Genomic DNA, 46,629 nt, shown 5'->3' with positions numbered 1-46,629 from the left:
CTACTCAAAGAGGTGTGGTTGATATTGAATTTTTCCTGTTTAGAGTTGCTAAAATATATGCTTGAAGTTAAATACTCCACAAAAAGTTAAACTGAGCCCTTTTCTTTTACTTGATTTAGCACTTTCAAAATCCTGATTTAACGCAGATTATTCATAAATAATCCCTACATCAAATAGCCAATTCTTCTTTTAAAAATTTAGCAGTAAACGACTTTTTGTTTTTTATAATTTCTGCGGGAGTTCCGGTACAAAGAATTTCGCCGCCGTTTTTACCGCCTTCCGGACCGAGGTCGATGATGTGATCAGCCACTTTTATAACATCCATGTTGTGTTCTATCACAATTACGGTATTTCCCCGGTCAACCAGTTTGTTCAGTACATCCAGCAAAACGCGGATGTCTTCGAAATGAAGGCCGGTAGTTGGTTCATCTAAAATATACAATGTTTTCCCGGTGTCGCGTTTGGCAAGTTCGGTGGCCAGTTTCACCCGTTGTGACTCACCGCCGGATAAAGTGGTGGATGATTGCCCCAGCGTAATGTATCCCAATCCCACCTCCTGCAACGTTTTTAGTTTGATTGCGATGGAAGGAATATTTTCAAAAAACTCCACCCCCTGGTTGATGGTCATTTCAAGCACGTCGCTGATTGATTTTCCCTTGAAGCGCACCTCCAGTGTTTCGCGGTTGTACCGTTTGCCGTTGCATTTGTCGCAATGCACATACACATCGGGCAGAAAATTCATTTCGATGAGTTTCATACCGCCGCCCTGACATTCTTCGCACCGGCCTCCTTTTACATTAAACGAAAACCGGCCCGGTTTGTACCCTCTGATTTTTGCCTCGGGAAGTTGAGTGAACAGGTTGCGAATATCGGAAAATACGCCAGTATAGGTTACCGGATTCGACCGTGGTGTGCGGCCAATGGGCGACTGATCAACCCGGATAACTTTGTCCACAAGGTCCAGACCTTCAACCGATTTGTAAGGCAGTGGATCTTCAACCGAATTGTAAAAATGCTGGCTTAAAACAGGTTGCAAAGTGGCGTTAATGAGTGACGATTTTCCGCTGCCCGAAACTCCGGTTACACAAATAAACATACCCAGTGGAATTTCAAGAGTCACGTTTTTTAAATTATTGCCGGCACATCCCTTCACCTTCAGAAAATCTCCTGAACCTTTTCTTCTTTTGGTTGGAACTTCAATCTTTCTTCTGTTATTCAAATAATCGGAAGTTAGAGTATTCGCTTTTAACACTTCTTCCGGCGGACCTATGGCCACCACTTCTCCTCCGTGTCGTCCGGCATGAGGCCCCATATCGATGAGCCAGTCTGCGTGCAACATGGTATCTTTGTCGTGCTCCACAACAATTACAGAGTTTCCGCTGTCTCGCAGTTGTTCAAGCGCATGAATCAACTTTAAATTGTCGCGGTGATGCAGGCCAATGCTGGGTTCGTCGAGAATGTACAACACATTTACCAGTTGCGAACCAATTTGTGTGGCCAGCCTGATGCGTTGCGATTCGCCGCCAGACAAACTTTGCGCTGTTCGGTCGAGCGCCAGGTAATTGAGGCCAACGTCAAGCATAAATCCCAACCGGTCTCGAATTTCTTTAATTACCTCTGTTCCAATTTTTCGTTGTCTTTCAGAAAGTCGTTCTTCCAAACCGGTAAACCACGCGCCCAATTCTTTTAAATCCAGTTGGGCAAGCTCCGAAATGTTTTTGTTGTCGATTTTAAAATGCAGCGATTCTTTTTTCAAACGCTGCCCGCTGCACGCCGGGCAAATCGTTGTTTTTACAAACTGGTTTGCCCACTTCTGTGCCCGCTTGGCGGGATTATCCTCACGCTGGCTGTCAATGTATTTCACCACGCCGTCGTAACTCATCATGTAATTCATGCTGGTGCCGAGCGGTGTATTTTTCAGTTGAATCCTTTCGTTTGTGCCGAACAAAACTGCATCCAAACCTTCTTCAGAAATATTCTTTACTGGAGTTTTCAGGGTGAATCCGAATTTTTCTCCGAGAGCCTCAATCTGCCAGAAAATTAATGAGTTGCGATAGGAACCCAGCGGTGCAATTCCACCTTTGGCAATGCTTTTATTTTTGTCGGGAACTATTTTATCGATATCGATTTCAGTAACTCTTCCCAGTCCGTTACATTTGGGACAGGCGCCCTGCGGCGAGTTAAATGAAAAATTGTGCGGCGCCGGTTCACTGTATGAAATTCCGGTGGTTGGGCACATCAATAAACGGCTGTAATATTTGGCCTGACTAGTATCGTGATCCAATATCATAAGAATTCCTTGACCGTGTTTCATGGCCGTTTGCACACTATCTTTCAAGCGTTTGCTACTTGTTTCATCCACCACCAGTTTATCAATGACAATCTCGATAAAGTGGTTTTTGTAGCGGTCAACCCGGTGATTGTGTTTTATCTCGGTAATTTCGCCGTCAACCCGGGCCTGTAAAAATCCTTTGCGACGAATTTGCTCAAACAGTTCACGGTAATGGCCTTTCCGGCCTTTTACCACCGGCGCCAGAATATGGATTCGTTTTCCGGCAAAATCACTTTTAATCAATTGCAGGATTTTCTCTTCGGTGTATTTCACCATTTTTTCGCCTGTGTTGTACGAAAATGCTTCGGCAGCGCGTGCATACAACAAACGCAGGAAGTCGTAAATTTCGGTTACCGTACCAACAGTTGAACGCGGGTTGCGTGTGGTCACTTTTTGCTCGATTGAAATAACCGGACTCAGACCAGTGATTTTATCCACATCGGGTCGTTCAAGATTTCCCAGAAAAGAGCGTGCATAAGCCGAAAATGTTTCAATGTAGCGTCGCTGCCCTTCGGCATAAATGGTATCGAACGCCAGCGATGATTTGCCGCTACCGCTTAATCCGGTAATAACGGTGAGCTTGTTGCGGGGAATCACCACATCTATGTTTCGCAGGTTGTGCACCCGCGCTCCGTGAACCACAATTTTTTCTTCGGAATCCAACTCCTCATCCAGAACAAGTTCATCCGTATATTTTGTCTCCTGCATTTTTCTTTTTTGTTTACTTCAAGCCTGAACTGTTAACTTCCTTCAGGGTATTCAATAATCGGAATTTTTACCGTGTATTTTTTTCCGCCGGAATTGGTCAGGAAATTATCACGCAACCAGGGGTTAAAATCTTTGAGCAATTTGTAATTGATGCCATGTTCCAACGCAAAATCGGCAAAATCGGCCACTTTCCCGGTTATTTCTACTTCGCGGGTTTGAATAAGGGGGTATTTTTCGTCTTCTGAAATGAAAAGATTATATTTTTCAGGGTTTTCCATTATCAGTTTCAGTGCAATAATCCGGAAAACATACCGGCTGGTTTCTTCTCCAAAAAGAAGGTCGTAATAGGAAGCATTTTTTTGCCTCAGAATTTGCCTTTCCACTCCGCGATTTCCTGCATTAAATGCAGCTGCCACCACTGACCATGAACCGTATTTTTCATACGAATCGAGCAGATAATCGCAGGCCGCATGCGTCGATTTTTCGATGTGATATCGTTCGTCCACTTCGCTGTTGATTTCCAGTCTGTAATCGCGACCAGTTCCTTCCAAAAACTGCCAAAGCCCAACGGCACGGGCAGGCGAAACAGCACGCGGATTAAAACCGCTTTCGGCCAATGCGAGGTATTTAAAATCATCAGGCACTCCTTTTTCTTGCAAAATCGGCTCAATAATTGAAAAATAGCGCGGCGCCATTTTAATATAGCGGATGGTTTGCGAATGAAAATAGGAATTCACTAGCAACTCACGGTCAAGCGATTCACGCACATCGAACCGCCAAAGAGGAACAGGTTCGTTGGCAAAAGTTACCGAATCAGGAATTTCCACAGCTTTAAATGCGGCAGGTGTCTCCATGGTTACTTCGGATTCAGCCTCGGCTGTTGTCCCGGTTATTAACAAGGCTACAATTCCTGTATTCAAAATAACAATAATCGACAAAACAATTCCCCAACTCTTTTTTCTGCTCATTTCTTCTGTGTTTTTCTAAAAAACGCAAAAATACACTTTTAGTTGTTGGCAGACAACGGGAGGGAGTTTAAAGTTCCCAGTTTAAATCATGAAGGCTGGTTACAGGTTCTAAGTCGCAGGCTTTTCAACCTTAAAAAATCTTCAAAGTTTTAATGCAATCAAACGGATAGCACCGCTTAAAGCGATGCCATCCGCTATTACCGAAGTGATTAATTGAAGAATTCAAGTCATACCATCACTTCAAGTGATAGTATGACTGCTGAACATGGTTTAATTGTATTCCTGAACGGGAATGTGGCTTACCTGTTGGATGTCCTGCAAATTGGAATAGTCGTACTGGTAAAAACCGTCTTTTCCAATCATAAACAGGAAATCGTTAAACGGGATCACATCAAACGCATCAATTTCGGCGAACTGTGCAATTTTCCGGCTTCCGATTAATGCCAGGTTGGAGGCATCGTAAACCAGCAGTCCGTCTTTGCCGTCGCACACAAAAAGGATTTCGTCGTCAATTCCCAGTCCGTAAGGTTCCTGCATGGTGTAGGAATGTTGCAGAGTAGCATTCTTATAGTCGCTGCTTAACTTCAGTATGTCGAGCTTGCTGACAGTGCGGCCACATTCGTTACCACCGCGCAATGTTACATATGCAATGTGGTTTTGCACCACCACCGGATCGCAACTGCGCACATGGCTGTAACTGTTAATCTGCATCGGATTTTTAGGATCGGCCAGTGAGTAACCCAACATTCCGGTCATGGTTCCTAAAAACATGTGGTCATCGTGAATAAACATGGTTTCAATGTCGAGCCCGGCTTTCTTTTCACTGGCCAAAACAGGATTTTCACTGTTTTCCACGTTGAAAATATGAAACTCTTCAGAATCGACGGTGTATAAAAAATCGCCGTTCAGTCCGAACCGGGCCATGGAACCGCCAATCCCAAAAGAGTTTCCCTGAGTGCTGCTGGTATATCCGCCAATACTTTGCGATGAAGAGGAAGCAGTGGCAAAATTGGCATAAGCGGCATCCATATACATTTTTTCGCCGTACCAGCCGCTGCGGTAAATGGGGTAGTTTTTACGCTCCACCTGCAACCGGGCGTAATCAATTTCCCAGTCAACCACAACGCCTTTTTTTTCATCCACTTCGGCCATCAGCAGGTTGGGGTCGGTAGCCTCAGGGATGGTATAAGGAAAAACTTCGGGAATTCGCTCAACTTCTTTTGGGTTGTTCAAGTCGGAAATGTCGATGGCCACCAGGTCGATGTAACTGTCGGCATACAAAACATCGTTTTTAATGGCCATGTCGATATTTCCGGGAATTTCAATAAAAGCTGTGTTAACCGGGTTGTGCGGATCGCGGTTGTCGATGATATGAATCCCTTTCAGTTCTTCATTTATAAAAATGAACCCGTCTTTAAAATAGATTTTGCCCGGTTTAACCAGATTGCGGGGTGTTTGCTGTTTTACTGCCGAGCGCAATTCAGTGTAAGTCATGTAAACCGGCACATTGCGCAGGTCGTTTTCGTAAATTACATCTTTGCATCCTGAAATGGAAAAAACCAGCAGGAAAATTCCGAACCATTTTATACTTTTTGTTTTCATACCTTCATTATTTAAAAATTAAACCGAGGGATAAACTTATCCTGTTGTAGCGTTGCTCCAGTTCATATTTGTCTTTTCCTGAATAATTGAGAGCATGGTACCGGTAGCCCGCTGCCATGCTGAACCCAAGATTTGGCCCGAACATGGAAGTAATCCCAAAACCGGGATTCAATAAGATTCCACCGCTGGCTTTCAGGTATTTGGGCGGCAGGTTTCGGGAGTCGTTATCGTCGTACAAATCGGATGGTTGCTGCACTTCGCCGGGAAAAAGGTAGCCGGCTTTCAGAAAAAGGTGTGGCGAAAACCGGGTTTGCCTGAACTTGAATTCAAAATTGGCAAAAGCCGGTATAAATGTCTGTTCCATGTAATATTCGACGCCTGTTCCGCCGCCTGCAAAAAAGTTTCCGGTTAAACCATAATTAAATGAACCGTGGAAAAACTGCGGGGCGCTTTCTTCATTTTCGGCATTTCCGGGAAGAACGCCGCCATCAACTTTAAAAAACCAGGGAACCTCCACCAGGGCCAGTTTATTTGATGTATTTCGATATAACATCGTATCTATATCCGTTTTAGGGAAAACCAAAATATTTTTGCGCCATTTCATTTTAAATACATCCGGACTGTCCGGGTCCAATACTTTCCCTGAAAAAACTGAGCCGTTTTTTAAAAACACCCTGACTTTTTCATTTTGTGCAAAAACGGATTGAATAAAAACGGATAAAATGGTTATTAATAAAAGCGTTCGCATGAATAGTTTTTTTTGTTAAAAAGTCATAAGTCATACCATCACTTTGAGTGATAGTATGACTTTGCTGAACATTGTTTAATTGTTTTCCTTCACCGGGATAAAACTTACCTGGCGGATGTCGTTTAAGTTGGAATAATCGTACTGATAAAATCCGTCGTCGCCAATCATAAACAAATAACCGTTTACCGGAATAACGTCGTAGGTATTGATGTTGGAAAAGCGGGCAATCATGTGGTCGTCTATGTGATGTTTGTCGGTAACATCGTAAACTTTCAGACCGGCGTCGCCGTCGCACACAAACAAAATGTCGCCGTCAATTCCCAGTCCGTAAGGTCCGTTAAGCGGATAGGACTGCAGCAATGTGGTGTTTTTGTAATCATCTGAAAGCTGAAGCACATCCAGCCGGTTTACGTCACTGCCGCACTGGTTTCCACCGCGCAGGGTCACATAAGCATAGCCGTCGGCAACCACCACCGGATCGCAACTGGTTACGTGCCAGAATTCTCCCACATATTTGGGAACAGTTGCCACATCGAGGTTGAAAATCCGCATCCCTGATTGCGTACCAAAAAACATGTGGCCATCGTAAATAAACATGGTTTCCACATCCCAGCCCACATTTTGATTGCCGATGCTGTGCGGATTTTCATCGTCGTTTACATCGAACATGTACAACGTGGAATGGTCCACCGCATACAAATAATCGCTGTACAATCCGAACCGGGCCATACTTCCGCCAATACCAAAAGTGCTGCCCTGCTGTGATGGTCCCCCGGTAAACCCTCCGTCGCTCATGGCATTTTCTGCTCTTCCAAACCCGTAATAGACTGGATAATAATGGTATTCCATTTCCTGCCTAACCTTTTTTATTTCCCAGTCAATGACCACACCCTTTTCCTCATCCACTTTGGCCACGCGGTAATCTTCGTTATAAGGCGGTGTGGTGTAAGGGAAAATATCTTCCACCCGGCTCACTTCTTCCGGATTGTTTACGTCCGAAATATCAATGGCCACCAAATCGACGTAACTGTCGGCATACAATGTGTTGTTTTTAATGGCAATATCGGCATTTCCGGGAACTTCAATAAAACCAATATTTTCAGGATTTTCGGGATTGCGGTTATCAATAATGTGAATGCCTTTCAATTCTTCATTGATAAAAATGTAGCCGTCTTTAAAATAAATCTTCCCGGGATTTTCAAGTTGACGCGCCACTTTCAGATTTACGGCTTCGCGCAAATCTTCGTAACTCATGTAAACGGGCGAGTTGGCGGTAAACACTTCGGTGTATTCGTCCATGCACGCGTTGGATGTTGTCATTAAAACGATAAAAGCAAAAATATTTCTGATAGTTTTCATAATGCTGATTGTTTAGTTGAAAATGATACCCATTTTAACTGTAAGCCGGTTGTAGTCGATGTCGAGTCTGTAATCGTTTTCACCTTTGTAATGAAGCCGGTGAAACTGGTAACCAAACCCCAGCGACATGCCAAATCCGGGAGAAAAAAGATGCGAATAGCCGATACCCGGATTGATTAGAATTCCCCCTTTGGGATCAAGTTCTCCGTAGTTGTGGGAGGGTTGAGGACCAGGCCAGATGCTGCTGCTGCTCCAATATGGTTGTACATCGTAATAAATTTCGCGCGAATCTTCCAGCGCTACCTGGTAACCTGTCTTCACAAAAAAGTAAGGCGACGACCACGAATTCCGCAGTTTATATTCGGCATTTAAAAAAGCCGGCAGGTATGATTCTTTCAAAAATTCGGCGCCAAAACCAACTCCTGCAGAAAACTGCGGCGTAATCAGGTAATTTACCGTTCCGGTAAAACTTAGCGGCGCCGACTGGCTGTTTTGAGAATTTCCGGCCAAAACTCCAATTTCGGTGCGGTAAAAAAAGCGGGAATACTGCGGAAGGTTTTCCATTTGAGCCACACGTGAAGCGCGCCGTCCGGCCACACTGTCAATTTCAGCAGCATCAAAAACCCAGATGTTTCCGGCTGATTCAACCCGTAACTTACCGGCATCAGTGTATTGAAATTTTCCTTTCAGGATGGTTCCGTTTTTGAGGTAAACAAAACCTTTTTCGCTTTGTGCAAACAGAGAAAAGGTAAAAAGCACAGCAATTGTAAACAGACACAATTTTTTCATAGTAATAGTTATTTTACTCAATAGATGGAAAAGGTTGCTGATTGGTTGCGTGAAAAGAAATATTTTTCCAATATTCGGGTAACTTTTTTTAAGTGTTCTGTTCAATCATTTTTTTTAATACCAATATGAAACATTTTGCAGTCGCCTTTTTCTTTTCTATTCTCTTTATTTTCAGCGCAAATGCACAAGAACCACTGAGTTATTTCCTACCGGAAGATGTCACTTTCAATAGCAACATTCCAACTCCTGAAGAATATTTTAACCAGCAGTTGGGAGAATGGCACCTTACTCACGACCAGGTACTGAGTTACATGAAAGAAATTGCCCGTATTTCAGAACGGGCGGTAATTCGTGAATATGCCCGTTCGTACGAGAACCGTCCACTGGTGCATCTTATTTTTACTTCGGAACAGAACCAAAACAAACTGGATGAGCTGAAAGAACTGCATTTCAACTATTCCCAACCCGGAGAAAATATGTCGCCGGAAAATATTCCGCTGGTGGTTAATCTGGGGTACGGTGTGCACGGAAACGAATCGAGCGCAACCAATTCATCGGTTCTCACGGCTTATTATTTAGCGGCGGCACAGGGAGATAAAATTGACCAATTACTGGAAAGTACCATCATTCTGGTTGACCCGTGCCTGAACCCCGACGGATTTGTACGCCACAGCACCTGGGCCAACATGCATCAGAGTATTACCGATGTTACCAGTCCCGACTCACGCCAGTTTCGTGAAGTTTGGCCGGGCGGACGCACCAACCACTACTGGTTCGATTTAAACCGCGACTGGCTGTTGCTGGTTCACCCGGAAAGCCGTGGACGGGTGGCTGCTTTTCATGAATGGAAGCCCAACATTGTTACCGACCACCACGAAATGGGCGCCAACTCCACGTTCTTTTTTCAACCCGGAGTACCCAGCCGGAACAACCCGCTGACACCCGAAGAAAACTACCGGCTTACTTATGAAATCGCAAAGTACCATGCTGAATTCCTGGATGAAATTGGCTCGCCTTATTATATGGAAGAACAGTTCGACGATTACTATTTCGGAAAAGGTTCATCATATCCCGATGTAAATTCCAGCGTGGGCATTTTATTTGAGCAAGCCGGCTACAGGGGAAGAATCCGCGAAACTTCCAACGGAATTAAAACGCTGGCTTTCGGCATAAAAAACCAGTTTACCGTTTCGCTTTCCACATTGGAAGCTGCAATAAACCTGAAGGATGAACTGCTGCAGTTTCAGAAAGAATTTTACCGCGAAGCTCTTGAATTGGCTGATAAAGATGCTGTTAAAGCTTATGTTTTCGGCGATGAAAACAATTTGCAAACCACCCTGAAATTTGTGAATGTTCTGAATCAGCATCAGATTCAGGTTTTTCCAAATGAACAGGAATATACTTCGGACGGCAAAACATTCAAACCCGGTTCCAGTTTTGTGGTTCCCCTAAAACAACCGCAATACCGCCTGATAAAAAGTATGTTCGATGTAACCACTGAATTTGCCGACAGCACCTTTTACGATGTTTCTACCTGGACTTTTCCCTACGCATTTAACCTGCCGTTTGCCAAATTAACCTCGCTCAGAAACATTCAGATTTCCGAAAAAATGGCTGAACCGGAAATACCGGAAGGGAAAGTGGTTGGCGGGAAAAGCAGTTTGGCTTACTTGTTCAAATGGAATGAATATGCTGCGCCCGAAGCACTTTTTCAAATACAAAATAAAGGATTGATGACAAAAGTCGCCACCGATGAATTTACATTCATTATTGACGGCAACGAAGAAAGTTTCACCTACGGTACCATTCTGGTTCCCGCAGCCGGACAGGAGATGGATGAGGAGGAGATTTTCAGTATGGTAACATCAGTGGCACAAAAAACCGGTATCGATTTTTACGGATTGGATACCGGTCTTGCTAGCAAAGGAATTCACATTGGAAGCGGCAGTTTTGTTTCGCTTGAAAAACCCGAAGTACTGATGCTGATTGGTGGGAGTGTGAGCAGCCGCGATGCTGGTGAAATCTGGCATTTGTTCGATCAGCAATACAAAATTCCGGTTACACTTGCTGACAGTGACAATTTGGGCAGTATCAACTTAAACCGGTACAACAACCTGATTTTACCGGCAGGTTCTTACCGCGAGTTAAACAATACTGTAACAGAAAAAATAAGACGCTGGACCGAAGCAGGAGGAACACTGATTACCATAAAAAATGCGGCCTCGTGGGCAACCCGCAACGATTTGGGAAAAACACAGTTCAAAAAAAGTATTGAACCCGACACCACGCTGCAACTGAATTATGTCGATCGCAGCAAGGAATACAGTATAAACGCCATTGCCGGCGCTATTTTCAAAACTGAAATGGATATTACGCACCCGCTTTGTTACGGTTATTTGCAAGAAGAACTTCCCGTTTTTAAATCGGGAAACAGTGTGGCCGAATCGTTGAAAACAAAATATGCAGAGCCTGTGAAATTTTCAGATGACTCGTTTCTAAGTGGATTTGTTTCGGAGAAAAACCTGGAACGGATAAAAAATGCTCCGGTGGTTTCGGTGCAGTCGGCTGGAGGTGGAAAAGTCATCAGCTACCATGAAAGTATGACGTTCCGCGGAACCTGGTTGGGAACGAACAAACTGTTTATGAATTCGGTGTTTTTCGGGAAAACAATCCGGTAAATTATTGGAAAAAACCGGCTTCATCTAAAAGTTGAAAAGCCTGCACTATTTGCTTTTCATCGAATCGCCTGAGATTATTTTTTCGAAAAATCCTGCGGACTTCCCGCTTACTGTCAGGAAAAAGTTTAATAAACCAGCGGCGTTTTTCCTGAACCCTGCGGAATTGTTCCTGCTCAGGAAAATACATAAAATACGTTTTTTTGGGTTTGAGCCTGGTATCTCTTAACTTACCGTATGCATCGCGGTAAACGCTGGTTTTTTCTTCATAAATATAATGAAATGCCACCAGCCACCTGGTCCCCTGATATTTCACATCGAAATACCGGTAACCCGCGTCAACAAAAGCATCGAAATAAAGTTTTACAAATTTTTGCTGTCCCTGCGGATAGATAAACGTAAAGCTGTTCACTTTTTCCTTATCAACAATAAATAGTTGTTTTAAATTTGGATTATATACAACTAATTCATCCTGAAAAGTATTGTAACGGATTCTTACACTATCGAATAAATCGCCGTCTTCCAGCAATATGTTTCCTTCCACCCAACTATCCTGCAGAAAATGAGTGCTGTTTGCCAGCGGCGGGATACGGTAAGAAAGTCCGGTAAGCTTACCTTCCAGCCGGTTTGAGTTTTTATTAAGAACCTCCCAGTCGATTGTTGAATTTTGCGCCAGACCCGCCGATGTGAGCAGGCAACTTAAAACAACCCAAAGTATTTTTATTTGAGGTTTCATTTCACTTCAATAATTTCTGAATGTTTAAAAATCTGCCCGTCTTTGGTAACACCTTCCACGGCAATTTCCACTTTGCCTTTCAAATCGGAAAGGGTAAAGTCAATTTTTTGATTTTCACCCGGTTTTAACTTGCTCCAAATAAAGACGGTTCGCAAATCGGGAATATGTTTTTTTGATTCTGCAAACAACTGTTTATCAGTATTTTGCTCAGGTTGCAACAAAGGTACCGAAAGCAGGGTAAAACCTGGCTGATGTGCCAACCAGCGGTTCGATTTATCTTTTAAATACAATGCCAGAATTCCGGAAAAACGGAGGTCGCCAAAAAGGCGGTCTTCCATGGCATATTCAATATGGTCAACATCAGTTGACCCAAGCGATGCAAAAAGCCGGTTTTTAAACACAGGCACCCCGTTTATCAATTTAAACGGTTCGTTTTCGAAATATGCATTTTCATTCCAGTTCAACAGGCGAAGGGTGGTGTTTCCCCGCCTGGTGCGATATTGTACTCCGGGGAGCAGTTCCCTCGATATTTCCCTGAAATCGTTCAGTTCATAAAATTCGTCGGGGTCCACAGTACGCTGCGGGTGGCCATAAACCGGTATTGCGAACTTTTCGGGCATTGAAAACTCTTGCGATGGAATAGTGTATTCACCCAGAAAAAGACGTTTTATAAAACCTGCATCGGCCAATGCATTTATAAAATCAATCTGCTTGGGAGATAAATTTTGTTTTTGCATGGGCATTGGCTTCTGAGTATTCAGGACACTGGTTTCAATTTTTGTCTGCAGTTCCGTGTCATCTTCTGAAATGGCCTGAATCACTGCGTCTCCAACTCCAACCGCATTTTGCAGAAAAAAATGAAAATATCCGTCGTTTCCGGTCACATAATAATCGAGGTAGCGCGGATTTTCGGGCAATGATAAAAAAACCAAAGCTTTTTCGGGCGATTCACCAGAATCGGTTTTTGTTACTTTTCCACTCAGAATAAAGCCGTCCATTTCCTGAAAGTGAGGAACAACCAGAGACGAACCAGCAGACGTGGCCAAAAACCGTCCTCCAGCCTGCCGGGCTAAATCATCCACCAGCGAAGACTTCACTACCACCTGGTCAATTTCATCCGGATGAATGGCGCCAAGCCCAATTTCCACAGTTACTTTTTCCCTTACAGCATAAGTTTTTTTATTGGGTTTTATTGAAAGTTGCTGATTCAAAACGGTTTCTTCCAATTTATTTTCTGAAGAAGGTATGAGCAGCTCCGGCAAATCGCGCTGAAAACGGTTGTAAACAAACAATGACTTTTTTTCAACTTGCAGACCGGGCTTTGAAAGATGCTCGTAAAGAAAAGCCGATAGAAAATAAACCCCCGAACTTAATGAGTCGGGAACATGTAAATAGCCTTCAGTAAGGTTTTCTGTGCATTTTTTCTTTACCGATGCAATGGTATGATTGGTTGCATCCGAAAGCTGAACATGAACCACATTACTTTTACTTTCCCCGTTTTTCATAATCACTTTAAACCACACCGTATCGCCCGACATGCCAAAATCACGGTCGGTAAAAAAAAACAGGCCCGATTCTGTTTTTCCGGTTTGTGCAAAACCGGAAAGAAACAGCACTGAAAAAAGCAAGCCCAATATTTGTTTGTAAAAATTCATATTCATTTCTGAATCGTTTAATTTTGCCAAAACCAAGGTGGATACATCGATCTGATGCCCTCCTCCGGAATATTGTGAAAAAAAGTAATTCTCCTGAGAACATGATTCCCTGTACGTGTATCAAGCCGGATAAAAAAGCGGTGCTCCCTGTACCGTGAAATTTCAAAATTACCCAGTATCACTTTTTTAGGATCTGAAGTACATTGCAAATTACTGCGTGCCTGAACATACATGGGATCGAAAATTTTTCCGTCGGCCCCAAGCTGGCTGTTCAAATCGTTGTAAAATTTCCAGGCCGATTGCGAAATGCTGTACTGGTACATAATATAAATCCATCCCACTTCTGTTTCACCTGGAATCGTGCGCCCGGATTGGTAAGGAAAGAATTCAACAGGATGTTTTATAATATTTAAACCGGAGGCATAATCATTTGGTCCGGCAATGTTAAAAATATCATCAGGATAAATGGATTTCCATCCGAATTTGTACTGCTGGGTCAGAGCTCCGCCAATTATTGTATCGAAGGGGAACTGATACTGCATAATCTTCCGGGCATCGAAGCGGTAATAACCTGGAGTGTTGTAGTTATTAATATCAACATAAACCTGATGGCCCAACTTCTTTTTGAAATCTTCCACGTCGGTTTCACCTCCGGGTTGGCTCCATCTTTCCGCTTCTCCGCTGTAAAATGCAGAAATATGAGGAACAGACGGAACAGGTTCTAATCCGGAGGTATAAGTTTCCCCGCCGGCAATAATATGTAACCGGTATCGCTCGGTTGAATCAAGCGGTTCTTTTAATTCATAAATGCCAGGTTGGGTTTGTGTTGTCAGGTATCCGTTTTCTTTTGAATCGATCAACTGAACCAGTGCATTGGCGTAGGGTTCAAATGAATCTGCCTCGTTAAAACCGGCTGATTTTTTTAGCATGATTTGATGAGTTGACTCTCCAAAAACCAGGCGTGCATCTACCACCAGCAAACTTTCCACCTCGTCCAGCTCGGGTTCGTATATTGACTCGCAGCCAGAGAAAAGTATCAGCGGTATCAACAGATATTTTAATAATTTCAGCATCAGAATTTAAAATTATAGGTTAACGACGGCACCGGAATTCCGATAACCGACAGTTTATAAAGCGAATATTTCCTGAAATCGTTTTCAGCTCCCGGCCCTGCTTTCCGGTAATAAACCGAATACGGATTTTCCCTTCCGTAAGCATTGTAAACCGAAAGTGTCCAGCTTCCTTTCCACATGCGTTTCCGGCGGAGGTTTTCATCGAAAGTAATGGAAACATCGAGCCGGTGATAAGGCGGCATGCGATATTTGTTCCGGTCGGAATAATATACCAGCGTTTCGCTGGCATATTTGTATTTAATTTCAGGCAGTGTAACCGGCCTGCCTGAGATATACACAAAGTTGGCTGTAAACCGCCACCTGCGGCTGATGTTGTAAGTTCCCAAAAGCGAAAAATCATGCGGTTTATCGTACAGCGAAGGATAGAATTTTCCTTCCCAAAAGTTATCTGATTCGGCTTCAGCAAGGGTTTTTTGTTTGGTTCGTGAAAGTACGTAGCTGGCAGAGCCCGTGAGCCGGCCTGTATTTTTACGGGCACTGAGTTCAATTCCAACAGAATAGCCTCTGGCCGGAATTAAATCATTTTCCATGTTTTCATTCATAATTAACTGCGCTCCATTTTTATATTCCACCAGATTTTGGAGATATTTAAAGTAAACTTCCGTCGAAAAATCGATGCCTTTAAACCCCGGACCTTTTTCCACCCCAAAAGCAATCTGATCGCTGATAAGCGGTTTCAAACCCGGGCTTGCAGATTTCCATGTTTCAGCAGGTGAAATAACCGCGTTGTTACTCAACTGAAACATATACTGGCGCACCCTCTGGTAATTCCATTTAATTACAGTATTTGCATTGGCATCGTACCTGGCAGAAAGCCGCGGTTCAAAACCTGCGTAATATTTCTTTTCCTCTTTATTTTCAGGAGCCCCCGGAAAATAATCATCAAAAAATATCCAGTCGCCGGTAACATTATCGTCCGGTTCCATTGCTGTTGTTTTGTTTTTGAAAACGCTGAACCGCATTCCGGCCGAAACTGAAAACTGCGGCGAAATTTCCATTTCATCTCCGACAAAAACTGCCGCTTCCATTGAATTTTCTGTGGGCATTTCGCGCGAGACGATAAGGGTGGAATCTTCAACCGGCGATATTTTTCCCGGATTTACCTGATAATTAATTACTTTAAATCCACCAATGGCTTTGTGAACAGCGTTCGGGTGCCAGCGCAGGGTGGATCCTGCCGATGAATAAGCAAGCCGGTTATCAAGATAATAGGATTCCAGCGGATTTTGTTGGGCAAAATCAGTCAGTCTGTAGTTATATTGACTGTAAGCAACTTCCAAATCACCAAAGAGCTCTTCGGTTAACTGATTGCTTACATCCAGATTGGCCAGAATATTTCCGTATTGGGTAACCGATTCAGCGCTGGTGTTGAATTCGTCATTGCTCACATACCCCATCAGGCTCATTCGGTTGTACTTATCGAACTTGTATGTTATTTTTCCTGAAACATCGTAAAAATTGGTTACACTGCGGGCAAAATCCAGTTCGGGAATTTCCCTCATAATCCAGTTGGCGTAAGAACTTCTGGCGCCTGCCACAAAGGTCAGTTTTTTATTTTTGCTGAGCGGCCCGTCCATTGTCAACCTTGAGTTTACCAACCCAATTCCGCCGTAAAACCTGATTTGTTCTGTGTTGCCGTCCTTAAATCCCACTTCCATAACCGAGGCTACCCGTTCTCCAAAATTAGCCGGCATGCCACCTTTAAACAAACGTACGTTTTCCACTACATCGGGATTGATAAGCGAAAGGAAACCGAAAAGATGCGACGAATTGAAAACCGGACTTCCGTTTATCAGAATCAGGTTCTGGTCCGTATTTCCGCCCCGCACATTAAATCCTGACGATAATTCCCCCACGGTTTGCACACCGGGCAGCATGGTCATTCCTTTTAAAATATCCACCTCTCCCATTAACGCGGGCAACTTTTTAATCTCCACCGACGACATTTGCACCATACTCATTTGCGACCGGGGCAAATCAGCCTCTTTTCCAATTACGGTAACTTCTTCAATGGCATGCGATTCTTCAAAAAGACGAAACTCTTCGTATCCATCTTCAATAAGTCTAATTTTCCAGGTTGAACTTTGCAGGCCAACAAACGAAAACTGAAGCCGGTGGTCTCCCGTTGGCAGTTCCATTTCAAATTCGCCATTTTCATCTGTTGTGGTTCCTTTTTGGGTTTCGGTGTGGTAAACAATGGCACCAACCAGTGTTTCGTCGGTTTTTCCATCAACCACGCGTCCACGCAGAGTAGCTCTTTTGTATCGGCCCAAATTGAGCGGATTGCCGATAATTAAAAATTGCGAAGATTCGTCAAGGCGGGTAAAGCTGCCCGAAACTTCGGGATAAATGACCACTCCATTGTCCTGAAAAAAACGAAAAGTAAGTACATTGTCCAGAAAAATATTGTTCAGGGCCTGAATAAGGGGTGTGTTTTTGAAGGATTTGTTGATGGAATGCGGAGCCAGCCATTCCTGTTTATAAAAAAACTGCAAATTGTATTTGGTTTCCAGCGAATCGAAAAAAACCTGCAATGGTTGGTCGCGATAAGTTCCGTCAATCAAAATTTCACCCTGATTCTGTGCATTGGTAAGCCCGGAGTTTCCCAAAAACAAAAACAGGAAAAAAAAGGAATACAGAAATGTTAATCTGGTTGAAATTGAATCCGCCATTTGGTTTAGCTGATAAAACATAAAATTTGGTTTCTTTTAAGCGATATTGGTTGTTGGATACATTTTTTCCACTAAAGTTTAACCTAAAAAGTAAAATGTTCAAAAATAATCTTTCTTTCTACAATCGGCTCCTTTATTCATGGTTTAAAACTCGTAATACAATCCGGTATAAATACCAACCCGGTATGGTCTGAAATCAACTTCCGGGTTGCGGTTGATGGAATTCAGGTAATAATTGACACGCGGTTCAACAGCCACCGAAAGATTTTTTCCCAAAGCGTAGTTTAGTCCAACACCCACTGTTCCCGAAACATTTACCGTTGAAATATCCTGGGTTTTGCCGATGTTTTGAACACCGAATTCATTGTCGATGAAAGCATTGTTGCCAACCACCACACCGGCATTTACCCCGCCCACCAGTTCCACATCCATTTTACTGTCAATGAGCAGGTAGCGCAGGTAAAGCGGAATTTCCACAAAATCGAAAACCTGTGAAAGTTCGCCACTGGTGAGCAACGAATTGGAATAGGTTCCTGAATTTTCAAGGTTTGCAGCAATTTCAGCGCCCTGTGGCACACCTTTAAATTCAATAATTCCCGCGGTGCTGTTCATGGCCATCCGGTTTCCGGCAAGGTTCACTGCGGTATTAAAGTAATTTTTGTCGGCAGGCGCAAACGCATAATCCATTTCAGCCCTGTTGCCAAAAAGTTGTGGCGAACTTCCGGTTTGCTGGCCGTTTTGGGCGTAATAAACTCCGCTTTCAATGCTGATTCTTTTTCCGGTTTTGTACTGAACAGAAAGCCCTCCACTTAGGTTGGCATTTCCGTCGTTTGCCTCGTATGTCATGTTGCTGGAATAAGCCGAACCATGTCTGGCTGAGTAACTTGAATAGCCGGGAGCAACGTTCAGACCAAATTTCCAGCCTGTACTATTTTCGGCTGAACCGGAAAATTGTTGTGCATTTTCATGAATTACTTTCTGCTCCCAGGAAAATAGGTCTTTAGCAGGTTCGGGTTTACTTTTTTCAGTAGGTGCAGGTATTTTTTGTGTTTCTGCCAATATTACTTCATTCGGCTCAATGGGTTTCATGAAGCTCAAATCTGCAATGGCGATCATTCTGTTTTCTTCAATCATATCAGAACCCGATATTTTTTCTTCAGGCATTTGAGGCAATGATTCTTTTTCTGTTGCATCAGCCAAAAACCGGCCGGTTGCAGACGACTCCGGATCACCAGGTAAATCTTCCTTTTCAGGAACACTTGCGATTTTTTCTTCGATATTGTTTTTTTCAACAGGACTTATCTTTTCCGTTTCAGTAACCTGAGGAACTGCCCGGTCTGCCGATTCGTTAAAATACCAGCCGGCAATAAATGCAAGCAGCAGCAGAGCAGCCGCTGCCGACCAACTGTACCAGGCCATCCGCTTTCTGCGGCGTATTCCGGACAAGTTTGTCTGAATATTGTCCCAAACATAGGCAGGTGGTTCTACCGGGAAATCTTCCAATTTTTCCCGGAAAATTTTATCCATATTATTTAATTCTTCCTTCATTATGCAAAATAATTCGCATTTGTTTCTACATCATCGTAAAGTTCCAGTACTTTACGTTTCAAAATATCCCTTGCCCGTGCAAGGTTTGATTTCGATGTTCCCACCGAAATGTCCATCGCCTCGCTGATTTCCTGATGGTTCATGCCTTCCATTACAAACAGGTTGAAAACCATCCGGTAGCGTGGCGGCAACTGCTGAATGAGTCCAAGCAGATCTTCAGCCCCGATTTTTGCCAGAATGTCATCCGAAATCTGCGCCGAATCGTATTGCCCCATATCTTCAACAGGATACAAAACGTTCTGTTTCCGGAACTTGCTCAGCGAAACATTCACCATAATTCTTCTCACCCATCCTTCAAAAGAACCCTCGTGCCTGAAACTTTTAATGTTCGAAAAAACCTTAATAAACCCGTCCTGCAAATTGTCTTCGGCTTCGGTGCGGTCTTTCGCATACCGCAAACAAACGCCGAACATTTTCGGTGCCAACATCCGGTAAAGTTTTTCCTGCGCACGCGCATTACCCGAGGCACATTCATTTATAATATTTTTCAATTCTTCCAAACCAGGCTGCAAAATTTCCTTCAAAAGTAAGGATAAATTCTGCTTCCGCTCCACGAAAAATATCCTTAACTTGCAGCTAAAACTTTATTGCAACTCATTTTTCTACGGCGAAAACATGGTATAGATGCAGGGCGTTTCAAAAGGGTTGCGTGAATAATGAAAAATTTTTAAAGAATTTCATTTTTTTACAATCCCCGACGCAACCCTTTTGAATCAGGCACCATCTTTGATAATACATGCGTGGCAAAAACAAAAAAAAGGAGCAATGAAAACAAAATCAGTTTTAATCTTATTAATAGTACTTCTGGTTGCCGGGTGCAATCTTCCCGAAAACACCCCGGATGAGGAACTGAATGTTACTGAAAAAACCGCCCGGCTTATTGAAGCTGAAAATATTTTCGGATTTGAACTCTACCAAAATGTTTTTACTTCGGAAACGGAATTTGAAAATATTATGGTTTCGCCGCTGAGTGTGAGCCTGGCGCTGGCCATGACTTACAACGGATCTGATGGGGAAACCAAAACGGCCATGGAAAAAACCCTGAAAGTTTACGGACTGACACCGGAAGACATCAACACTTCGTACCGCGATTTGGTAAATGCGCTAAAATCGCTTGACCCGAAAGTACTGCTGGAAATTGCCAATGCCATTTTTTACCGCGACGATTTTCAGGTTGAAAATGAATTCGTTTCCATCAACAAAAATTATTACGATGCAGAAGTTTCGGCGCTCGATTTTGGAAACGAACAGCAGTCGCTGGAAACCATAAATGGTTGGGTGACAGAAAAAACGCACGATAAAATAGAAAGCATCATTGACCGGATTACCCGCAACCATGTGATGTTTTTGCTGAATGCCATTTACTTTAAAGGAACCTGGCAAAAAGAATTTAATGAAAAAAGTACCGAAAAGCATCCGTTTTATCTTGAAAACGGGGAGAGTATTGAGACAGAAATGATGCAACGGCTTGATACATTGCCCTACGCTTCAAACGATTTATTCAGCGCCATTGAACTTGGCTATGGAAAAGGAAATTACAACATGTACGTTTTTTTGCCCGAAAACGGAAGAACGCTTGATGAACTTGTGAACAAACTGGACCAGGACAACTGGGAAACCTGGATGGAAAGTTTTCAGGAAGTACAAAGTGTTGATATTAAACTCCCAAAGTTTAAATATGAATACGAAATAATGCTGAACGACGTTTTAACAGAGATGGGTATGGGTGTTGCTTTTACCGGCGCTGCAGATTTTACCGGAATTAACCGGGGTGGCGGGCTGAAAATCGATTACGTAAAGCACAAATCGTTCATTGAAGTGAATGAAGAAGGAACCGAGGCCGCTGCTGTAACCGTTGTGGCCATTGACCGCACGTCGGTTGGCGGGCCCCAAAAAGTTCCTTTTGTGGTGAACCGTCCGTTTATGTATGCCATTACCGAAAAAAGTACCGGCGCCATGCTGTTTATGGGAACGGTGAAAAATCCGCAGGTGAATTAGGTAGTTAGATTTGAGTATCAAGATGAAAGACACAAGAAAAAATGAAAAACATAAAACAGAATGCCATGAAAACAATTATTTCACTTTTACTGATTTTTATTTTTACTTCCATGAGTTCCTGTCAGAAAAATGATTTGAATCCCGACGAAAACAAAATCATCAATCTGGATGAAAAATCGGCTCAACTGATAGAGGCCGACAATGCATTCGGACTGGAACTTTTCCAAAAAATAAGGAAAGAAAGCGACGAAGAAAACCTGATGATTTCTCCCCTGAGTGTTTCGGTGGCACTGGCCATGGCTTACAACGGTGCCGACGGTGAAACCAAAACCGAAATGGAAGAAGTTATGAAATTGAACGGGCTGACTACCGAAGAAATAAACGCTTCGTACAAAATGCTCATGAAAGCCTTGCAGTCGCTTGACGAAGACGTAGTTTTTGAAATTGCCAACGCTATTTTTTATGCCGATGGGTTTTCAGTAAAACAGGGCTTTCTTGCAATCAATGAGGATGTTTACGGTGCAGAAGTGAGCAAACTCAATTTCAATTCGCCGGCTGCCGTGGAAACCATTAACGATTGGGTGGCAGAAAAAACGAACGAAAAAATCACAAAAATTATTGAGCAACTCAGTCCGCTCGACCGGATGGTGCTGCTGAACGCCATTTATTTTTACGGCACCTGGACCAACGAATTCGACGAAGAAGGAACGCACGAACTTCCGTTCAAAAAAACGAATGGCACAAGCATGGAAGTTCCCATGATGAGCAAGCTGGAAAAGTTGCCCTATACATCCAACAACCTGTTTAAAGCCATAAAAATGCCTTACGGAAAAGGGCAATACAACATGGTTGTTTTTCTTCCGGTAAGTGACAATAATTCGCAGGATATTATCGACGAATTTTCCTCATCGAACTGGAAAAACTGGATGGAAAGTTTTGAGATGACCGACCGGGTTAAAATTACCATGCCACGATTTAAGTATGCTTTTGAAACCAAATTGAAAGAGGTACTGAAAATAATGGGAATGCAAAAAGCCTTCGAAGAAAACTCAGCCAATTTTTCAGGAATTACCGACGAAGATTTGTATATCAGTCAAGCCATTCACAAATCGTATATTGATGTAAACGAAACCGGAACCGAAGCAGCCGCTGTTACCGGACTTGTTTTTACAACCACCAGCATTGGGAACGAACCGCCTGTTGTACCATTTTTTGTTGACCGGCCATTTGTTTATGCCATCACGGAAAACGATACGGACGCCATTCTGTTTATTGGGGAGGTGAACCATCCTGAATATGATTAGTGAGTTTTATTATAAAATAGAGCCATGAAAAAAATATTTCTGATAATCACAGTTCTGACCATCATTTTTACCGGCTGCCAGGAAAAGGAAGAGATGGCTTTTCAGGAAACCGGTGTGGTGGTTGATTATGCCGGAACCGACCACTGCAGTTTTATCATCGAACTGGACAACGGTGAAAAAATTCAACCGCTCCAATTCCCCGAAGAATTTGAATTTGTTCAGGGACAGCGCGTTTTGGTTGATTACGTGAAGCTACCCAACGTAATTCCAACCTGCGACAAGGGAGCTGCATGCGATATTCTGAATGTGACAGAATTGAATTGCGGATCGGCAATAACCAATTTGTACGCTCATAATTACGACAGCCTGGTCAACGACCCGGTTCATTTGCACGAAGTGGCTGTGGAAGGCGATTGCCTGTATCTGAAACTTTCTTTTAGCGGAGGTTGCAGGAGTCATAAAATTGAACTGGCACGGATTCATTTAGATCAAAATGATATTGAATTTCCGGTGCTCGAAATCAGGCACGACGCAAAAGGCGACATGTGCGAAGCCTGGCTTACCCAGGAAATTCAGTTTGATTTAACGCCTTTAAAGGAAGACGGAATAACACAATTTCAGTTGAAAGCTTTGCTTATAAGTGGAGAAACCTACAACGAAATCATAGAAATGGAATAATTTTCCCAAATCCCCGGATATTGCTGCAACAGTTAGTTCTTAAAAGCCGCCTGACAATTCCCGGGCGGCTTTTTATTTTGGCAGAAAAATACCAACTTTAGCCTTCAAAAGAATTCTGAAAAATGGCTGTAAAAGATATTTTACTTTTGGGCAATCCGTTGTTGTATAAAAAATCAGAACCCGTTGGCAAAGAAGAACTAAATGAACTTTTTCCTCAAATTCATATCATGTTTGATACGATACTGGAATTTCGGGAAAAATACGGCGTTGGCCGCGCCATTGCAGCGCCTCAAATCGGACTGCTGAAAAGAATTATTTGCCTGAACATAGACAAACCGGTTGCAATGATCAATCCTAAACTTTCGGATTTAAGCAACGAACTATTTGAAATGTGGGATGATTGCATGAGTTTTCCCAATCTGCTGGTAAAAGTCAGGCGGCACAAAAGTCTCACCCTCACCTTTTTCGATTTAAATTGGGAAAAACAAGTTTGGCATCTTCAGGATGATTTGGCGGAACTGATTCAGCATGAATATGATCATTTGGACGGAGTTTTGGCTACCCAGCGGGCAATTGACGATAAATCTTTTCGGTGGAAAATTTAATAAACAGATTGTTTTAAAAACTCACACTATTGTCATTCTGAGCGTAGTCGAAGAATCTCTGATATTGAAAAACAGATGGTTCGACTACGCTCAAGGTGACAAAATTGATTGATACTTTTTACAGACTCTTTTTAGCAATATAAACTTGTTTGATTTAGAAAATACTGTAAGAAAGTCCGATTGCAAAGTTTAAAGTTGTTTTTGTAAGATTTTCATTATAGTTCCCTAAATCCGGATCATTAAAAGTTACTTCCTGGTCCTGGTAGAAGGTATTGGAAAAACCGGCATCGAGGGTAAGGGCATCCATAATCTTCCACTCAATTCCGGCGCCGGCAGTAACCGAGGGGTTGCTGTAACTGAAATCGCTCTGGTAACTGTCTGCAACACCCATGTCGCCATACAATCCGCCCACACTGAACGCAAAATTATCAACAACATTAAATTGAAGTCCGAGGCCGATTTCCATTCCGTTTTTTGTTATTTCGCGGGCACGTATTTTAGTCGGGTCAACATCTTGCCAAATGGCCAAATCTCGTGTATTGTAACCCCAGTCAACACCTTTGTTAAAATACATATTGTACGAAAGTTGTGCTTCCACCAATCCGGCATCGTAACCCACGCCAACACCTAAAATAGCTGGTATATCATTTCGCGATTTTGCTCCGTCAGGAAATAAACCCAAATCATCAACTTTGGTTTTGTTGGTCAGTTCCAGAATGGTTTTCATTTCGTACTTCACAGCAATATTCAGGTTTTCAACCGGAGAAAAATTAACCCCAATCATGGGTGTAATTCCGGCACCAGTTTGTTCGGTATCTACTTTTTTATCGCTTAGTTGATCGGCAGTTCCGGCTAAAGAACCTGAAACTGCATTCAGTTGTGCTGCTGTTTGTTGTAATTGCGGACTTGCCTGAGTATAAGTTCCATATATCATATTCAAATTCATAGCATTAACTTGCTCTTGCGAAAGTCCAATCAATTGCACCAATCCCCCTTCAATTCCGGCTCGTTGTGTTGAACTGATATAACCTCCTCCTTCAAGTTGAGCCAGCGTGAAATCACCTGCTCCGCCATCAATCAGTGGCTGCAATGCCTGAGGCATATTTGCCGCAGCACTAACCATGTCAGCCTTGCCACCTACCTGTGTTGATGCTTCAGTTAACCAGGCTGGTGCAGGATAATAAGTATCATTCACTTTTAACTGAATATTTTCAATGGTACCATAATACGTATTTTTTGAAGGAAGGTAACGTACACCGCCATAAACCGAAAACATATCGTTCACCCGATATGTAGCTCCCAGTTGAATTCCCCAGAAAACGGAACTTCCGTCAAACGAAAGTTCAGCATCATATCCGGTAACATTCAATGCAGGATCAATTTGCGTTAATCCTGCCAGACCCGGAACCACTTTTGTAATCGGAATCTCGAACGAAGGTAATCCTTTATCAAAAGTAGCGGAACCTCCGCCGGCATTCGGACCAAATCCCAGCGAAAACGCCCAGTTGTCCATTTTGTAAACAGCAAATGCCGTGGGAAAGACCGGTACATTGACCACACCTTCGTAGTACCCATCGTTTAACAGCGGAAATTTACTGTCAACAGGTTTGGTCTGAAAAATGGTTTGATTATAAACAGCAAAATGCCAGCCATCTTCCATTTTAATTAATCCAGCCGGATTAAAATAAACGGCATCGATACTGGTTGAGGCATTGCGTGACATCATGCGGATAAACTGTGCACTTTGGTTGGTATTGGTTAACAAACCACCGGCAAATGCCAGTTGTGCAAGCATAAAAAATGCTGCAATAAAAGTTAATTTCTTCATTAGAATAAAATTTAGAATTCGATTTTTAATTTCTTTTCCTATTACAATTTCCATAATGGGAAATCCATCGGTTTTTTAGTTGATTTTGAAAAACAAATTTAGAATTAAATATGTTACAACAAAACATGTTGATTGATTTTGAGTAATATTCAGAAAATCAAAACAAAACAATAATCTTTTCGAATTTTCAAGGCATAAAAAACCCGGAAGTTTTTGCCTCCGGGCTTATTTTTCAATGAAATTATTTCGGATGCTCTAAATATGTATTACCTCATCGTAGGCAGCGGCTGCGGCTTCCATTACTGCTTCGCTCATAGTCGGATGCGGGTGAATGGTTTTTAGCAATTCATGGCCGGTAATTTCCAGTTTTTTGGCCACCACCATTTCGGCAATCATTTCGGTTACGTTGCCTCCAATCATGTGGGCGCCAAGCAGTTCTCCGTATTTCGCATCAAAAATCAATTTTACAAAACCGTCTTTTTGGCCTGCCGCACTTGCTTTTCCGCTGGCCGAGTAAGGGAATTTACCCACTTTAATCTCGTAACCTGCTTCTTTGGCTTTGGCTTCGGTGAGCCCAACCGACGAAACTTCGGGGTTGGTGTATGTGCAACCGGGAATATTATTGTAATCAATTGGTTCAGGATTTTTCCCGGCTATTTTTTCCACACATACAATTCCTTCGGCAGAGGCAACGTGGGCCAGTGCCGGGCCTTCCAGAATATCGCCAATGGCGTAAACACCCTCCACATTGGTACGGTAAAATTCATCTACTTTTACACGGCCTTTTTCGGTTTTTACTCCTGATTCTTCCAATCCAATATTTTCAGTATTGGGCGTAATTCCAACGGCTGAAAGAACGATATCGGCTTCCACCGTTTCTTCGCCTTTTTTGGTTTTGATGGTCACTTTGCATTTTTTCCCCGAAGTATCCACCTTTTCCACCGTTGAACCGGTCATTACTTTCATTTTCATTTTTTTGAACGAGCGTTCCAGTTGTTTGGCCACTTCCTCATCTTCGTTGGGAACAAGTGTTGGCATAAATTCAACCAAAGTTACATCCGTTCCAATGGACTGGTAAAAATAGGCAAACTCGCTGCCAATGGCTCCCGAGCCAACAACCACCATACTTTTGGGTTGTTTTTCCAAAGTCATGGCTTTGCGGTAACCAATAATTTTCTCGCCGTCTATTTTCAGGTTGGGCAATTCGCGCGAACGTGCGCCGGTTGCCAAAATGATATGTTTCGCCTTGTATGTTTTTTTCTTTCCAGAGTCGTCGGTTACTTCTAATGTATTCTTCCCGGTCAGTTTTCCAAATCCGGAAATGGTTTCAATCTTGTTTTTCTTGAACAAAAACTGAACGCCTTTGCTCATTCCGCCAGCCACATCGCGGCTGCGTTTTACCATGGCAGAAAAATCGGCTTTTACCTCGCCTTCGATGGTCACGCCGTAATCGGCAGCGTGTTTGGCATATTCATAAGCCTGCGCACTTTTCAACAGCGATTTTGTTGGAATACAGCCCCAATTCAGGCAAATTCCGCCAATACTTTCTTTTTCAATAACGGCAGCCTTCATTCCCAGTTGAGATGCCCTGATGGCAGCAACATACCCGCCGGGGCCGCTCCCTATAACTAATACATCGTAATCCATATTATTATTTTTAGTGTTGATTTTAATCTAATACAACAGGTTCAATCCTGAAATGTTTTTTTTACATTTTCCAAATTTAATGAAACTTTCATTTCAAACCTGAATAGAATTCCAGCAATTTTCCGGCAGCCACAAAAGAGCTGATTTTATTGTTGAGCACCTGTTGTTCAAATTCTTTTATTTTACCCTTCATTTCAGGGTGATAGTAAAACGCCCGTTTCATTTGTTCCTGAATGGTTTCGTGCATCCAGAAGGTGGATTGTGCATTGCGCCGTTGGAAAAAGTACCCGTTTTCGACAGTAAGTTTTCTGTAAGTTTCTATTTTATCCCAGATTTCATTAATTCCGGTTTTACTGAGCGCCGAGCAGGTTAAAACCTGAGGTTCCCAATCCGATTCTTTTTTAGGAAAAAGGTGCAGTGCATTCCGGTATTGTTGCCGGGCCATTTGTGCCTTTTCCAGGTTATTCCCGTCGGCTTTGTTAATGGCAATCAGGTCGGCCATTTCCATAATTCCGCGTTTGATTCCCTGCAACTCGTCGCCAGCGCCGGCCAGCATCAACAAAAGAAAAAAATCTGACATGGAATGGACTGCCGTTTCGCTCTGCCCCACTCCCACCGTTTCAATAAAAATATGATCGAATCCGGCCGCTTCACACAACACAATGGTTTCCCGGGTTTTACGCGCCACTCCGCCCAATGAGCCAGCCGACGGACTTGGTCTGATGTAGGCATTTTTATCGCCGGCAAGTTCTTCCATGCGGGTTTTGTCGCCTAAAATACTTCCTTTGGAACGTTCGCTGCTTGGGTCGATGGCCAGCACTGCCAGTTTTCCTCCCATACCGGTAATATACTTTCCAAGTGCTTCAATAAACGTACTTTTCCCAACACCCGGCACTCCGGTAATTCCAACCCGAATCGATTTTCCTGCATGTGGCAGGCACCTCGCAATAATTTGCTGTGCAATTATCTGGTGTTCGGGTTTTGAACTTTCAACCAAAGTAACTGCTTTACTTAGTAAAGTAATGTTCCCGCTTAAAATTCCATGCACATATTCTTCAACGGGTAAAATTTTTCTCTGTTTCTGTAAAAAACGTTTTACAGAATGATCGCTAAACGACCCGGGATGATCAATTCCTTCATTCACCTTTAAACCTTTAAATTCCGGATTATTTTCAATATGTTTATTCTGATCCGACATTTCTTTTTTTAATAGAGCGTTTCAGCAAAAATACCATATTTATTCTGTTTGGGGCAAAAAAAAATGCCGCAAGTCTTAACCTGCGACACTTCATATTATTGACATTTTATAAACTTTCCGGCTAAGTTGTAATGTTACATGAAACACGCAACATGCTGGTTGGTGTTTTCGGATCGTTGGTAATTACAGTAATGGACTTGCTCTGGCGGCCTCGTTTTCCGCGCGAATCAAAAGTAACTTTTATCGGAACCGATTCTCCGGGAGCAATAACCTTTTTACTTGGAGCCACTGCCGTGCATCCACAGGAAGAACGAACGTTACGAATGATCAATTCAGATTTTCCATCATTGGTTAAATTAAATGTATGATCTTTTTTCTCTCCCTGTTTCAATTCGCCAAAATCGTGCGCTGCTTCTGAAAATTTAGCTACCGGGGCTTTTGCTAGGTCTTCGGCAGAAAGGTTTGAAAAATCTTCTTCAATGGTTGCACTCACGCCAATTGATGCCCGGTAATCGTTACTGCCATCAAGTGAAAGATAAATGCGATGGGATGCAAACCCGTATGTATTGGCTTCTTTTGCATTATAAGTTACAACAAGTTTTCCTTTTCCGTTTGCAGGAATAGTTTCCGGCTCCACTTTGGCTGTAACATGCCCCGGAACGGTGCGGAACCCAACTTTAATAGGTTTTTCGGTGTCATTAACCAATTCCAGGTCCTGGGTTTTCACTTCATTTTCGGTTACCCGGGCAAACGAAATGTGATTGGTTTTCACTCTGAGGCTTCCTATTTGCCGCGGATACAATTCTGCCAGAGTTCGTTCCCGTTCTTCAACCCTTCCGGTAATACGTAAAACAGTTGTCCCGTTTTCGGCATTGGAACTCACCATAACTGTTTTATTGAACGCACCGGGCCTGTTACGCGGATCGTAACTCACCTGAATTTCACCAGAACCATTTGGTGCAACAGGTTCGCGTGTCCATTTGGGTGTTGTACATCCGCACGAAGCCCTTACGTTGCTTAGCACCAGCGGAACTTCGCCCTTATTGGTAAATTTAAAAGTTGTGGTCTGAACACCGTCAGATTCCTTAAAACCTCCAAAATCGTGTTCGAGGTTTTCAAAAACAATTTGTGGTTTTTGTGCCATTGCTGTTAAAGTAAAGGCCACCAAACCAATTGCAAAAAATAAGCGTACCAACTGTTTCATTTTTATATTGTTTTAATATTTTGGATTTTATAGTTTACTTTGCTGAAACAAAAGTAAGAATGCAAATCACCTTGAGGTGTTAATCATGCTTAATATTTTGTTAACGAAGTGTTAATTACTTCAAAAAAATTGAGTTATGGTAAATTCTGACCAAAATAACAAGGCCAATGAAAGGTAAAACCTTAAAATATATCATTCTCCTGGCTACAATCACTGTGGCAGGAGTTTTGGCGCTCCAGTTCTTTTTCATGCGGAATTCATACGATTCTTCTGAAAAGCAGTTCAGGGAAAGTGTTACCGTAGCTTTAAAAGAAGTGGCGTGGCAGCTTTTAACAGCCAACGGAAATATGGCCAATTTCGACAGCATTGCTCCGGTGGAGTTGGTTACAAACAGTTACTACATTGTTACTGTTGATGCGTTAATCGATTTTGAATTGCTTAAATTTCATTTGGTGGAAGAACTGAAAAAGCATCAGATTTACACCGATTTTGAATTCGCCATAAACAATCCGCTAACAGGGCAGTTAGAGCAAAAAACCATGATAACTGCACGTGGCGCAGAACAACCTTCGTCCTATGTATTTCCTGCAGGAGCAAATCCTGAAACATTTTATTTTGCGGTACATTTTCCCGACCGCTCTCCCTATTTTCATGCCAGGCTCTCGGTTTGGTATCTTTTTACCGGACTGTTGCTGGTTGTTATCCTGTTTTTTGGTTACACGCTTTCAGTCATTATTCGTCAACGCCAACTTTCTCAAATTCAGAAAGATTTCATCAACAATTTAACCCACGAACTAAAAACGCCCATTTCTTCCATCGCATTGTCGGCCAAAGTAATTTCCGAAGAAAAAATCCTGGAAAATCCCAAACGGCTTTTTGAATATGCGCAAATAATTCAGAACCAAAACAACCGCATGAAGGAAAATGTGGAGAAAGTGCTGAACCTGGCTTCGCTTGAAAAAAACAAACTTCATTTGAACCGGGAAAAAATTGAACTGAATGATTTCATAAATGCGGTAACCGAAAATTTCAAACATTCCGATGCCGGGAAAAAAGCAACATTAACCCTCAACATCTCTCAAAACCAGACGTATATAATTGCCGACAAGTTTCATTTTTCCAACCTCGTAATAAACATTCTTGAAAACAGTGTAAAATATTGTGAAAAAGAACCGCAGATTAAAATTGACATTCAAAAAATAAAAAACCATTTACAAATTCGGTTTACCGATAACGGAATTGGAATTTCGAAAAAATACCGGAAAAAAATTTTTAACCGTTTTTACAGAGTCCCTACCGGCAATGTGCATAATGTAAAAGGCTTTGGATTGGGGCTCGATTATGTAAGAAAAATTGTAAAAGCCCACAAATGGGTAATAAAAGTGGACGAAAATCCGGAGGGAGGAAGTATATTTACACTCATAATTCCACAGCGAAAATGAACGAAACAATAAAACTTTTACTGGTAGAAGACGATGATGCACTGCGTTTTATCGTGAAGGACAACCTGGAACAAAACAACTACCAGGTTGATGTGGCTGAAAACGGGCAGGAAGCAATTGATTTGTTCGAAACAAAACAGTATCATCTCATCATTCTCGATGTTATGTTGCCAAAAATTGATGGCTTTAAAGTAGCCCAACATATTCGCAAAACAAACGAAAATGTTCCCATTATTTTTCTTACAGCCCGATCGATGACCGAAGATAAAATTACCGGGCTAACCATTGGGGGCGACGATTATATTCCCAAACCGTTTAGTATGGAAGAGTTGTTGCTGAAGATTAAAATTTTTCTGAAACGAAGCAACAATATTGCCGGTGGAAAACCGGAAACATCAAAGGTAAAAAAAATAGGCAGGTTTGTTTTTTTACCCGATGAATTAACACTTTCGCTCGACGGTGAAGCACGAAAACTCACCATAAAAGAAATGGAACTCATCAAATATTTTTCGGAAAACACCAACAAAGTATTGAACCGGAATGAAATTCTGGAAAAAGTCTGGGGTTCGAACGACTACTTCCTGGGACGCAGCCTCGATGTTTTTATTTCGCGCCTGCGGAAATATTTTAAACCCGACCCCAATATTAGTATTGTGAACCTCCACGGAATCGGATTCAGGTTTACGGTTAAAAAAGAAGAAAATGCATAAACAAACCAAAAGAATCTTTCATTGTGTTTGGAAGAAATAAAAAAACAACTATTTTTGCAGTCCGAAAAATTAAGACCATTTTTAAAAAGAAAAATATTAAAGAATGAAAAGGACATTTCAGCCATCGAACAGAAAAAGAAGAAACAAACATGGTTTCAGGGAAAGAATGGCAACTGCCAACGGCAGAAAAGTATTGAAAGCCCGCCGTGCAAAAGGCCGGAAAAGACTTACAGTTTCTGACGAACCAAGGCATAAAAAATAATTTATACCTTACATTCTAAAGAACGAAAAGGTAAAGAATAGCAATTCTTTACCTTTTCGTGTTTATACAAACACGAACTTTCTTGTTTTTCCGTTATTTTTGTTCGGAAATTTTGTAAGGAAAAAAGATAAATATGAGTTTTACCAGGTTTCTCACCAGCCGAACCTTTCTTGTAAATTTACTTGTAGCAGCAGCATTGCTTGCAATTATCCTTTTTATTACCATGAAAGGGCTTGAAAATTATACCCGGCACGGACAGTCGTATCCGGTACCGGAATTTACCGGAATGTTGCCTGCAGAAGCGCAGCAAATAGCTCAACAGCAGAATCTGAAAGTTGAAATTGTTGATTCTCTGTTTTTGGAAGATACAGCTCCCGGTGCCGTTGTTGATCAGGTACCCAGACCCGGTCATGGTGTAAAACAAAACCGGACCATTTTTCTTACCATAAATTCCACTCACCCCGAAACAGTTACACTTCCGCAGTTAACCGATATCTCTTTCCGCCAGGCTCAGGTTTTGGTCGAAAATTCAGGTCTGCAGGTTGGAAATATTTCGTATCGTCCTTCAGAATACGACAACCTGGTTTTAAAGGTACAAATTGATTCAATTGACATTCATCCGGGGAAACAACTACCCAAAGGCACACACATTGATTTGGTTGTAGGAAGAAGGCCCGGAAACCAAACTACTTCTCTTCCCGATCTCATTGGCCTTACACTTGATGAAGCCCAATCAACCTTATCATCTGCCATGCTGAATTCAGGTGTGATAATTTACGATGAATCAATCCTTTCTGCCGAAGATTCGCTCAGCGCCCGAATTTGGCGACAGAGGCCAAATCCTCGGGTAACACAAAACATTTTGCTTGGTTCATCAGTCGATCTTTGGGTTACGGTTGACCAGTTGAAAATTGATGACGCGCTTCAATTCTAAAAGACAGAATTGTTCCTGTCCTGGTAAATGGTTGGAAAATTAAAAATTACATGAAAGAATACCTGCTTGACAATGAGGAACCGGAAGAAGAAGTAATGTATGATCATTACCGTTTAACAGTTGATCCGGGACAATCATCCATTCGAATTGACAAATATCTGGCCAACCGCATTGACAACGCATCCCGCAGCCGTATTCAGGCAGCCGCCGAGGCAGGCAATATTCTGGTAAACGAAACACCGGTAAAAGCCAACTACAAAATAAAACCCAACGACGAAATCCGGATTGTGATGGATTATCCGCGTCGTGAGCTTAAAATCATTCCCGAAGAAATACCATTGAATATTGTTTACGAAGACGACCACCTGATGGTGCTCAACAAACCGCCCGGACTGGTAGTTCACCCCGGCCACGGCAACTACACGGGGACTTTGGTAAACGCGCTGGCCTGGTATTTTAAAGATTTGCCACTATTTAACAGCGAAGACCCGCGTCCCGGGCTGGTGCACCGCATCGACAAAGACACATCGGGATTGATGGTAGTTGCCAAAACCGAACAGGCCAAAAATAAACTGGCGCTGCAATTTTTTGAAAAAACTACCGAGCGACGTTACCAGGCATTGGTTTGGGGAATTCCGAAAGAAAACGAAGGAACAATTACCGGCAACATTGGAAGAAGTCTGAAAAACCGGCAGGTATTTATGGTTTTTCCTGATGAAGACTATGGAAAACATGCGGTTACACATTACAAAATATTAAAAGAAATTGGATATGTTAGTTTGGTGGAATGCAGGCTGGAAACCGGCAGAACGCACCAGATTCGTGTGCACATGAAATACATCAACCACCCGCTGTTTAACGACTCAAATTACGGTGGCGATAAGATTTTACGCGGAACAACTTTTACCAAATACAAACAGTTTGTGCAAAATTGTTTCAAATTGCTTCCCCGTCAGGCGCTCCATGCCAAAACACTTGGGTTTGAACATCCGGTTACCGGAGAGAAAATGTTGTTTGATTCGGAATTACCTGAAGATATGGAAGTTGTAATTGAAAAATGGGAAAATTATATTGCAAACAGAAATGACTAAAAAACCAAATATTGCAGTAATTGCCGGTGGCGATTCATCGGAGTTTGTTGTTTCGGTAAAAAGCGGCGCCAATGTGCTGGCAGCCATTGATACACAGAAATTCAAACCCTGGCTGGTTCAAATGCGTGGCAACGAGTGGTTTGTTTTGCAGGGCGAAAAGCAAATTGCTGCTGTGGACAAATCCGATTTTAGTTTCAGCCTGAACAATGAAAAAATACAGTTCGAATTTGCCTACATCACCATTCACGGCACCCCCGGCGAAGACGGAATTCTGCAGGGTTTTTTCGATTTGCTGAATATCCCCTATTCCACCAGCAATGTGCATTCCTCGTCGCTTACCTTTAACAAGTGGTTTTGCAATAACTACCTGAAAAGCTTCGGGATAAAAATGGCCCGTTCGGTTAAAATAAATAAAGGAGGGAATGTAAACAGCTCCGAAATCATTAAAAAACTGGGATTGCCTCTTTTTGTAAAACCCAATGCCGGAGGTTCGAGCTTTGGCATTACCAAAGTTAAAAACGAAAACGATCTTTTACCGGCCATTGAAAGTGCATGGAAAGAAAGCAACGAAGCCCTGGTTGAAGAGTTTATTGCCGGAACTGAGTTTACCTGCGGGCTGGTTAAAATTGGCGGAAAAAAAATTATATTCCCGGTAACAGAAGTGATTCCCAAAAACGAATTTTTCGATTTCGAAGCGAAATATACTCCCGGCGCCACCGATGAAATTACACCGGCGCGCCTTCCTGAAGATTTATATGAACAATGCCAGCAACTTAGTTCCGAAATTTATGATCTTTGCCAATGTTCAGGAATTGTCAGAATCGATTTCATTCTAAAAAACAAAGAATTTTATTTTTTGGAAGTGAACACAACACCAGGCATGACTTCCACCAGTTTTATCCCGCAGCAAATTAATGCCATGGGACTCAGTTTAACAGAAATCATCACTAAAGTAATTGAAGATAAACTGGATACACATCAATAAACATTTGTGGATAAAATTAGTTAACAACTAAACCAGGTAAAACTTGACTTGCCCCATGCTTTATTTGTAATTTAGTCGCCTCAATTTATTTTTCATAAAAAGAAAAAACAGAAAGGAATAATGGCTACTGAAAAAAAGAGAAATTCAAACAACCAGGGCCGGCGGCAAACCGGCATGACCATTGACGAAATTAATGCGCAATACGGAAAATTGCCCCCGCAGGCCATTGAAGTGGAAGAAGCAGTTTTGGGAGCGCTTATGCTCGAGCGCGATGCGTATGTTACGGTAGCCGACCTTCTCGATACCTCGAGTTTTTACAAAGAAGAACACCAGAAAATTTTTGAAGCCATAAAAGAACTTTCCGGCAACGAAAAACCGGTTGACCTGCTGATGGTTACGCAGGAACTTAAAGACCGCGAACAGTTGGAGGGAATTGGTGGGCCAGGCTATATTACCCAGCTCACCCGCCGGGTGGCTTCTGCTGCCCACCTTGAATTTCATGCACGTATTATTGCCCAGAAATACATTCAGCGGGAGCTCATTCGCGTTTCTTCAGAAATTCAGACAAAATCGTATGACGATTCCATGGATGTTGATGATTTGATTGATTTTTCTGAATCGTCATTGTTTCAGGTAGCCGAACGCAACATTAAAAAGGAAACAGTGCCCATTAAACCGGTTCTGAATGAAGCCATATTGCAAATTGAAAAAGCACGGCAGCGAAAAGACGGTTTGAGTGGCGTTCCATCAGGATTTACAGCACTCGACCGAATCACTTCGGGCTGGCAAAAAACCGACCTTATAATTATTGCAGCCCGCCCTTCGATGGGAAAAACAGCATTTGTGCTGAGTATGGCCCGTAACATGGCCGTGGAACACAACCGGGCAACCGCAATTTTTTCGCTGGAAATGTCGTCTATTCAATTGGTAAACAGGCTTATTGCCGCCGAAACCGAACTGGGCAATGACAAGCTAAAAACCGGCCGGCTCGAAAATTACGAATGGGAACACCTGAACCGGAAAATTTCGGCCCTGGAAAAAGCACCCATTTTTATTGACGACACCCCTGCCCTTTCTATTTTTGAATTCAGGGCAAAATGCCGGCGCCTGAAAATGCAGCACGATATTCAGGTGGTCATTGTGGACTACCTTCAGTTAATGACAGCCGGCACCGACAACCGCGGAAGCCGTGAACAGGAAGTGAGTGCCATATCGCGTTCGCTGAAAGCCATTGCCAAAGAATTGAACATTCCCATTCTTGCCCTCTCGCAGTTGAACCGTTCAGTTGAATCACGCGAAGGAAAACGTCCGCAGCTTTCCGACCTGCGTGAATCGGGCGCCATTGAACAGGATGCCGATATTGTAACTTTCATTCACCGTCCTGAATATTACGGAATTACTGAAGATGATTCAGGAAATTCCCTGATTGGCGTTGCCGAAATTATTATTGCCAAACACCGCAACGGCGCCACCGGCGATGTGCACCTGGCATTCAAAAAAGAACTGGCCAAATTCAGCGACATGGAAACCAATTTTGGCACATTTGGAAGCGCCAAAACTTTCAGTTCAAAAATGAACGAAGACAACGAAGAGGCAGTGGGTGCCGGTATATCGCATAACAATGATTTCGACAGGTCTGGTGGAACAGACAATCCTCCATTCTGAAATTTCCTAAACTTATTACCTTTGTTGTTTGTATTTTTACAATAAAGGAAAACAGAAATGAAGAATAAAATTATACTGTCAATCGGGTTTTTGCTCTTTTTATTCCATGCACAGGCCATCCAGTTGCTCATTCCAATGGACGATACCCAACGAAACCACCTGAAATCTTACGGCATGGCATATTGGGTGCTTCAGCGCGATGTTGAGGTAAAATGGCTGCTTAATTACCGGGGTGGCAGTTTCCTTATGCAACATCATCCTGAAATTGAAAACGAGTGTGTAGTTCGGGGGGTTTCATTCGAAACTATTCCCGATGCCCAGGCTTCGGCTATTTTAAATGAAATTGCCCAACCCGAAGTAAACCAGGATGCAGTAAGTATGAACAAAGCACCGAAAATTGCAGTTTACACTCCGCCTAACAAACAACCCTGGGACGACGCCGTTACTCTTGTACTTTCTTATGCTGAAATTGAATATGACCAGATTTACGATGAGGAAATTCTTGATGGGAAACTAGCAGAATACGACTGGCTTCACCTTCACCATGAAGACTTTACAGGCCAGTTTGGAAAATTTTGGCGCACCCACCAGCACATGCCCTGGTATCAGCAGGAAGTATCTATAAACAAGGCTCTTGCTGAAAAGCTGGGCTTTTTGAAGGTGTCAGAAATGAAGTCGTTTGTTACCCGCGAAATGGATAAATACGTAATAAACGGTGGGTTTCTTTTTGCCATGTGCGCTGCCACCGATACGTATGATATTGCTCTGGCAGCAACCGGAGTTGATATTGCCGGCCCCATGTTTGATGGCGATCCGGCAGATCCGCACGCACACGATCATCTGGATTTTTCGAGAACATTTGCATTCGAAAATTTTCAGCTCGAAATGGACCCGAATGTTTATGAATTTTCGAATATTGATGTGACCAATACACGACGGGTTTCCAGGGAAACAGACTATTTTACCCTTTTCGAATTTTCGGCAAAATGGGATCCGATTCCGACCATGCTTTGTCAGAACCACCGGAATATGATAAAAGGTTTTATGGGGCAAACCACTGCATTTCGTTCAACATTGATAAAACCCAATGTGCTGATTTTGGGTGAAAACAAACCGGCCCGCGAAGCACGTTACATTCATGGCGAAAAAGGAAAAGGTTTCTGGACTTTTTACGGAGGTCACGATCCGGAAGATTACCGTCACCTGGTTGGCGACCCGCCTACCGATCTGAATTTGTACCCCAATTCGCCCGGTTACCGGTTAATTCTGAATAATGTGCTTTTCCCGGCAGCGAAGAAGAAGAAGAGGGAAACATAAAAAAAGCCCCGGCACTGCCGGAGCTTTAATTATAGTAATTAACAAATAAAATTTAATGCTACTGAACCCCTGTGCGGGTATCCCACCACATTTTTTTACCCCAGAAGTCATCAACTACTTCATCGGAAAATTGTTTCGAATTACCACCGTTAAGTGTCAACTCGTTTTGCGGATAAGGATATCTGAAAGGCGGACTGTTATGGCCTGTGTAGGCAGAACCCGGAGCTACATAATGCGTTGTAGGTACGCCGGTACGACGATACAACGACCATGCTTCCATTCCTTGTTTAAACAAGGCAATCCACTCCTGCCAGTAAACCTGTTCCAGGGTTCCGTCGAATGCAGCAGAACCAGCCAGAAAAGCATCAATTTCAGCCTGATCAATTCCATTTTCTTCCAGCGATGCAGCAACAGCAGCTTCATAAGCATCTTGTGCTGATATACCTACATTGTAACCTTTCAATGCAGCTTCAGCCGCATGAAACATTACTTCAGCATAACGCATATACGGTGCAAATCCTGCAGGATCGCCACGGAAACGATCACCAATTCGCGAAATGGAAGAAAGGCTGGGCTGTGCGGTGGCGCCAATAGTGAAGCCTCTGTACTCATCATCATCTGTAGCTGGTTTGGCATAAACTGACAAACGAGGATCATTAAGATCTTTCATTGCATCAATCAGAATATCGCTCATTCCATGGTCATCGCGGGTTTTTGAATCTTCATACCAGGTTTCTTCATATGGCGATGAGCCAGGATACCAGAAGAATGCATTATCATCGTTGCTGGTCATTATGGGATTCTGCGAAAGATTGCCCATAATAGTTTCTACAGTACTTTTGGCCAAAGATGCGTTTACTTCAGACATGCGCATGGCAATACGCAAACGAAGCGAGTTGGCAAATTTGCGCCATTTCATAACATCTCCACCAAACAGAATATCTCCATCTCCCAAGTTATCAGTTCCCGATGCCATTAAAGTATTGGCTTCGGCCAGAATTTCCAGAAGGGCGGGATAGATGTCTTCCTGCCTGTCGTAAGCCGGAAGCAAAACACCATCAGCCATTTTCATTGCATCGGTGAATGGAACGTCTCTCCAGGTATCAGTTGCAATCTGAAAAATGTAAGCTTCCAATACTTTGGCAACACCCAACAAATTATTTGCTTCATCTGCTGTTGCTTTCTTCTTAATCTCATTCACATTGTTAAGTTGAATGTAGGTGTAGTACCACTTATTTTCTACAGTTCCCGGACGGTAATTGTAACGGGCTTCATCAATGTACTGAATTTTAGCCAGATGTCCTCCGTAAGTGGATGGTTCATTCATGTTGTTCCATGCATCGTAGAAAGTATCGGAATGATACCTGAGTACAAATGCCAGAACGTTGGTGGCAGGTGCATCTTTGGCACGATCGGGATCGGTGTTGATCTCCTCAAACTTTTCAGTACAACCGGCAACAAAAAGGGTTGTAATAAAAGTAACTGCTAATATTTTTCCAATATATCTTTTCATAATTATTCAATATTACGCGTTAAAATTTCAGATTTAATTTAATACCGAAACTGCGGGCCGGCGGATAAGCGGTTGATTCCAAACCAACACTGCTGTTTCCGCTTCCAGTTGTCGTTTCCGGATCAAATCCGGGCAAATTGGATTTATGCCTCCACAGAATGGCGAGGTTATTCCCGACCAGTGCTACAGAACCACCCTTCACAAAACTGTCTGCACCAAATAAATTTCTTGGTAAAGCATAAGTAACATGAGCTTCTCTCAGTTTTCCGTATGATCCGTCGTAAACTGATAATTCGCGGTTACTGTAATAAGATTCGAAGAAACTTTGCGCCGAAGTAGTCAAATCATTTTCAGCAAATTCAGAATTTTGAATATCATCTGCATTTTGATTAACTATTTTCACAAAATTTTCGTCTTCCATAAAATTCTGACCCAAAATAATTCCGTTTTCACGGTGGTCATCCAATGCAGTAAATTCAAGTACACCTGCATAAGCGCCAAACATATTGGAAACGCTGAAGATATCTCCACCTTTGCGGATGTCAAGCAAAAATCCAAAACTTAGGTTTTTGTATGAAAACTCGTTACGGATACCGCCAATCCAGTCTGGATTTACTTCACCCAGTTTGATGTTCGCCTGAGTCATTGGGCGGCCGTTTGAGCCAACAATAACAGATCCGTCAGATTCCCTGCGCAACATACCGGTTCCGTAAATTACACCCCAGGGTTCGCCCGGACGTGCCTGTACAAACGTACTCCACTGGCTTCCAATATTGTATGATTCCAGTTTTTGACCAGTAACCGGGTCGGTGTAGAGTTCAACAATTTCGCTCTGATCTTTTGCCCAGTTCAAAATCACATCCCAGTTAAGTCCGTTGCTTGATTTCAGAATTGAGCCTCGCAATTGCACTTCAACCCCTTTGTTATTGATTTCACCAGCATTAACCAGCGTGGTGTTATAACCAGTTGCTTTCGAAATAGCCACACTCATAATCTGGTCGGTGGTAGTTTTGTCATAAACAGCTACATCCAATCCAATTCTGTTCTGCAGGAAGTTGGCTTCCAAACCAAATTCAGTAGTTAAAACTTCTTCCGGACGCAATGATGCAGGTGGAAATTCAGTTGATTGATTAAATTGCGTTACACCATAAATGGTAGAAGCGCCTGCGCTAAAGTAAGGATCTAAACGGTAAGCACCTGTAGCAGAACCTACTTTAGACCATCCTCCGCGAAGTTTGAGGAAAGAAACCACATCTGAATCTATCTTTAATGCATCTAATGGCAACCAGCTTAAACTGAATGATGGATAAAAGAATGCTTCCTTAAGAGTTGAGGACCAGTCGTTACGTACACTGGCATCAAGAAAAATCCAGTTGTTGTAACCTATGGAACCTGAACCGTAAACACTGTTACTGCGAATCCATGTATGATCCATTTCTGTTACCGGGCTGCCTTTCACATTTGAAATAGTAAATAAATCGGGAACAGTTAAGGCATTGGCACCCAATGCTGAAGTTTCCCAACGCAGGTTACGGTAGTTTGCACCGGCAAGCAAATTCAAAGAAAACTCACCAAATGTTTTATCAAAATAACCAATAAAGTCGGCGTTTAATTCAGTGTTTTTATCCTGGCTTAACCTGAATGAACCACCTTCGAACAATGCATTTGATGCATCAAGTAAGGTTTCATTCGAGCCGGAAGTCGTAATTAATTTAGATTTTCTACTGTAAAAATCAATACCTAAACGACCTTCAAATTTCAGAAAATCGGTTGGTTCAAAAAACAGCGATGTTTTACCAAATACCCTGTCGCGCTGATATGAGTTGGTGTTTTTATTCAAACTCCAGTAAGGGTTGTTGTGGTAGTTGCTGTTCCAGTTGTATGGAAATCCGTTATCCATTGTAGTTTGCCAGTTTTCTTTCAGGTCTTTCATATCAACCTGACGGCCAAACCACTGACCGAATGACTGCATTGGGTTACTGGCATTGTATTCAGTAATAGGAAGATTTTCACTTTCAGAACGTGAATAGTTGAGTGATAAATCAAACTCAAACATTTCTCCAAAATCCATTACCGAATTAATGGCAGTGGTGTAACGCGTCAGATCGGTATTGGGTAAAACACCCAGTTGATCGCGAATACCCATTGACAATCTGGTTCTTGAGTTATCGGTAACCGATGTAAGTGCAATGTTATGGTTGGTGGTATGTCCCACTTCATAAAAATTATTAATGTTATCCGGCCGGGAAACCCAATCAGTTGGAATGCGGTCTCCATTGGCATCCAGCGGACTGTTATATTGCGGCAGTTTCAAACCAATATCGAGACGCGGTCCCCAGCTTTCGTCCACACCGTCGTTCACACCGTTTCCAATACCGTCAACATAGGCAAAACCAATACCGGGATGATAACCACCTTCAGCATATTCCTGGTATGTACCATCCAGGTCCCACTGTTCGCTGTAATATTTCCAATAATATTCGTCACCAAGATATCCCTGTCCGTATTTATTCTGCCATTTCTGAATGGAATAAACCTGATCGAAGTTGAAATTACCATCGTATTCAACAGAAATTCCTTTTGCTTTACCACTGCCAGCTTTAGTTGTAATAAGTATTACACCATGTCCGGCACGCATCCCGTAAAGGGCAGCAGCAGCGCCACCTTTCAAAACAGAAATTGACTCAATATCCTGCGGATTGATATCATACAATCCACTGCCAAAGTCAACATCATTGTAATTTTTGGTGTCATTTGCAATGGGAATCCCATCAACAACAATCAAAGGCTGGTTATCGCCAAATGAACTGTTCCCGCGAATAACAATGCGCGAGGAAGCGCCAATCTGGCCACCAATCTGGTTAATTTGAACTCCGGCCACTTTACCAGCCAAAGAAGAAATGGCATTAGGAGCACCGGCCTTAACCAACTCATCACTTTTTACGTCCTGTACGGCGTAACCCAACGATTTTCTTTCGCGGGAAATACCCAATGCAGTAACAACTACCTCGTCAACACCAATGGTTTGAGGTTGCATGACCACATTAATGGTAGATCTTCCGGCAATGCCAATTTCCTGGGTTGCCATACCCACAAAAGAAAAAATCAAATTTTGTGCATCCTGCGGAACTTGTAATGAATAGTTACCATCCAAATCGGTAACAGTTCCCAGGGTTGTACCCTGAACAACAATCGAAACTCCCGGAACCGGCATATCATCTTCCGACGAGGTAACCTTACCGGTTATAACTCTCGTCTGAGCATTTGATACTAAAGTTCCCATGAAAAGGAGAATCGAGAAAAAAAACGCAATCTTTCTCATAGAAATAGTTTTAAATTATTAATTAAACAGCAAAAATAAGTCTTCAATTTTTTTTAACCGACACTCTTGCTCCCCAACAACAGCGGCAGTTTTGTTTCTACATTTCAAAAGTGTTTAGAATAACTAACAGTTGTTAAAAATACTTAACAAGCGCAAATTTATAAAAAGAATCGAATTACAAAAACAAATCTGAAAGTAAATACTGTAATGTTTACACTAAACAGTAAGACAGGGGCCACAAAAAAAAGTGGATTGACATTCAGTCAACCCACTTTTCAATTGTATTATTAAGAAATAATATCAGTTCAAAATAATTAATTAGTTTTTAGTTAAAACAAAATCATACGCACCAAACGATCCCTGGTCAACAGTAATGGTAAATAACATTTCGAAAGTTCCATCGCAGGTATTCAGTTTACCTGAACCTGCATATGCAATGTTTGTGTAACCAAATGCTGACGAGGCAAGTACTGTTTTCACAGCGACTACGTCGTAATTTAATTCATTTACCTCCAGTCTTAATGGTCCTTGATCTTCAGTAAGTCCATCGAGTGCAGCAAGGCCGGTAACGTATAAAACATACTCATTGTCAGGATCAGCGGTAATTGTTACATTCCCATCAACAGCCCAACCTTCACTAACAGCACGGTAACTACCAGTCACCAATTCCGGGTTGTAAGCACAAACAACTGCAGCATTAAATGCAGCATTAGAGAAATACGTTTTACCATCTTGAATGGTTTGTAATTCAATATTGAAAATATCACCCAGTTTCACATCATTCAGTTGCATTCCAAGTTTTGAAGCGACTTCTGACAACATAAGTTTCACAGTACCGGGAAAATTGTTTAACCGCGTCATTTCTACTCTTTTTTTATCTCCATTTAATGAAGCCAAAACAATTACCTCGTTCACTTTCGGGTCATCAATATCCACTGTAAACTGGACGAATGTATTTTCCAAATCATTGGAGTCGTACACTGCCGGATTCAGGTCAGTGATCGTAGGGAATACTCCCTCGCCCCTAAGTCCAGCAGGATCTATCACTTCTGTTTCACAGGAAGAGAAAACCAGAACCAGGGCGGTTATCAATCCAAATATTTTAAATCTTTTCATATCTCAATTATTTAATTTTGATAATTAACCAACATTAACGTGTGCCGCCGGCCCACCATACTTTTTCAGTGTAAACGTAGTTTCCGTCGCCATAAGCATTACGAACGTTAACATTGGTGGTTACATCGCTGCTTCCGTATGTAAAACGCTGTGGAAACTGATTTGCAGCATTTTTGGGATTATCCAGTACGATAACATTATTTCCCATGGCAACCAAACGGCGGTAGTCGCTATATGCTTCAACGGCTTCTTCCTCAAAAAATGCAAAGTACTTTTGGTTCATTACTTCCGAAAGTGCATTGGTACTAAATTTGGGCAACACCCCTTCTTCAAAATAGGCTTCTGCATCTTCAACAGTTAATCCAACATTCACTTTCTGGAAAGCTGCTGTAACGGCTTTTTTCAGGGCCTCTTCTGCATTATCGAGCTGATTCAACCTTACATAAGCTTCAGCTTTCAAAAATTCAACTTCATGGTAACTCATCAGATAAGTTGGTGCAGTTGGATTAGATAAAGCTGAAATACTATATGTTCCCTGTACCTGGTCTGGTGTACCATTTGGAGCCAGTAAAAATTCGCCTGAACTTGGGTGAGGTTTCCAGAACACTTCAAGTCTTGGGTCGCCTCTTTCTTCCAGTTTATTGTAGAAACTCTGACTGGCACCAAAATAATCACGGTCGGTATAAAATTTTTGGAACGGACTAATGGTGGTGCTGCCGTTGTAATTGAGCTGAGCCTGTTCTGCAGGTGATGCAAACGACTGATTGGCAAAGCTGATTACATCGGCATATTTGGCGTCTTTTAAGGACAAACGCATGGTATAACGCGCTTTTAAACCATAAGCCAGTTTTTTCCACCGCGTAACATTGCCTGCATAAATGAAATCCTGAGTTCCTAACGAAGCAAAAGTGGTTGATTTATTGTAATTTTCAATGGCAGCATCAAGCAACCGGTGAACTTCAGCATAAATTGATTCCTGGCTGTCGAGTACCGGTGTAAAAATAAATCCGGGCTGCAAAGCTTCCGACCATGGAACATCACCCATAAGATCGGTAAGTGTGGCCAGGTTGTGAGCCATTAAAGTTTGCGCAATGGCAAGGGTATGAAAATTTCCTTCTTCCGAACCCCCTTCAGAGCATTTTTCAATAATCACCTTCAGATTGTACAAATTGTTGTAAATCGCATTCCAGTTATTATTGTATGTAGTAGCACTGATGGGCTCACCGGAACGAATTTCAGCATTGTAGCTCTGGTTCCAGATACCCACATTGTGTTCAATATAAACCGAAGCATAAAATGCCAGATCACTGCCGGTAATGCTAAACGCAGATTTCACCATGGCATCGGTTATAATCAGATTGGAACCCACATCAGTTGGATCATTGACGTTTTTATTGATGTCGTCCATGATATCTTCTGAACATGACCAGGCCGCAAGAACAAGCAGGCCAGCCAACAGAATATTTAATATCTTTCTCATAATTTTCCTTTTTTTAAAATTAGAATGTTATATCAAAACCAAATCCATAGCTGGTGGTTTGCGGCAACGAAAACCGTTCAAATGAACCACCCATGTTGTTATTACCCTGCGAAGTTTCCGGGTCGAGGTTGCGTAAAGCTGTCCAAAGGAGAATGTTCCTTGAATAAAGCGAAACGCCCACATTCAGTGATTTATAAATGGGTTTGGCAAACTTATATCGTAACGATAATTCACGCAGTTTTACAAATGAATTTTCATGAATATAGTATTCATCGATGTTGGAAAGTACGTTGGTGTACAAATCCTGTAAGGCATCCGGATCATTTGGCCCACCTCTTACAATATCGTTAGGTGTTCCGTCTGGTTTTACGCCGTCGAAAATAAAAGTTGATTCCCTGTCTTCAGTAACTTTTGACACACCATAAAGGTCGAGCAGACCGTTTGATCCTGAATACATTTCACCGCCATTTTTCCATTCGAAAACAGCACTTAACGAAACAGTTTTGTATGTAAAGGTGTTGGTTGCACCCAGAATAAAGTCGGGTGAAACTTCACCAATTACGCCGGGTTCTCCTGTTTTAGGCATACCGTGGTTCCATGCTCCCGGACTGTCTTCAACAACTATGTTTCCATTATCATCTTTAACGAAAGAGCTACCATAAATTACAGGATAAGTGTTACCGATACCTGCACGTACTTGTGGTGTAACAAATCCACCGAGGAAAATACTTTCAACACCTTCGGCCAGTTCAAGAACCTGGTTATCTACAACAGCAAAGTTGAAATTCATATCCCACTGGAAGTCACGTGTTCTAACCGGAGTTACATACATCATAACTTCATGTGCATTAGTTTGAACCGCACCCCCGTTCATTACCAGCGATGAAGCTCCGGTTGAACCTGCCAACGGCACAGCAAAAATCTGGTCGGTTACATCCTGGCGAGAATAAGTATAGTCGATTCCAAACCGGTTATTGAAAAATTTCAAATCAACCCCAAATTCATAGGAAACTGTATTTTGAGGTTTCAGATTTGGGTCATACTGTGTTGCGCTTGGTATATATGAATTTACACCACCCACCGGATATTGAATCGGCGAAGACAACCAAAAGCCTCCTCCGTAGCCTGGAGTTGTATAAAAATTTTCAAGATACCTTCCGGCCTGACCAACTTCAGCATAAGAGGCTCGTAGTTTTGCAAACGAAAGCCAGGTTGCATTCTGAATAGCAGGGATTTCAGTTAAAACAAAACCAAGAGACACCGAAGGATAAAAGAACGAACGGTTATCTCGTGGCATTTGTGAAACAATATCGTTCCTGCCAGTAGCATTCAAAAACAACATAGA

At 42.4% G+C, this 46,629-nt stretch carries 34 protein-coding genes; 13 read left to right on the top strand and 21 right to left on the bottom strand.

Annotated features, from left to right (window positions below; all coding sequences use genetic code 11):
- Nucleotides 1-169: 169 nt before the first annotated feature.
- The 6 genes from uvrA to ACESMA_RS13860 all read right to left on the bottom strand — a co-directional run bounded on the left by uvrA (nt 170) and on the right by ACESMA_RS13860 (nt 8,506).
- Nucleotides 170-3,040, bottom strand: coding sequence for an excinuclease ABC subunit UvrA (uvrA, locus tag ACESMA_RS13885; RefSeq protein ID WP_372949443.1), 2,871 nt, complete (start codon nt 3,038-3,040; stop codon nt 170-172).
- A 32-nt stretch (nt 3,041-3,072) separates the two neighbouring features.
- Nucleotides 3,073-4,008 carry a lytic transglycosylase domain-containing protein gene (locus ACESMA_RS13880; RefSeq protein ID WP_372949442.1) on the bottom strand — a complete coding sequence of 312 codons (936 nt, stop codon included), beginning with the start codon at nt 4,006-4,008 and terminating at the stop codon, nt 3,073-3,075.
- 270 nt (nt 4,009-4,278) lie between these two features.
- Entirely contained in the window at nt 4,279-5,610 is a 1,332-nt protein-coding gene (locus ACESMA_RS13875) for an LVIVD repeat-containing protein (RefSeq protein WP_372949441.1), read from the bottom strand.
- A 7-nt stretch (nt 5,611-5,617) separates the two neighbouring features.
- A complete protein-coding gene (locus ACESMA_RS13870; RefSeq protein ID WP_372949439.1) occupies nt 5,618-6,358 on the bottom strand; it encodes a hypothetical protein in 741 nt (246 codons plus the stop codon).
- A 75-nt stretch (nt 6,359-6,433) separates the two neighbouring features.
- Entirely contained in the window at nt 6,434-7,717 is a 1,284-nt protein-coding gene (locus tag ACESMA_RS13865; RefSeq protein ID WP_372949438.1) for an LVIVD repeat-containing protein, read from the bottom strand.
- A gap of 12 nt (nt 7,718-7,729) precedes the next feature.
- On the bottom strand, nt 7,730-8,506 hold the full coding sequence (locus tag ACESMA_RS13860; RefSeq protein WP_372949437.1) for a hypothetical protein: 777 nt from the start codon (nt 8,504-8,506) through the stop codon (nt 7,730-7,732).
- Nucleotides 8,507-8,631: 125 nt separating this feature from the next.
- Between ACESMA_RS13860 and ACESMA_RS13855 the strand changes: the two genes are divergently transcribed.
- The gene (locus tag ACESMA_RS13855) at nt 8,632-11,184 is read left to right on the top strand and encodes a M14 family zinc carboxypeptidase (RefSeq protein WP_372949436.1); all 2,553 of its coding nucleotides are present in this window, start codon (nt 8,632-8,634) and stop codon (nt 11,182-11,184) included.
- A 1-nt stretch (nt 11,185) separates the two neighbouring features.
- Here the strand turns inward: ACESMA_RS13855 and ACESMA_RS13850 are convergent, their stop codons facing one another.
- The 6 genes from ACESMA_RS13850 to ACESMA_RS13825 form a co-directional block, all read right to left on the bottom strand.
- Nucleotides 11,186-11,917, bottom strand: a complete 732-nt coding sequence (locus tag ACESMA_RS13850) for a hypothetical protein (RefSeq protein ID WP_372949434.1) — start codon at nt 11,915-11,917, stop codon at nt 11,186-11,188.
- Nucleotides 11,914-13,578 (bottom strand): hypothetical protein, encoded by a 1,665-nt coding sequence (locus tag ACESMA_RS13845; RefSeq protein WP_372949433.1) that lies wholly within the window; start codon nt 13,576-13,578, stop codon nt 11,914-11,916. Before ACESMA_RS13845 ends, ACESMA_RS13850 begins: the two co-directional genes overlap by 4 nt.
- Nucleotides 13,579-13,589: 11 nt before the next feature.
- Nucleotides 13,590-14,645, bottom strand: a complete 1,056-nt coding sequence (locus ACESMA_RS13840) for a DUF4249 domain-containing protein (protein ID WP_372949432.1) — start codon at nt 14,643-14,645, stop codon at nt 13,590-13,592.
- Nucleotides 14,645-17,377 (bottom strand): TonB-dependent receptor, encoded by a 2,733-nt coding sequence (locus ACESMA_RS13835; RefSeq protein WP_372949431.1) that lies wholly within the window; start codon nt 17,375-17,377, stop codon nt 14,645-14,647. Before ACESMA_RS13835 ends, ACESMA_RS13840 begins: the two co-directional genes overlap by 1 nt.
- Nucleotides 17,378-17,521: 144 nt before the next feature.
- Nucleotides 17,522-18,904, bottom strand: a complete 1,383-nt coding sequence (locus ACESMA_RS13830) for a hypothetical protein (protein WP_372949430.1) — start codon at nt 18,902-18,904, stop codon at nt 17,522-17,524.
- 20 nt (nt 18,905-18,924) lie between these two features.
- On the bottom strand, nt 18,925-19,509 hold the full coding sequence (locus tag ACESMA_RS13825) for an RNA polymerase sigma factor (RefSeq protein WP_372949429.1): 585 nt from the start codon (nt 19,507-19,509) through the stop codon (nt 18,925-18,927).
- A 241-nt stretch (nt 19,510-19,750) separates the two neighbouring features.
- Between ACESMA_RS13825 and ACESMA_RS13820 the strand changes: the two genes are divergently transcribed.
- From ACESMA_RS13820 to ACESMA_RS13805, 4 genes are all read left to right on the top strand, one after another.
- On the top strand, nt 19,751-20,983 hold the full coding sequence (locus ACESMA_RS13820) for a serpin family protein (RefSeq protein ID WP_372949428.1): 1,233 nt from the start codon (nt 19,751-19,753) through the stop codon (nt 20,981-20,983).
- 65 nt (nt 20,984-21,048) lie between these two features.
- Entirely contained in the window at nt 21,049-22,287 is a 1,239-nt protein-coding gene (locus tag ACESMA_RS13815) for a serpin family protein (protein WP_372949427.1), read from the top strand.
- Between the two features lie 24 nt (nt 22,288-22,311).
- Complete coding sequence (locus tag ACESMA_RS13810) at nt 22,312-22,965, top strand: hypothetical protein (RefSeq protein ID WP_372949426.1); 654 nt, start codon at nt 22,312-22,314, stop codon at nt 22,963-22,965.
- A 122-nt stretch (nt 22,966-23,087) separates the two neighbouring features.
- Nucleotides 23,088-23,570, top strand: coding sequence for a peptide deformylase (locus ACESMA_RS13805; protein ID WP_372949425.1), 483 nt, complete (start codon nt 23,088-23,090; stop codon nt 23,568-23,570).
- 154 nt (nt 23,571-23,724) lie between these two features.
- Here ACESMA_RS13805 and ACESMA_RS13800 read toward each other — a convergent pair whose 3' ends face one another.
- From ACESMA_RS13800 to ACESMA_RS13785, 4 genes are all read right to left on the bottom strand, one after another.
- A complete protein-coding gene (locus ACESMA_RS13800) occupies nt 23,725-25,398 on the bottom strand; it encodes a hypothetical protein (RefSeq protein WP_372949424.1) in 1,674 nt (557 codons plus the stop codon).
- A gap of 255 nt (nt 25,399-25,653) precedes the next feature.
- Nucleotides 25,654-27,045 (bottom strand): dihydrolipoyl dehydrogenase, encoded by a 1,392-nt coding sequence (gene lpdA, locus ACESMA_RS13795; RefSeq protein ID WP_372949423.1) that lies wholly within the window; start codon nt 27,043-27,045, stop codon nt 25,654-25,656.
- An 88-nt stretch (nt 27,046-27,133) separates the two neighbouring features.
- Nucleotides 27,134-28,243 carry a methylmalonyl Co-A mutase-associated GTPase MeaB gene (meaB, locus tag ACESMA_RS13790; RefSeq protein ID WP_372949422.1) on the bottom strand — a complete coding sequence of 370 codons (1,110 nt, stop codon included), beginning with the start codon at nt 28,241-28,243 and terminating at the stop codon, nt 27,134-27,136.
- Nucleotides 28,244-28,364: 121 nt separating this feature from the next.
- Nucleotides 28,365-29,447, bottom strand: a complete 1,083-nt coding sequence (locus ACESMA_RS13785) for a DUF1573 domain-containing protein (RefSeq protein WP_372949421.1) — start codon at nt 29,445-29,447, stop codon at nt 28,365-28,367.
- 167 nt (nt 29,448-29,614) lie between these two features.
- Here ACESMA_RS13785 and ACESMA_RS13780 point away from each other — a divergent pair, with 167 nt between their 5' ends.
- The 8 genes from ACESMA_RS13780 to ACESMA_RS13745 all read left to right on the top strand — a co-directional run bounded on the left by ACESMA_RS13780 (nt 29,615) and on the right by ACESMA_RS13745 (nt 37,853).
- The gene (locus tag ACESMA_RS13780; RefSeq protein WP_372949420.1) at nt 29,615-30,889 is read left to right on the top strand and encodes a sensor histidine kinase; all 1,275 of its coding nucleotides are present in this window, start codon (nt 29,615-29,617) and stop codon (nt 30,887-30,889) included.
- Nucleotides 30,886-31,599, top strand: coding sequence for a response regulator transcription factor (locus ACESMA_RS13775; RefSeq protein ID WP_372949419.1), 714 nt, complete (start codon nt 30,886-30,888; stop codon nt 31,597-31,599). The genes ACESMA_RS13780 and ACESMA_RS13775 overlap by 4 nt, the downstream gene beginning before the upstream one ends.
- Before the next feature lie 103 nt (nt 31,600-31,702).
- Nucleotides 31,703-31,861 carry a 50S ribosomal protein L34 gene (rpmH, locus tag ACESMA_RS13770; RefSeq protein WP_372949418.1) on the top strand — a complete coding sequence of 53 codons (159 nt, stop codon included), beginning with the start codon at nt 31,703-31,705 and terminating at the stop codon, nt 31,859-31,861.
- A 133-nt stretch (nt 31,862-31,994) separates the two neighbouring features.
- Nucleotides 31,995-32,795: a PASTA domain-containing protein gene (locus ACESMA_RS13765; RefSeq protein ID WP_372949417.1), complete on the top strand. Its 801-nt coding sequence runs from the start codon at nt 31,995-31,997 to the stop codon at nt 32,793-32,795.
- Between the two features lie 50 nt (nt 32,796-32,845).
- Complete coding sequence (locus ACESMA_RS13760; protein WP_372949416.1) at nt 32,846-33,886, top strand: RluA family pseudouridine synthase; 1,041 nt, start codon at nt 32,846-32,848, stop codon at nt 33,884-33,886.
- Nucleotides 33,879-34,871: a D-alanine--D-alanine ligase gene (locus ACESMA_RS13755; protein ID WP_372949415.1), complete on the top strand. Its 993-nt coding sequence runs from the start codon at nt 33,879-33,881 to the stop codon at nt 34,869-34,871. The genes ACESMA_RS13760 and ACESMA_RS13755 overlap by 8 nt, the downstream gene beginning before the upstream one ends.
- 120 nt (nt 34,872-34,991) lie before the next feature.
- Nucleotides 34,992-36,536, top strand: a complete 1,545-nt coding sequence (dnaB, locus tag ACESMA_RS13750) for a replicative DNA helicase (RefSeq protein WP_372949414.1) — start codon at nt 34,992-34,994, stop codon at nt 36,534-36,536.
- 57 nt (nt 36,537-36,593) lie between these two features.
- Complete coding sequence (locus ACESMA_RS13745; RefSeq protein ID WP_372949413.1) at nt 36,594-37,853, top strand: hypothetical protein; 1,260 nt, start codon at nt 36,594-36,596, stop codon at nt 37,851-37,853.
- Between the two features lie 58 nt (nt 37,854-37,911).
- Here the strand turns inward: ACESMA_RS13745 and ACESMA_RS13740 are convergent, their stop codons facing one another.
- From ACESMA_RS13740 to ACESMA_RS13720, 5 genes are all read right to left on the bottom strand, one after another.
- Nucleotides 37,912-39,366: a SusD/RagB family nutrient-binding outer membrane lipoprotein gene (locus tag ACESMA_RS13740; protein ID WP_372949412.1), complete on the bottom strand. Its 1,455-nt coding sequence runs from the start codon at nt 39,364-39,366 to the stop codon at nt 37,912-37,914.
- Between the two features lie 19 nt (nt 39,367-39,385).
- A complete protein-coding gene (locus ACESMA_RS13735; RefSeq protein ID WP_372949411.1) occupies nt 39,386-42,649 on the bottom strand; it encodes a SusC/RagA family TonB-linked outer membrane protein in 3,264 nt (1,087 codons plus the stop codon).
- A gap of 357 nt (nt 42,650-43,006) precedes the next feature.
- Nucleotides 43,007-43,804 carry a hypothetical protein gene (locus ACESMA_RS13730; protein WP_372949410.1) on the bottom strand — a complete coding sequence of 266 codons (798 nt, stop codon included), beginning with the start codon at nt 43,802-43,804 and terminating at the stop codon, nt 43,007-43,009.
- A gap of 34 nt (nt 43,805-43,838) precedes the next feature.
- A complete protein-coding gene (locus ACESMA_RS13725; protein WP_372949409.1) occupies nt 43,839-45,284 on the bottom strand; it encodes a SusD/RagB family nutrient-binding outer membrane lipoprotein in 1,446 nt (481 codons plus the stop codon).
- 19 nt (nt 45,285-45,303) lie between these two features.
- On the bottom strand, nt 45,304-46,629 hold a 1,326-nt coding region (locus ACESMA_RS13720; protein WP_372949408.1), incomplete at its 5' end, for a TonB-dependent receptor domain-containing protein.

It is taken from the genome of Mariniphaga sp. (assembly GCF_041687215.1).
Taxonomy (GTDB): domain Bacteria; phylum Bacteroidota; class Bacteroidia; order Bacteroidales; family Prolixibacteraceae; genus Mariniphaga.
The sequence above is the reverse complement of the archived record's forward strand: the minus strand, read 5'-3'. Positions and strand labels throughout refer to the sequence as shown.

What these genes read in the sequence shown, in the direction of transcription:
- uvrA (WP_372949443.1), bottom strand. Translation starts at nt 3,040, where the DNA reads ATGCAGGAGACAAAATATACGGATGAACTTGTTCTGGATGAGGAGTTG.
- ACESMA_RS13880 (WP_372949442.1), bottom strand. Translation starts at nt 4,008, where the DNA reads ATGAGCAGAAAAAAGAGTTGGGGAATTGTTTTGTCGATTATTGTTATT.
- ACESMA_RS13875 (WP_372949441.1), bottom strand. Translation starts at nt 5,610, where the DNA reads ATGAAAACAAAAAGTATAAAATGGTTCGGAATTTTCCTGCTGGTTTTT.
- ACESMA_RS13870 (WP_372949439.1), bottom strand. Translation starts at nt 6,358, where the DNA reads ATGCGAACGCTTTTATTAATAACCATTTTATCCGTTTTTATTCAATCC.
- ACESMA_RS13865 (WP_372949438.1), bottom strand. Translation starts at nt 7,717, where the DNA reads ATGAAAACTATCAGAAATATTTTTGCTTTTATCGTTTTAATGACAACA.
- ACESMA_RS13860 (WP_372949437.1), bottom strand. Translation starts at nt 8,506, where the DNA reads ATGAAAAAATTGTGTCTGTTTACAATTGCTGTGCTTTTTACCTTTTCT.
- ACESMA_RS13855 (WP_372949436.1), top strand. Translation starts at nt 8,632, where the DNA reads ATGAAACATTTTGCAGTCGCCTTTTTCTTTTCTATTCTCTTTATTTTC.
- ACESMA_RS13850 (WP_372949434.1), bottom strand. Translation starts at nt 11,917, where the DNA reads ATGAAACCTCAAATAAAAATACTTTGGGTTGTTTTAAGTTGCCTGCTC.
- ACESMA_RS13845 (WP_372949433.1), bottom strand. Translation starts at nt 13,578, where the DNA reads ATGAATATGAATTTTTACAAACAAATATTGGGCTTGCTTTTTTCAGTG.
- ACESMA_RS13840 (WP_372949432.1), bottom strand. Translation starts at nt 14,645, where the DNA reads ATGCTGAAATTATTAAAATATCTGTTGATACCGCTGATACTTTTCTCT.
- ACESMA_RS13835 (WP_372949431.1), bottom strand. Translation starts at nt 17,377, where the DNA reads ATGGCGGATTCAATTTCAACCAGATTAACATTTCTGTATTCCTTTTTT.
- ACESMA_RS13830 (WP_372949430.1), bottom strand. Translation starts at nt 18,904, where the DNA reads ATGGATAAAATTTTCCGGGAAAAATTGGAAGATTTCCCGGTAGAACCA.
- ACESMA_RS13820 (WP_372949428.1), top strand. Translation starts at nt 19,751, where the DNA reads ATGAAAACAAAATCAGTTTTAATCTTATTAATAGTACTTCTGGTTGCC.
- ACESMA_RS13815 (WP_372949427.1), top strand. Translation starts at nt 21,049, where the DNA reads ATGAAAACAATTATTTCACTTTTACTGATTTTTATTTTTACTTCCATG.
- ACESMA_RS13810 (WP_372949426.1), top strand. Translation starts at nt 22,312, where the DNA reads ATGAAAAAAATATTTCTGATAATCACAGTTCTGACCATCATTTTTACC.
- ACESMA_RS13805 (WP_372949425.1), top strand. Translation starts at nt 23,088, where the DNA reads ATGGCTGTAAAAGATATTTTACTTTTGGGCAATCCGTTGTTGTATAAA.
- ACESMA_RS13800 (WP_372949424.1), bottom strand. Translation starts at nt 25,398, where the DNA reads ATGAAGAAATTAACTTTTATTGCAGCATTTTTTATGCTTGCACAACTG.
- lpdA (WP_372949423.1), bottom strand. Translation starts at nt 27,045, where the DNA reads ATGGATTACGATGTATTAGTTATAGGGAGCGGCCCCGGCGGGTATGTT.
- meaB (WP_372949422.1), bottom strand. Translation starts at nt 28,243, where the DNA reads ATGTCGGATCAGAATAAACATATTGAAAATAATCCGGAATTTAAAGGT.
- ACESMA_RS13785 (WP_372949421.1), bottom strand. Translation starts at nt 29,447, where the DNA reads ATGAAACAGTTGGTACGCTTATTTTTTGCAATTGGTTTGGTGGCCTTT.
- ACESMA_RS13780 (WP_372949420.1), top strand. Translation starts at nt 29,615, where the DNA reads ATGAAAGGTAAAACCTTAAAATATATCATTCTCCTGGCTACAATCACT.
- ACESMA_RS13775 (WP_372949419.1), top strand. Translation starts at nt 30,886, where the DNA reads ATGAACGAAACAATAAAACTTTTACTGGTAGAAGACGATGATGCACTG.
- rpmH (WP_372949418.1), top strand. Translation starts at nt 31,703, where the DNA reads ATGAAAAGGACATTTCAGCCATCGAACAGAAAAAGAAGAAACAAACAT.
- ACESMA_RS13765 (WP_372949417.1), top strand. Translation starts at nt 31,995, where the DNA reads ATGAGTTTTACCAGGTTTCTCACCAGCCGAACCTTTCTTGTAAATTTA.
- ACESMA_RS13760 (WP_372949416.1), top strand. Translation starts at nt 32,846, where the DNA reads ATGAAAGAATACCTGCTTGACAATGAGGAACCGGAAGAAGAAGTAATG.
- ACESMA_RS13755 (WP_372949415.1), top strand. Translation starts at nt 33,879, where the DNA reads ATGACTAAAAAACCAAATATTGCAGTAATTGCCGGTGGCGATTCATCG.
- dnaB (WP_372949414.1), top strand. Translation starts at nt 34,992, where the DNA reads ATGGCTACTGAAAAAAAGAGAAATTCAAACAACCAGGGCCGGCGGCAA.
- ACESMA_RS13745 (WP_372949413.1), top strand. Translation starts at nt 36,594, where the DNA reads ATGAAGAATAAAATTATACTGTCAATCGGGTTTTTGCTCTTTTTATTC.
- ACESMA_RS13740 (WP_372949412.1), bottom strand. Translation starts at nt 39,366, where the DNA reads ATGAAAAGATATATTGGAAAAATATTAGCAGTTACTTTTATTACAACC.
- ACESMA_RS13735 (WP_372949411.1), bottom strand. Translation starts at nt 42,649, where the DNA reads ATGGGAACTTTAGTATCAAATGCTCAGACGAGAGTTATAACCGGTAAG.
- ACESMA_RS13730 (WP_372949410.1), bottom strand. Translation starts at nt 43,804, where the DNA reads ATGAAAAGATTTAAAATATTTGGATTGATAACCGCCCTGGTTCTGGTT.
- ACESMA_RS13725 (WP_372949409.1), bottom strand. Translation starts at nt 45,284, where the DNA reads ATGAGAAAGATATTAAATATTCTGTTGGCTGGCCTGCTTGTTCTTGCG.